The sequence below is a fragment of the Chryseobacterium gallinarum genome, from assembly GCF_001021975.1.
Classification (GTDB): Bacteria; Bacteroidota; Bacteroidia; order Flavobacteriales; family Weeksellaceae; genus Chryseobacterium; species Chryseobacterium gallinarum.
Map to the genome: position 1 here is coordinate 3,571,101 of NZ_CP009928.1, position 57,671 is coordinate 3,628,771.

Consider the following 57,671-nt stretch of genomic DNA (forward strand, 5'->3'; position numbering starts at 1 on the left):
TGATAGAAAGACATGATGCATTCAGGTTAAAATTTGAAAAAAGTAATAATGGGTATATTCAGATGTATGGAAATACTCAGATTTTCCCTTCTTTCAAGCAGTTGGATGCTTCTGGTCTGAATAAGGAAGATCTATCAAAAATCCTTACAGAATGGCAATCAGGTTTTGATATTGAGCAAGGTCCGTTGTATCAGATTGGGTACATTCATGGATATGAAGATGGCAGTGCCAGAATTTATTTTGCTTTTCATCACTTGATTATTGATGCAGTAAGCTGGAGAATTATTGCAGAAGACATAAAGAATATTTACCAGTCTCTTGAAAAAGGAGATAGGGAAAAAGTACTTTCTCATACAAAAGGAAGCAGCTACCGTCAATGGGTAAATGCTGTAAAAAGCTATCATTCTGAAGATCCGGAAGCCAGAATCAAAGAATTATTATATTGGAATACCAATGCAGAAACCACAGAAACTCATAATAAAGTTCTGAATCGTTTCATAACAAAAGATTACAGCCACAGCAGTCTGATTTTAAACAAAGAGATAACTGAAACTTTACTCCGAAATACGCATCATGTTTATCAGACCCAGATCAACGATCTGTTACTTTCAGCTTTGTCCGTTTCTCTTTCTGAATTGACAGGAGAGGAATCTCATTCTGTTCTTTTAGAAAGTCATGGCCGTGAAGAAATATTCCAACAGCTTGATATTACAGAAACAGTAGGCTGGTTCACGACCATGTTCCCATTACTTTTGAAAACTGGAAAAGGCTTGACAGATACTATTGTTTTGACTAAAGAATCCCTAAGAAATGTTCCTCATAATGGAATTGGTTATGGAAGCTTGGTTGGATATACAGAGCGTGAGCTGCCAAAGATCAGTTTCAATTATTTAGGGCAATTAGATCAGGAAACAGGAGAAAAAAGCTGGTTTATTGCAGGTGAAGATGCCGGTTCGGGAATAGGAAAAAATAACCGCGACAGTCATTATATCAGTATGAATGGTGCCGTTGTGGATGGACAATTACGCTTTGAAATTGCAGGTTATCTGTCTGAAGAACAGCTTGAACTGTTTGCAGAAGACTTTAAAACCCATATTGAAACCATCGTTGAGGTTCTTTCTCAGGAAACCCAAAGTTACCTTACCCCTTCCGATGTAGATCATGTAGTAGATTTTGAACAGCTTGCAGAGATCCAGAAGAGCGGAGAAACAGAAGGTGTATATCTTGCCAACAGTTTACAGGAGGGATTTGTGTATCACGCTTTGAATCAGGGAGAAACCGATGATGCCTACAGAGTACAGCTATTATGGGATTACAATGCTGATCTTGATATTAAAAACCTTAAAAAAGCCTGGAGCCTTACCCAGGCTGCCTACCCGTCATTAAGGATGAGGTTCGACTGGAACGGAGAAATTGTTCAGGTTATTAATAAAAATGGAAATGTAGACTGGCGTTATCAGGATATCAGTGAGATAAATGAAGATGCTCAGGATACATTCATTAAAGATATTACAGCAAAAGACCGTTTGGAAGGGTATGATCTTTCCAAGGGAGACCTTTTCAGAGTATACCTGTTTAAACGTTCAAAAGAACAGTATACCTGTCTGTTCAGTAACCATCATGCTATTTTGGATGGATGGAGTATACCTGTTATCCTTAATAGTATCCATACTCATTATCTGAACCTTACGAAAGGGCAGAAGGTTTCTGTTACACAAGATCGTGCTTATACAGATACCCAGAAGTATCTTCGGGAACATAAAGAAACTGCCAGAACATTCTGGAATACTTATATGCAATCTTTGGAAGATCAGGAAGACTTAAGTGGGCTCATTAAAGCATCTCAAAGACATATTGATTTAGGAACATACCGTCATATCCAGGAGCATCAACAGGTAAAAATGACGATTGCCGATGATAAGTATGACTTGCTTAAAGCCTTTACAAAAGCTCACGGATTAACGGTAAATGCAATATTACAATACCTGTGGCACCAGCAGTTGAGAATCTATGGCGGGTTAAGTACAACCATTGTAGGAACAACGGTATCCGGACGAAGTTTACCAATTGATGGCATTGAGTCTTCTGCAGGGCTATACATCAATACTTTACCACTGATTGTTACCCATGAGGAAGGAAAAGTGATTGATCATATCAGAGAAATTCAGGACAGAATAAGTGATATCAATACCCATAGCGATATTAACCTGGCAGAACTTCATCATGATGGACGCAGAATTTTCAGCAGTTTATTTGTGTTTGAAAACTATCCTGTACCGGAAGGAGAAGATCAGAATGAACTTGGCTTTGTTTTCAGAGATGCCGTGGAAAAACTGGATTATCCATTAGGTGTTGTAGCTTTTGAAAGAGGAAATGAAGTTTCATTAACCCTAAATTATGAAGGCTTCCTGTTCGAAAAAGATACGATGAACCAACTGATTGAAGGAATGGAAACAATCCTTGATCAGATGATTGATCATCACAATATAACATCAGGCCAGCTTTCTCTTGTCACGGAAAAAGAATATAAAAATCTTACAGAAGTCTGGAATGATAGCTGGAATGGTATTTCCATACAAAAGACTATTCATCAGTTATTTGAAGAACAGGTTTCAACAACTCCGGATCATACAGCGCTGATATATAAAGATATAGAACTTTCTTATCAGCAACTGAATGAGTGTGCTAATCGCTTAGCCAACTATCTTACAGCGAATTATAGCATTCAACCGGATGATCTGATCCCTCTTTGCCTGGACCGCTCAGAACATATGCTTATTGCCATTCTTGCGGTAATGAAAGCGGGTGCAGCTTATGTACCTATAGATCCGTCATATCCTGCCGAAAGAATACAGCATATTCTAAAAGATACAAATCCTTTATTGGTTCTTGCTCAGGAAAGTACACAAGAAATCATAGCTCAAAATACAGATGGAAATCTAGATGTCTTATCTCTTGACAGCCTGTCTTTCAGCAGTGTACTTGCAAGGATGAACACCAATAATCCTCTTACTGAAGCTACAGAGAATAACCTTGCTTATGTGATCTATACCAGTGGAACCACAGGACTTCCGAAAGGAGTAATGATTGAACATAAAGGAGTTGTAAATTTAATTCATGACCTTTATCCACGCTATGGTTTAAATAAAACGGATGTTATCCTTCAGTTTGCGAACTATGTTTTCGATGCTTCCGTAGAGCAGATGTTACTGGCTGTATTAAATGGAAATACACTGGTATTGATAGAAAGCCAAAAGCTTTTACTTAATGAAGAGGCTTTTGTAAAAACATTAACGGATCATAAGGTTTCTTACATACATCTTACTCCTTCAGTACTGCAAAGTATTGATATTATTAAGGTAAAAAGCTTACGAATATTAAACTCAGGTGGGGAAGCCTTACCTACAGATTTACATAACAAGTTAAAAGATGGGGCATTTAAGTTGGTTAATTCCTACGGCCCTACTGAAACTACGGTTACCTCCCTTGTTAATGCCAATAACAAGGTAAATAATATCGGAAAGGCAATTGCGAATACCAGTATTTATGTACTTGATGCTTACCAACGTCCGGTACCTGTAGGTGCTATTGGAGAACTTTATATTGGTGGTGCAGGTGTTGCCAGAGGTTATTTAAACCGTCCTGAACTCACTTTGGAACGCTTTCTGAAAAACCCTTTCCAAACAGAAGAGCAAAAAGAAAAAGGCGAAAATGGAAACATTTATAGAACCGGAGACCTTGTGCGTTATTTGCCTTCCGGAGAGCTGGAATATATTGGAAGAAATGACTTCCAGGTAAAAATCCGAGGTTATAGAATAGAATTGGGTGAAATTGAAAACAGACTGCAGGAATATCCTGAGGTAAGACAATCTGTTGTATTGGCTAAAGAAAATACAGCAGGACTGAAATACCTTGTGGGATATTACGTTTCAGATTCTTCAATAGAGCCAGGACTTCTTACCTCATTCTTATCACTGACATTACCAGAGTATATGATACCGGTGGCATTTGTTCATCTTAACGCTCTGCCACTAACTATCAATGGAAAATTAGATCGTCGGGGTCTGCCTGAGCCTGAATTTACAGCAAGTACAGATTATACTGCTCCTGAAAACGAATTACAGAAACAATTATGTGAAGTTTACGCTCAGATTCTTGGTCTTGATGCCGCTAATATTGGTATTCATGATGATTTCTTCAGATTAGGAGGAAACAGTATCATGGCCATCAAGCTTATCAGTAAGATTAAACAGGTTCTTGGTATAAGAATAGAAGTAGCTGCAATTTTCAGCCATAAAACAATTGCTTCTTTAGCTGAAGTTGTAATGGATGAAACTCACATTGAAGAGCAGGTTGCCATTACGCCTATAAAAGTTAATACTCCTGAAGAACAGAGATTATCATTTGCCCAGGAAAGGCTTTGGTTTATTGAAACCTATGAAGGAGGAAGCAGTGCCTACAATATTCCAATGACGGCAATTCTTGACGAAAAAACAAATATTTCAGTCTTGCAGAAAGCTTTTGAAGAAGTCATTAAGCGTCATGAAGTCCTTCGTTCAGTCATTAAAACAACAGAAGATGGAGTAGGCTACCAAATGGTTACCAATCAACTGCCTGAATGGAATGTGGCGGAAGTAAGCACAAGAAAAGATTTAGATGAAGCCGTAAACAGATGTGCAAATAAAGTTTTCCATCTTGAGACGGAAATTCCTATTGAAATTAACATTTTTAAATTTGAAAACAGCCATTATCTGTCAGCAGTCATTCACCACATTGCTTTTGACGGATGGTCTACAGACATATTCCTGAAAGAAATCCAAACAATCTATCAGGCTTTTCTTAATAATGAAAATACTGAGGAGCTTTCTGATCTGCCAATACAGTACAAAGATTATGCTTTATGGCAGCGTGATTACCTTTCCGGGCAGCGTCTTGAAAAACAGATCAATTACTGGAAAGATCAGCTTCAGGATTTTCAGAATCTGGATCTTCCGACAGATTTCAGAAGACCTTCTCAAATCTCTTACGAAGGAGAAAATATATATTTCAGCTTAGATGAAGAACAGAGTGAAAAACTAAGAGCTTTATCCAAAAATCTAGGAGTAAGCTTGTATTCTGTTATGCTGGGCGGGTATTATCTGATGCTTTCTGCGTATTCAGGACAGGATGATATTGTAGTAGGAAGTCCTATTGCCAATCGTCATCATGCAGGGCTGGAAGATATTATAGGTTTCTTTGTCAATACCCTGGCATTGAGAGAAACTCTGGATCCTAAGCAAAGCCTTAATGATTTCCTTCTTCAGGTTTCAAAATCAGTGACCGATGCACAGTCTCATCAGGACTTACCATTCGAGAAGCTGGTAGAGGAACTTGGAGTAGAGCAGGATACCTCAAGACACCCAGTTTTCCAGGTGATGTTTGGACTTCAGAACTTTGGTGGTGATGCTTCATCTCAAAATAATCAGGAAAGGCTGTTTTATCCTTTTGATGGAGAAATAGACTATCAGGTGGCTAAATTTGATCTGACAACAATGATTGATGATGGCGGAGAAGAGATTAAAGGAATGTTCAACTATGCTAAAGCCATTTTCTCAAAAGAAACGGTAGGCAATATGATCCGGTCCTATGAATTTTTACTGGAGCAAATGACTGAAGATAAAGGTCAGGGACAAATTGTTCTTTCTGATTTGAATCTTGTCACCCAAGATCAGTATAAAAAATTAACAGAAGAATGGAATGCAACCTATAAAGCCTATCCATCACAAATAACAATCCATCAGCTTTTTGAAAATCAGGTGAAAAAGACTCCTGCTCAAACAGCACTGGTGTATCAGAATACCAGATTCTCTTATCAGGAACTGAATGAAAAAGCCAATCAGCTGGCTCATTATCTGATTGAAAATTACGTACTTCAACCAGATGATCTCGTTCCTATCTGTTTAGAGCGATCTGAAAACATATTGATTGCTATTCTTGCTATTTTAAAATCCGGAGCAGCCTATGTTCCGATGGATCCTTCCTATCCTTCAGACAGAATACAGCATATTTTGAATGATACTCAGGCAAAACTGGTAATCGGACAGGAAAGTACAGCAGAAAAACTGGAAAATGCATCTGTTGAAGTTCTTTCTTTAGATGGGGTAAGCCTTCAAGCACAACTTGAAATAATATCATCTGAAAATCCTGTTACCCAGGTAAATGCCAATCACCTTGCTTATGTGATCTACACCAGTGGAACCACGGGACTTCCAAAAGGAGTTATGATTGAACATTCGGGAGTGATAAACCTCATTGAATCAATGATAAAAGCTCACCGACTTCAAGAATATCAGGAAGTGGGATGTTACTCAAACTATGTATTTGATGCCTTTGTATATGAAGCATTGCCTGTACTATGCAATGGAAATACTTTGTGGTTGTACAGTAATGACCTCAGAACATCAATAGGAGAACTTAATGAGTATATCAAAGAAAATAATATTGAAGTTTCATTCATTCCGCCAGTTCTGTTAAGAGAAGTTGTAGAGAACGGAACGAATCTGAAACTCATATTTGCCGGAGGAGAAAGTTTCCCTACCCTGGATAAAAATGTTGATGATATTATTTTTGTGAACGAATATGGCCCTACAGAAGGAACCGTCTGTGCCACACTTCATTACTATAAAGAAGATAGAAATCCATTGAATATCGGTGGGCCAATTTCCAATACTTATGCATACGTTCTTGATGAGCAAAATCGCCTGGTGCCTGTAGGTGCTGTAGGTGAATTGTACATCGGGGGAGCGGGAATTGCAAGAGGCTATTTAAACCGTCCTGAACTTACCGAAGAACGTTTCATTTCAAATCCTTTCCAGGCTTCAGATCAGAAAGAAAGAGGAGAAAACGGACGTTTATACAGAACCGGAGACTTGGTACGTTGGTTACTAAACGGAGAACTGGAATATGTAGGAAGAAACGACTTCCAGGTGAAAATCCGTGGCTATCGTATTGAATTAGGAGAAATTGAAAATACACTGTTAGGATACTCTGAAATTCGTCAGGTTGCCGTATTGGCCAAAGAAAACAAGTCCGGATTGAAATATCTGGCTGCGTACTATGTTTCTGATGAGGTTATAGATTCAGAACTGCTTTCAGAATATTTATCAGCATCTCTTCCTGACTATATGGTTCCTAATGCTTTTGTGCATTTAACGGCCTTACCAGTAACCATCAACGGGAAGTTAGACCGAAAAGCTTTACCTGAGCCCGATTTTACTGGCAGTAAAGAATATACCGCTCCGGAGACAAGCCTTCAGAAGCAGCTTTGCCAGGTTTATGGGGAAGTGTTAGGATTGGATGCAGGCACTATCAGCATTCATGATGATTTCTTCAGATTGGGTGGAAACAGTATCATGGCCATTAAGCTGATCAGTAAGATTAAACAGGCTTTACAGATGCAGGTAGAAGTTTCCAAAATATTCAATCATAAAACTATTGCCTTATTATCCGCTGTTCTATCAGAAGACACCCATGGATACGAGCAGGTGATTATTACTCCTGTAGAAGTTAATTCCCCTGAAGAACAGAGCTTATCTTTTGCTCAGGAAAGACTTTGGTTTATTGAAAATTATGAAGGCGGAACCAGTGCTTATAATATTCCGATGGCCTTCCTTCTGGATAAAAATACAGACATTACAACCCTTTGCAAAGCATTGGATGCTATTGTAATGCGCCATGAAGTGCTTCGTTCAGTCATTCGCATAACCGATGAAGGAAAAGGCTGGCAATTGGTTATGGATGATATTCCTGCGATTCATCAGTATGAAGTGAAAACAATGCAGGAACTGGAAGAAAGAGTGAGCCATGCAGCCAATAAGATCTTCCGCTTAGAAGAAGAACTGCCCATAGAGATCAACATCTTCAAACTTGAAAAAAATCATTATTTATCCGTAGTGATTCACCATATCGCATTTGACGGATGGTCCACAGATATCTTCTTAAAAGAATTAATCAGTATTTATAATGCCATTAAGGAAGGACATCCACACGAATTACCAGCACTAAAGATCCAGTACAAGGATTTTGCACTATGGCAGCGTAATCATCTTACAGGAGAAAGACTTGAGCAGCAGATTGGTTACTGGAAAAACAAACTTAGCGGATTCCAGAACCTTGATCTGGCTACAGATTTCAAGAGACCGGCTCAGATCTCCTATGAAGGGGAAAATATCTATTTCAGCCTTGATGCAGAACAAACCCAAAAATTGAAAAATCTGTCAAAAGATCTTGGTGTAAGTTTATATAGCATTGTGCTGGGAGGGTATTATCTGATGCTTTCCGCCTATTCCGGGCAGGGTGATATTATTGTAGGAAGCCCTATTGCGAACCGTCATCATGCAGGACTTGAAGACATGATAGGGTTCTTTGTCAATACCCTGGCCCTTCGGGAAAATATTGATCCGAATCAGCAGGTAAAAGACTTTATTTTACAGGTAGCTCAGTCCGTAACGGAAGCACAGTCTTATCAGGATCTTCCTTTTGAAAAACTGGTAGAAGAACTTGGAGTAGAGAAGGACACTTCCAGACACCCTGTGTTTCAGGTAATGTTTGGACTCCAGAGTTTTGGAGAAGAAGTATCTCAACCGGAAAATGAAACCACACTGCTTTATCCTTTCAATGGAAATATTGATTATCAGGTAGCAAAGTTTGATCTGACGACGATGATTAACGATATTGGTCATAGCTTACAGGGAATGTTCAACTATGCAAAATCTGTTTTCTCAAGAGAAACCGTTCAGAATATGCTGAATACGTATCTGTTCATGCTTAGTCAGATCGCAGAAATCAATGATGCAGAAAGTCTTGCGATATCCGGGTTGGATTTGATTTCTGAAGAACAAAATACAGCAGTTTCTAAGTTATGGTCATCCGGCGTTCATTATCCAAGCGACACAACTATTCATCAATTATTTGAAAATCAGGTTGAAAGAACACCCGATCATACAGCAATAGTACATCAGAATGCTAGATTATCTTATCGTGAACTTAATGAACGTTCCAATCGTTTGGCCAATTACCTTCGTGAAACGTATGATATTCAGCCTGATGATCTTATTCCTTTATGCCTTGAGCGTTCAGAAGAAATGCTTGTGGCTGTTCTTGCTGTGCTAAAATCCGGCGGAGCGTATGTTCCAATGGATCCCTCATATCCTGCTGACAGAATCAAACATATTCTTACCGATACAGGCGCAAAAATTGTGATTACACAAGGCGGTTCTGAGCTTAATGTTCTTGAAGCCTGTGGAGAAACCACTTCTATGCTTCTTTTAAACGATCCGAAACTGGAAACAGCTCTGAAAGCCAGCAGCATTGAAAACCCTGTTACTTCGGTAGCTTCTCATCATCTGGCGTATGTAATCTATACCAGTGGAACGACAGGAATGCCGAAAGGAGTAATGCAGGAACACCGCAATGTAGCGCGTTTGTTCAGTGCAACAGACCATTGGTATCAGTTTAATGATAAAGATGTCTGGAGTTTATTCCATTCCTATGTATTTGATTTCAGTGTATGGGAAATCTGGGGAGCCCTGTTCTATGGTGGAAAATTATTAGTTCCATCCTCTGAACAGACCAAAGACACCAATTTATTCTTCAGTTTATGTTTAGAAGAAGGCTTAACAGTATTGAACCAAACCCCAACTGCCTTCTACCAGTTTATAGATACTGCTCTTCAGAGAGAAGAAAAGTTAACAGATCTTCGCTATGTGATTTTCGGAGGAGAAGCCTTAAATCTTGCTTCCTTAAAACCTTGGTACGAACGCTATCATTCTTCCCCAACACTGATTAACATGTATGGAATTACTGAGACAACCGTCCATGTAACCTACAAGAAATTAAGTGTTGAAGACCTGGATAAAGCCTCATTAATTGGGGAAAATATTCCAGACCAGGGCATGTATATCCTTGATAAACATCTTCGAGCAGTACCAGTTGGCGCTGTAGGAGAGCTTTATGTAGGAGGAGCCGGAATTGCCAGAGGTTATCTGAACCGTGAAGAACTCACCGCAGAACGTTTCATCAGTAACTCTTTCCAAACCTTGGAAGAAAAAGAACAGGGAACTAATGGAATCCTCTATAAAACAGGAGATTTAGTACGCTATCTTGCTGATGGTGAGCTGGAATACATCGGAAGAAATGACTTCCAGGTGAAGATCCGTGGTTACAGAATAGAATTAGGTGAGATTGAAAACAGGCTTCAGGAATATCCTGAAGTAAAACAAGCTGTTGTTCTGGCCAAAGAAAACAAAGCGGGGCTGAAATACCTTGTCGGATATTATGTCTCAGAAAAAGCCCATGAAGTAAGTGATCTTACCGCATTTTTATCAGAAGTATTACCAGAATACATGGTTCCTGCCGCTTTTGTCCACTTAACATCATTACCGTTGACCATCAATGGAAAATTAGACAGAAGAGCATTACCGGAGCCTGAATTTACAGGAGGCAGAGAATACACCGCACCAGAAACTGAATTACAGGAGAAATTATGTCAGATTTATGGCGAAGTCCTTGGATTGGATGCCTCAGGGATTGGTATTCATGATGATTTCTTTAGACTAGGGGGTGACAGTATTATCAGTATTCAGCTTGTCAGCAGAATCAGACAAAGATTGGATATCAGAGTAAGTGTTAAAGATATTTTTACAACGAGATCAGTTCTGAAACTTTCCGAATTAATGGAAAGCAAAGCCAAAGAAGAGCAAAGTCAGATTCTGACGGAACAGGGTCTGCTTACTGGAAGTTTGTCATTCCTTCCTATTCAGGAATGGTTCTTTAATTTAGTTGAAGAAGGGTATGTAGGAGATCTAAACCACTGGAATCAATCTTTCCTTATTACAGTTCCTGAGCTTGATGCAGAATTGTTGAAGCAAAGTATAAAGCTGCTTATTGAAAAGCATGATGCCTTCAGAATATATTATCCAAAAGAAAATAATACCTACACTCAGCAGTACGGAATAGAGCATACACCTGAAATTAAAAAACTTGATATTTCAGGAATGTTACCGGAAGAAATTAACGGAATATTCACAGAATGGCAGTCTCATTTCAATATAGAAAAAGGCCCTTTATTCCAGATCGGATATGTTCACGGATATGAAGACGGCAGTGCAAGAGTTTTCTTTGCATTACACCACTTGATTATTGACGCTGTAAGCTGGAGGATTATTACAGAAGATCTGAAGAATATATATCAGAATCTGGAAAAAGGAAACCAGCCTGAATCCTATGTAAAAGGAAGCAGCTACCGCCAATGGACAGAGGCTGTAAAAGGATATCTTCTTGATAACCCGGAAGCTAAAGCCCAAGAGTTAATGTATTGGACTCAAACAGCCAAAAATGTTACCCAAAATAATGATATTCTGGCTGAAATATCCTCTCAGGAGTACAACTTTGCCAATCTTAGTCTGGAAGAAAGCTATACGGAAAAACTGATCAGAGAGATTCATCATGTTTATCATACTCAGATCAATGATATCTTATTATCTGCGCTTGCTTCTGCGCTTTCGGACCTTACAGGAACATCAGGACATGCCGTTCTTCTGGAAGGCCACGGCCGTGAAGAGGTATTCAGTAACCTGGATATTACAGAAACAGTAGGATGGTTTACCTCCATGTATCCATTGCTGCTGCAAACCGGAAAAAATCTAAAAGATACTGTTGTTGTCACCAAAGAATCACTGAGAGGCATTCCAAATAACGGAATAGGGTATGGCAGCCTTGTAGGATATACTGATCAGGCCCTGCCGAAAATCAGTTTCAACTATCTTGGGCAGCTTGATCAGGAAGAAAGTACCGGCGAAAAAACCTGGTATATCTCAGGAGAAAACAGTGGAAACTCTATGGGAGATAAAAACCGTGACAGCTATATCATCAGTGTCAACGGAGCCATTGCTGATGGGCAGCTTCGCTTTGGAATTTCAGGATATCTTTCACAGGATCAGGTGAATTTGCTTACTCAAAAATTTGAAGACTATATAAAACAGACGGTTGATGAGTTAACAGCAGAACAGAGAACCTGGCTTACTCCTTCAGATACAGAGAACATCGTTGGTAAAGATCAGCTGATGGATATTCAGGAATCCGGAGCGGTAGAAGGCGTATATCTTGCCAACAGCTTACAGGAAGGATTTGTTTATCATGCATTGAATCAGGGAGATACTGATGATGCTTATCGTGTACAACTGGTATGGGATTATCTTTCTGAAATGAATCTTGATAAACTTAAAGAAGCATGGATATATACTCAGAATCAGCTTCCTACATTAAGGTTGAGATTTGATTGGAGTGAAGAAATTGTTCAGATTATTGATCAAAAAGGAACTCTTGACTGGCGTTATCACGATCTGAGTGAAATGAACAAAGAAGAACAGGAAGAACTGATTGCAGAACTAACCCGGAAAGACCGTTTTGAAGTATATGATCTTGCGAAAGGAAGCCTTTTCAGAATATACCTGTTCAAACGTTCAGAACAGCATTACACCTGTCTTTTCAGTAATCACCACGCTATTCTTGACGGATGGAGTATGCCGATATTCCTGACGCTTATTCACGAGGCTTATATAAAACTCATTAAAAACCAGGAACTTTCTCCGGCACCGGATGAAGCGTATGCTGAGGCACAAAAATATTTACAAAACCATAAAAATTCAAATGCTGACTTCTGGAAAGACTATATGGGACTACTTGAAGACCGTGAAGATATTAGTGGCTGGATCAAAGAATCTAAAAAACATATTGACCTTTCTGAATACAAACAGATTGTAGATCACCGCTCAATAAAAATGGCGATCGTTGGTGAGCAATACCAGCAATTGAAAAAGTTTACAGCAAAGAACGGATTTACCATCAATGCTGTACTTCAATACCTGTGGCATAAGCAGTTGGCAATTTACAGTGGAACGCAGTCTACGGTAGTAGGAACTACGGTTTCCGGAAGAAGTATTCCGGTAGATGGGATTGAATCATCAGTCGGTCTTTATATCAATACCTTGCCATTAATTGTAAGCCATACGGAAGGTAAAGTAGCTGATATTATTTCAGAAATTCAGAATAGGATCAGTGAACTCAACACCCATAGCAGTGTAAATCTTGCCAGTCTTCAGCATGACGGTCGCAGAATTTTCAGCAGCTTGTTCGTGTATGAAAACTATCCGGCTCCGAAAGGAGATGAAGATAATGAGCTGTCATTTGTCTTCAAAGGCTCAGTAGAGCGTCTGGATTATCCATTGGGAATTGTAGCTTATGAAGCAGGTGATGAAGTATGGTTAAATATCAGCTATGAAGGCTATCTGTTCGAAGAAGCCATGATCCAGCAGTTAATCAGTGGAATGAACACTGTTTTGAATCAGATTCTCGAAAATTCAGAGATCTCATCCGATCAGTTATCTTATCTGACCCAGGATGAATATAAAACGGTTTCCAGGCTGTGGTCATCCGGCATCCACTATCCGAGTGATACAACCATTCATCAATTATTTGAAAATCAGGTTGAAAGAACACCCGATCATACAGCAATAGTACATCAGAATGCTAGATTATCTTATCGTGAACTTAATGAACGTTCCAATCGTTTGGCCAATTACCTTCGTGAAACGTATGATATTCAGCCTGATGATCTTATTCCTTTATGTCTTGAGCGTTCCGAAGAAATGCTTGTAGCTATTCTGGCTGTGCTAAAATCCGGAGGAGCGTATGTTCCGATGGATCCCTCATATCCTGCTGACAGAATCAAACATATTCTGACCGATACAGGTGCAAAAATTGTGATTGCCCAAAAAGGATCTGAACTGAATGTCATTGAAGCTTGTGGAGAAACCACTTCCATGCTTCTTTTAAACGACCCAGAACTGGAAAAAGCTCTGAAAACCAGCAGCATTGAAAACCCTGTTACTTCAGTAGCTTCTCATCATCTGGCGTATGTAATCTATACCAGTGGAACGACAGGAATGCCGAAAGGAGTAATGCAGGAACACCGCAATGTAGCGCGTTTGTTCAGTGCAACAGACCATTGGTATCAGTTTAATGATAAAGATGTCTGGAGTTTATTCCATTCCTATGTATTTGATTTCAGTGTATGGGAAATCTGGGGAGCCCTGTTCTATGGTGGAAAATTATTAGTTCCATCCTCTGAACAGACCAAAGACACCAATTTATTCTTCAGTTTATGTTTAGAAGAAGGCTTAACAGTATTGAACCAAACCCCAACTGCCTTCTACCAGTTTATAGATACTGCTCTTCAGAGAGAAGAAAAGTTAACAGATCTTCGCTATGTGATTTTCGGAGGAGAAGCCTTAAATCTTGCTTCCTTAAAACCTTGGTACGAACGCTATCATTCTTCCCCAACACTGATTAACATGTATGGAATTACTGAGACAACCGTCCATGTAACCTACAAGAAATTAAGTGTTGAAGACCTGGATAAAGCCTCATTAATTGGGGAAAATATTCCAGACCAGGGCATGTATATCCTTGATAAACATCTTCGAGCAGTACCAGTTGGCGCTGTAGGAGAGCTTTATGTAGGAGGAGCCGGAATTGCCAGAGGTTATCTGAACCGTGAAGAACTCACCGCAGAACGTTTCATCAGTAACTCTTTCCAAACCTTGGAAGAAAAAGAACAGGGAACTAATGGAATCCTCTATAAAACAGGAGATTTAGTACGCTATCTTGCTGATGGTGAGCTGGAATACATCGGAAGAAATGACTTCCAGGTGAAGATCCGTGGTTACAGAATAGAATTAGGTGAGATTGAAAACAGGCTTCAGGAATATCCTGAAGTAAAACAAGCTGTTGTTCTGGCTAAAGAAAACAAAGCCGGACTGAAATACCTGGTTGGCTATTATGTGTCAGAAAAAGCAAATGAAGTAAGTGATCTTACTGCATTTTTATCAGAAGTCTTACCAGAATACATGGTTCCTGCTGCTTTCGTCCACTTAACTTCATTACCGTTGACCATCAATGGAAAATTGGACAGAAGAGCATTACCGGAGCCTGAGTTTACCGGAGGCAGAGAATACACCGCACCGGAAACCGAATTACAGGAGAAATTATGCCAGATTTATGGTGAAGTCGTTGGATTGGATGCCTCAGGCATTGGTATTCATGACGATTTCTTCAGCCTTGGAGGAAACAGTATTATGGCCATCAAATTAATCAGTACCATCAAACGAGTGCTGAATATGCAGGTTGGCGTGGCTGTGATATTTGGGCATAAAACAGTAGCCTCACTTTCAGAAGCATTAAATGATCAAAATAATATTGATGAACAGGTTACCATTATTCCGATAAAAGTCAATACTCCTGAAGAGCAAAGATTATCATTTGCCCAGGAAAGACTTTGGTTTATTGAAACCTATGAAGGAGGAAGCAGTGCCTATAACATTCCTATGACTGTCCGTCTGAATGAAAAAACAGATATTTCTGTGATAGGAAAGGCACTCGAAACCATCGTAATGCGACATGAAGTATTACGAACCATTATCCGTTCAACAGACGAAGGTAAAGGATATCAGTTGATTCTTGACCAGGTTCCGGTGATGCATTTACACAATGTAAATACAAAAGAGGAACTGGATGCAGAAATTAACAGAGTTTCCAATAAAATCTTCCGTCTGGATGAAGAACTTCCTATAGAAATTAGCATTTTTAGGTTAGGAGACCACCATCATCTGTCAGTTGTGATTCATCACATTGCATTTGATGGTTGGTCAACGGATATTTTCTTAAAAGAAATACAGACGATTTACAATGCCCTTATCAATGGGGAAAAACCTGAGCTTACTGAAGTGAAGGTGCAGTATAAAGACTTTGCATTGTGGCAGAGAAATTACCTTTCCGGAGAAAGACTTGACCGCCAGGTAGACTATTGGAAAACAAAACTGGATGATTTCCAGACCTTGAATTTAGCTGTAGACTTTAAGAGACCCAACCAGGTTTCTTATGAAGGGGAAACCATTCATTTCGTATTATCTCCGAAAGTTGCTTACGGCCTTAGAAAGACATCTAAAGAGTTGGGAGTAAGTTTATACAGTGTGATGCTCGGAGGGTATTATCTGATGCTTTCTGCCTATTCCGGTCAGAATGATATTGTAGTAGGAAGTCCTATTGCTAACCGTCATCATGCAGGATTGGAAGATATGATCGGTTTCTTTGTAAACACATTGGCCTTAAGAGAAACTATTGATGCGGAGCAAAACTTGAAAGATTTTATTCTTCAGATTGCTCAGTCAGTAATCGAGGCGCAGTCTCATCAGGACCTTCCGTTCGAAAAACTGGTTGAAGAGTTGGGAGTAGAGCAGGATATGTCCCGTCATCCGGTATTCCAGGTGATGTTTGGGCTGCAGAGTTTCGGAAGAAATACAGACGATTCAGAAGTGCTATTCTATCCTTATGAAGGAGATACAGATTATCAGGTGGCTAAGTTTGATCTGACTACGATGATTGATGATGGAGAAGAAACCATCCAGGGAATGTTCAATTATGCCAAAGCAATTTTCGCAAAAGAAACAGTCAGTAATATGATTGATTCTTACCTGTATCTCCTTGAACAGGTATTTGGGAATGACTTCAACCTGGAAACGACCAAATTATCTGATCTTCGTTTGATCTCAGAAGATATTGATAAAAAAATAACAGAAGAATGGAATGAAACAGAAGTATTTTACCCTTCTGATGCAACTATTCATGGATTATTCGAAAAACAGGCAGCAAAAACACCAAATCATATTGCTGTAGTGTACCAGGATATAAAACTATCTTACCACGAGCTTAATGAGCGTGCTAACCGTTTGGCGAATTATCTTATTGAAACTTATGGTCTTCAGCCTGATGACATTGTTCCATTATGCCTGAACCGTTCCGAGCAAATGTTGATTGCCATCTTAGCCGTATTAAAATCCGGAGCAGCATATGTTCCGATGGACCCATCATATCCTGCAGACAGAATAGAACATATTCTTCAGGATACCACAGCAAAAATCATTCTTGCAGAAGAAAATACCGCAGAAAAAGTAAATAATACATCGGCAGAGATTATTTCACTTGATACAGTTACTTTCCAGGCTGTTCTTGAAACGATGTCTTCCGAAAATCCTGTAACAGAAATACAGGCTGAGAATCTGGCGTATGTCATTTATACCAGCGGAACAACAGGACTTCCAAAAGGAGTAATGATTGAACATAAAAGTGTAGCCAACCTAATAGAGCAGGAAGCCAAAGAATTTGGATTGAAATCAGAATCTGTTCATAAAAACTGCCTATGGTATGCCAACTATGTATTCGATGCGCACGTTTGGGAATTATATCCATCCATTACCCATGGACACAGTATTTACATCCTTGAAAAGGATAAACAAACAGATCTTGTTGCTTTACAGCAGTATATACAGGAAAATAATATCAGTATTGCGACCATACCGCCGGTACTTCTTACAAAAGATCATATTCTTCCATTAGAAAAAATGGTGGTGGCCGGAGATGTTACCAATCCTCAGGTCATGAAGCTATATAAAGAGCAGGGAATAGATCTTATCAATGCCTATGGACCTACAGAAAGTACAGTCTGTGCCACATTACACCATTATAACGAAGATGGCAATCCGGTGAATATCGGAGGTGCTATTGGTAATATGACCGTCTATGTTCTGGATGATTATCAACGCCCTGTTCCTGTAGGGGCAGCAGGTGAACTTTATATTGGGGGTGCCGGTATTGCCAGAGGCTACCTGAACCGTCCTGAACTTACGGAAGAACGGTTCATCACTAATCCATTCCAGACTCCGGAACAATATGAAAAAGGAGAGAATGGACGATTGTACAAAACCGGAGACCTGGTTCGCTGGTTATCCAACGGAGAGCTGGAATATATCGGAAGAAATGACTTCCAGGTGAAAATCCGCGGTTATCGTATCGAATTAGGTGAGATTGAAAATACATTGTTAGGCTATCCAGGCATTCGTCAGGTTGCTGTCATAGCCAAAGAAAATAAATCAGGAATTAAATATCTGGCCGGATACTATGTTTCTGATGCAATGATTGATTCAGTGCTGCTTTCAGAATATTTATCTGAAACACTTCCAGAGTATATGGTTCCCGGAGCTTTTGTTCATTTAACCGCCTTGCCATTAACCATCAATGGAAAATTAGATAAAAAAGCCTTACCGGAACCTGATTTTACAGGAAATAAAGAATACTCAGCTCCGGAAACGTCACTTCAGAAGAGCCTTGTTGAAATCTATGGAGAAGTACTGGGAATCAATGCCGAAAGTATCAGTATTCATGATGATTTCTTCAGATTAGGAGGGGATAGTATCATCAGTATTCAGCTGGTGGGAAAAATAAAACAACGCCTGGAGGTAAGACTGAGCGTGAAAGAAATATTCTCCTCAAGAACCGCAGCAGCATTGGCGGTTCTGATGGAAGAGAAAAAATCAGGAGCTGAAGTTGAGATTCTTACAGAACAAGGAATTCTTACAGGTGAAGTTCCGCTTCTCCCTGTTCAGGAATGGTTCTTTAGCGAAAAAGAAAATGGGTATCTGGCGGATTCAAACCACTGGAACCAGGCATTCTTGGTTAATGTTCCGGAACTGGATAACAGTCTTTTAGAGAAAAGCATTGAGCTACTGATTGAAAAACACGATGCCTTCAGATTGTATTATCCATTTGAAAACGGAAATTACAGTCAGTATTACAGTGATCAGAATATAGCAGCCAAAATCAATTATCTTGATGCTTCCGAAGTGAATGGAGAAGAGCTTTCCGGCATATTCACCACATGGCAGCAGCAATTTGATATTGAAAAAGGACCGCTTTACGCGATCGGTTATATCACAGGATATCAGGATGAAACGGCAAGGATATTCTTTGCTTTCCATCACCTGATTATTGATACCGTGAGCTGGAGAATCATTCTGGATGACCTTAGAAGCATCTATCAGTCTCTTGAAAAAGGAGAAAATTATCAGATTAAAAAAGGCAGCAGCTACCGTCAATGGGTACAAGCTATTAAGAAGTATAAGTCTGAAAATCCTGAATCCAGAGATAAAGAACTGTCGTATTGGAATGGAATAGCCTCTCAGGTAGATAAAAGCAATCAGACCCTTGAGGAAATTTCCGGTACCGAATACCATCATGATATCCTTCTTTTAGATCAGAATACGACAGAAAAACTGATCAGAGGAAGTCATCACGTATATCATACCGAAATTAATGATCTGTTGTTGGCTGCATTAGCATCTGCCCTTACAGATTTCACCGGAGCATCCAGACATGCAATTGTATTGGAAGGACATGGCCGTGAAGATGTATTCAGCCATCTGGATATTACAGAGACAGTAGGTTGGTTTACTTCAATGTATCCGCTATTGCTGGAAACAGGGAGTAATGCAAGTGATACTGTAATATTGACTAAAGAAGCCTTAAGGGAAATCCCAGACCATGGTATTGGCTATGGAGGCCTTGTTGGCTATACTCATCATGAACTTCCAAAGATTGGATTCAATTACCTAGGACAACTGGATCAGGAAGACCATTCAGGAGAAAAAACATGGTTTATTGCAGCAGAAGATACCGGTCTCTCAATAGGAAAAGGGAATAAGGACAGCCATATTATCAGTATCAATGGTGGAATATTGAACGGACAGCTTCGTTTCAGTATTTCAGGATATCTCACTTCACAACAGGTAGAGAGACTTGCTCAATCTTTTAAAGAGCAGATTATCCATGTGGTGGAAGAGCTTTCTCAAAATACCCGCAGTTTCCTTACCCGTTCAGATATTGATTATATCATAGAAGATCAACAACTTTTATCAGTTCAGGAATCAGAAGAAGTAGAGAACATATATCTGGCCAACAGTCTTCAGGAAGGGTTTGTATATCATGCCCTGAATCAGGGAGATACGGATGATGCCTATCGCGTACAGCTGGTATGGGATTATCTTTCTGACATGAATGTGGAGGCTCTTAAAGAAGCATGGTCTTACACTCAGCAACAGTTTCCGGCACTGAGACTTAGATTTGACTGGGGTGGAGAAATCATCCAGATCATTGATAAAAAAGGAAGCTTAGACTGGCGTTATCAGGACCTGAGCACCATGAATGAAGAGAAACAGGAAGAATGGATCAGAGAAGTAACTCAAAAAGACCGCTTTGAAGTATATGATTTATCAAAAGGAGGGCTATTCAGAGTATATCTGTTTAAACGCTCTGAGAAGCATTATACCTGTCTTTTCAGCAATCATCACGCAGTATTGGATGGCTGGAGTATGCCTATAGTGCTGACTAGCATTCATGATATCTATCTGAAACTGATCAAAAAACAGGATCTGAATATCGTACCTGATCATGCCTATATCAAAACCCAGGAATACCTTCAGCAGCACAAAGAGGGCAGCCAAAGCTTCTGGAATGCTTATATGAATCTTCTCGAAGACCGTGAAGATCTTAGCAGCCTGATCAAGGAATCCCAAAAGCACATTGATCTGGGAACTTATCGCCAGATTAAAGATCATCAGGCTGTAAAAATGACCATCGTTGGGGAAGAGTATCACCAACTGAAAAGATTTACAACTGAAAACGGATTTACCATCAATGCTGTTCTGCAATACTTGTGGCATAGCCAGCTGAGCGTATACGGAGGTGTTGAAACAACGGTAGTAGGAACCACTGTATCCGGACGAAGCCTTCCTGTAGATGATATTGAGTCTTCAGCAGGTCTGTTTATCAATACACTTCCATTAATTGTACAGCATACTCAAGGCAAAGTGGTGGATATTATTTCTGATATTCAACAGCGAATCAGTGAACTGAATACCCATAGTGACGTCAATCTTGCAGAACTTCACCAGGATGCAAGACGTATTTTCAGCAGCTTATTTGTGTATGAAAACTATCCGGTACCACAAGGTGGCGATGACAATAATGAATTAGGATTTGTCTTTAAAGATTCAGTTGAAAAACTGGATTATCCGTTAGGAATAATGGCATTTGAACAGGGCGAAAGTGTAACCTTAAAGGTCAACTATGAAGGCGTTCTTTTTGAACAGCATACGATGGAACAGCTGATAGACGGAATGAAAACCGTTCTTGCCCAGATTCTTGAAAAATGGACAATTACTGCCGATGAATTCCTGTATATTTCTGACCATCAGTTTAAAGTAATGGAATGCTGGAATGCTGTTGAATCACAGTATCCTTCTGATAAAACCATTCATCAGCTATTTGAAGAACAAGTAGCAAAAACGCCTGAAAATACAGCATTGGTTTACCAGGATGTGGTGTTAACATACAGAGAACTGAATGAAAGAGCAAACCGCTTAGCCCATTATTTGATAAGTACTTATGATCTTCAGCCGGATGAATTAATCCCATTGTGTTTAGACCGTTCCGAAAATATGCTGATAGCCATTTTAGCGGTCTTAAAATCCGGAGCAGCCTATGTGCCGATGGATCCTTCTTATCCTGTAGAAAGAATAGAACACATTCTTAAGGATACGGGAGCAAGACTGATTTTAGGTCAGGAAAATACAGCAGAAAAGCTGAAAAATGTAGCTGTAGATGTGATCTCATTAGATGAGGTAACCTTTAAAGCAATGCTTGAAACCTCTGATGTTAATAATCCGGTTACGAATACTAAAGCAGATAACTTAGCATACGTCATTTTCACCAGTGGAACCACAGGATTGCCTAAAGGAGTAATGGTTGAACACCGAAATGTGGCCAACCTGATTCACCAGGAAGCCAAAGAATTCGGACTGCTGGGAACTGAAGTTCAAAAGAACTGTTTATGGTATGCCAATTATGTATTTGATGCCCATGTTTGGGAATTGTACCCATCCATTACCCATGGTCATGCGATCTACATTTTGGAAAAGGAACTTCAAACCGATTTAGCGGCTTTAAAAGACTATATCGAAGCGAATACCATCAGTATTGCCACCATACCGCCTGTACTTTTAACGAAGGAATATATTTTACCGTTAGAGATCCTTGTTGTAGCCGGAGACGTTACCAATCCACAGGTGATGGCGATGTACAAAGAACATGGAGTAGACCTCATCAACGCTTACGGGCCAACAGAAACGACTGTTTGTGCCACTCTGCATCATTATAACGAGGATGAAAACCCGGTGAATATCGGAGGCCCAATCGGAAATATGACCGTTTACGTGCTGGATAATCATCACCGTATTGTACCTGTAGGTGCTGTAGGAGAGCTGTACATAGGCGGAGCAGGAATTGCAAGAGGCTATCTGAACAGAACAGATCTTACAGAAGAACGATTCATTGTAAATCCTTTCCAGACTGAAGATCAGAAAGCAAAAGGGAATAACAGTCGTTTATACAAAACCGGAGACTTAGTACGCTGGCTATCGAATGGAGAGCTTGAATACATCGGAAGAAACGATTTCCAGGTGAAGATCCGCGGCTACAGAATTGAGCTTGGTGAAATTGAAAATAGATTGCTGGGATATTCTGGAATTAGTCAGGTAGCTGTTTTAGCCAAAGAAAATAATGCAGGTTTAAAATACCTTGCCGGCTATTATGTTGCTGAAAACGAAATAGATTCATCCTTACTATCAGAATATCTGGCAGAATCCTTACCGGAATATATGATTCCTGGAATCTACGTTCATTTAACCGCTTTACCGCTGACAATCAATGGTAAACTGGATAAAAAGGCTTTACCTGAACCTGAATTTACCGGAAATACTCATTATGTTGCTCCTGAAAATGAATTACAGGAAAACCTATGCAAAGTATATGGTGAAGTCTTGGGAATCAATCCGGGGACCATCAGTATTCATGATGATTTCTTCAGATTGGGCGGAAACAGTATCATGGCGGTTAAATTAATCAGCAAAATCAGACAGGATCTTGATTTGCAGGTTAACGTAGGAATGGTATTTAATCATAAAACCGTGGCCTCTCTTTCCAATGCTTTAACTCAGAATAATAATGATAAACAAATAGAGATTGTACCAATCAAGGTTAATTCCCCGGAAGAACAAAGATTATCTTTTGCTCAGGAAAGACTTTGGTTTATCGAGTCCTATGAAGGCGGAAGCAGTGCTTATAATATTCCAATCGTCACAAGATTAGATAACAGCATTCAGCTTGCTCTTTTTGAGGAAGCTTTGAGAACCGTGGTAATGCGACACGATATACTTCGTTCCATGATCCACACTACTGAAAATGGAGTAGGCTATCAGAAGGTTACAGACCTCGTTCCTGAAATTAAAGTTTCAGAAGTGGGTAATGAGACAGAATTGGAAAATTCGATCAATACATGTGTGAACAAGGTCTTCAGATTAGATGAAGAGCTTCCTGTAGAAATCAATATCTTCAAACTGGCAGGGCAGGCTTATCTGGCTATTGTGGTTCATCACATTGCTTTTGACGGATGGTCTACTGATGTTTTCCTAAAAGAAGTAGCCTCTGTTTACTATGCTCTTATTGAAGGAAGAGAGCATGAGCTTTCCCCTGTAAAAGTTCAATACAAAGACTTTGCCCTGTGGCAGCGTAATTACCTTTCAGGAGAACGTCTTGAAACTCAGATTGGGTATTGGAAAAATAAACTGGATGATTTCCAGAATCTGGACTTACCTTCAGACTTCAAAAGACCAGCTCAGATATCCTATGAAGGAGAAAACCTGTATTTCCATCTGAATAAAGAACAGGGAGAAAAACTTAGAGTCCTTTCCCAGAAACTGGGAGTAAGTCTTTATAGTCTGATGTTAGGGGGCTATTATCTGATGCTGTCTGCTTATTCCGGCCAGGATGATATTGTAGTGGGAAGCCCGATTGCCAACCGTCATCATGCAGGCCTTGAAGACATCATTGGTTTCTTTGTCAATACATTGGCTTTAAGAGAAAAAATAAATCCGGCACAGAATATCAGTGATTTTATTCTTCAGGTATCAAAATCAGTCAATGAAGCCCAGTCTCACCAGGACCTCCCATTTGAAAAACTGGTAGATGAGCTTGGTGTGGAGCAGGATACTTCAAGACACCCTGTTTTCCAGGTAATGTTTGGTCTTCAAAGTGTTGATAAAGATGTGAAAGCAAGCGAAGGACAGGTATTATTCCATTCTTTTGCAGGAGAAGTAGATTATAAAGCAGCCAAATTCGATCTGACTACGATGATTGATGATGACGGAGAAAACATGCGCATCATGTTCAATTACGCTAAAGCTTTGTTTAAAGAAGAAACCATTACCCGAATGGCAGACTCTTATCAGCTTCTTTTAGATCAGATCATCGAAGTCAACACTGATCAGACTCCAATCCGTAATCTTTCATTGATATCAGAGAAAGAAACTCAACAGATCATCGCAGATTGGAATGAGACCCAGGAAGATTATCCGTCAGAAATGACCATTCACAAGGTATTTGAATATCAGGCTGAAAAAAATCCTGATACCATAGCTTTGGTTTATAATGATATTAAACTTTCATATCGTGAGCTTAATGAACAATCTAACCGTTTAGCAAATCATCTGATCCATCAGTATGAACTTAAGCCTGATGATTTGGTTCCGCTTTGCCTTGAAAGATCAGAAAATATGCTGATTGCGATTCTTGCCGTATTAAAAGCAGGAGCTGCTTATGTACCAATGGACCCATCATATCCAGCGGACAGAATAGGACATATTTTAGAAGATACCCAGGCAAAACTGGTCATTGCACAGGAAAGTACAATAGAGAAAGTACAGAATATAAAAGTCATTTCACTCGATGAAGTTACTCTTAAAGCAACGCTTGAGACAGAAATGACTAACAACCCTGTTACAGAGGTAAATTCAGGAAACCTGGCTTATGTAATCTACACCAGTGGAACGACAGGACTTCCAAAAGGAGTAATGATTGAACATAAAGGAGTAATAAACCTCATCAAATCAATGATTAAGGCGCATCGACTTGAAGAATATCAGGAAGTAGGATGCTATTCCAATTATGTATTTGATGCCTTTGTATATGAAGCCTTCCCTGTATTGTGCAACGGAAATACTTTATGGTTATACACCAATGAGCTTAGAACCTCAGTAAATGAGCTTAATGATTATATTAAAACGAATGCGATTGAAGTTTCATTTATCCCACCAGTTTTGCTAAGAGAGATTGTGGAGAATGGAACAAGCTTAAAACTAATCTTCGCAGGAGGAGAAAGTTTCCCGGCATTGGATAAAAATATTGAAAACATTACCCTTGTCAACGAATACGGACCAACAGAAGGAACCGTATGTGTAACGCTTCACAATTACAAAGAAGATAAAAATCCATTGAATATTGGAGGTGCCATTGCCAATACAACCCTATATGTTCTGGATGCTCAATATCGTCCTGTTCCTGTAGGAGCAGTAGGAGAATTGTTTATCGGTGGAGCAGGCATTGCCAGAGGATATCTGAACAGACCTGAACTTACTGAAGAACGTTTCATGGTAAATCCGTTCCAGATACCAAGAGAGAAAGAACGAAGTGAAAACAGCCGTTTATACAGAACCGGGGATTTAGTTCGCTGGTTGCCAAACGGAGAACTGGAATACAGAGGAAGAAACGACTTCCAGGTGAAAATTCGTGGTCACAGAATTGAATTGGGAGAAATTGAAAATACCTTGCTTCAGTTTGAAGGCATCCGCCAGACAGCAGTATTAGCAAGAGAAAATAAATCAGGCTTAAAATACCTGGCTGCTTATTATGTCTCTGATTCAGCTATTGATGCTAATATTCTTTCTGAATTTGTTTCAGAGTCCCTTCCGGAATATATGGTGCCAGGTGCCTTTGTTCACCTGACTGAACTTCCGCTTACCATTAACGGAAAATTAGACAGAAGAGCATTACCGGAACCTGAATTTACTGCTGGTAAAGATTATGTAGCTGCCGAAACAGAACTTCAGTCTGCACTTTGCCAGATCTATGGTGATGTACTTGGTATTGATCCGGAGACCATCAGTATTCATGATGATTTCTTCAGGCTAGGAGGTGATAGTATTATCAGTATTCAGTTGGTAGGGAAGATCCGCCAGCAGTTAGAAGTAAGATTAAGTGTAAAAGAAGTATTTACAGCCCGAACGGTAGCCTCATTATCTCAGCTTATAGAAGATAAAAAACACGGCAGTGAAGCCACTATTCTTACCGAACAGGGAATTTTGACAGGAGAAGTGCCGCTTCTTCCGGTACAGGAATGGTTCTTCGAACAAAAAGAATCAGGTTATCTTACAGAATTTAATCACTGGAACCAGGCATTCTTAATCAATGTTCCCGAGCTTGACAAAGTTCTTTTTGAACAGGCTGTAGAGCAATTGTTGACGAAGCATGATGCATTCAGGCTAAGATATACAGGCCATACTCAGGAATATAAAACAGGTCAAAAAACTCCTGAAATTAAGTATCTTGATGGATCTGGTTTAAATGCGGAAGAATTAGCTGATATTTTCACAGAATGGCAGTCCCATTTCGATATTGAAAACGGACCTTTATATCAAATCGGATATATCAATGGCTATCAGGACGGAAGTGCAAGAATATTCTTTGCATTCCATCACATTATTATTGATGCGGTGAGTTGGAGAATCCTTACCGAAGATCTGAAAAACATCTACCAGACCCTTGAAAAAGGAGAAAATTACCAGATTCAGAAAGGAAGCAGCTACCGCCAATGGGTAGAAGCCATCAGAACTTATAAAAAAGACAATTCGGAATCCAGAGATCAGGAAACCATCTATTGGAATCATATTGCTGATACAGTTGAAGAAAGCAATTCAACATTATCTGAACTGATTACTAAAGATTATCACCATGGTCATCTTCAGTTGGATAAAGAATCCACAGGAACCCTGATTCGTGGAGTACATCATGTATATCACACTCAGATCAATGATTTACTGTTGTCTGCTTTAGCTTCTGCTCTTACTGAAGTTACCGGAGATGAGCGTCATGCTATTCTACTGGAAGGACACGGCCGTGAAGAAGTATTCAGCCAGTTAGACATTACCGAAACAATGGGCTGGTTTACCACCATGTATCCGGTACAGCTGGAAACAGGAAAATCAGCAAAAGAAACCGTTATTCTCACCAAAGAATCCTTAAGGAGTATTCCGAATAATGGAATTGGTTACGGCAGCCTGATAGGTTACATCAACCGTGAATTACCGAAAATTAGTTTCAATTACTTAGGTCAGCTTGATCAGGATGACACATCCGGAGAGAAAACATGGTTCATTGCTGCTGAAAACAGTGGTGCCGGAGTGGGAGCTTCCAACCGGGACAGCCATTTTGTAAGCATCAACGGGGCTGTAGTGGACGGACAGCTTAGATTCGGAATTTCAGGATACCTTTCTGATGAAAAGATTACCCTTTTAGCCGAAAGCTTCAAACAGAACCTTGAAACTATTATTAAGAACCTTTCAGAAGAAAGCAGAAGTTATCTTACAGTATCAGATGTAGATTATGTAGTAGAAAATGCTCAACTTTCAGCCATTCAGGAGAAAGGAGAAATAGAAGGTGTATTTCTTGCGAACAGCTTACAGGAAGGTTTCGTATACCATGCCCTGAATCAGGGAGAAAAAGATGATGCCTACAGAGTACAGTTAATGTGGGATTATCAGGCTAAAATCAATACAGACAAGCTTAAAAATTCCTGGGAATTAATTCAGGCACAATATCCATCTCTTAGAATTCGATTTGATTGGAATGGAGAAATTGTACAGGTAATTGATAAAGAAGGTCAGTTAGACTGGAGATATGAAGATATCAGTGCGATGTCTGAAAAAGCCCAGGAAGATTTGATCCAGAAAATTACAGATAATGATCGTCTTGAAGTATATGATCTTTCTAAGGGAAATCTTTTCAGAGTGTATCTTTTCAAACGAAACGAAGGACATTACAGCTGCCTGTTCAGTAATCACCATGCTATTCTGGACGGATGGAGTATGCCTGTTATTATGAATAGTGTTCATGATGCCTATCTGCACCAGCTTCACGGTCAGGAACCAACTTTATTAACGGATTCTGCATATGCAGCAAGTCAGAAATATTTACAGGCTAATAAACAGGCAGGGCGCAGCTTCTGGAATCAGTATATGACCCTTCTTGAAGATCAGGAAGACCTGAAAAGTCTTGTAAAAGAGAATCAAAAACACATAGATTTAGGAACTTACCGCCATATTAAAGACCACCAGAAAGTAACAATGCTGGTGAGCGGAGACCGATACAATAGTCTGAAAGACCTTACAAAAGCTCATGGATTAACGGTAAATGCAGTAATGCAATATTTATGGCACAGTCAGTTAAGACTGTACAGCGGATTGCAGACCACAGTAGTAGGAACAACTGTTTCAGGAAGAAACCTACCTATTGATGGGATAGAATCCTCAGCCGGATTGTATATCAATACCTTGCCATTAATTGTGAGCCATGAAGAAGGACGTGTGATAGATCGTATTATGGAAATCCAGAACAGGATCAGTGAGCTAAATTCTCATAGCGATATTAGCCTTGCAGAGCTTCATCATGATGGACGCCGCATTTTCAGCAGCTTATTTGTGTATGAAAACTATCCGGTACCAAAAGGAGGCGGAAATAATGAGTTAGGCTTTGCCTTCAGAGATTCTGTTGAAAAACTGGATTATCCGTTAAGCATAATGGCTTCGGAACAGGGAGATCGTGTGACGCTGAAGATCAACTATGAAGGCTTTATTTTTGAATCGGAAACGATGGCGCAGCTGGTAAAAGGAATGGAATTGATGTTGGATCAGATCGTCAATAATCCTGATATAAACTCAAATAATATTTCATATGTTGTTGATAATCATGTTGATTTGTTGAATTTCTGGAATAATACTGAAGACTTAACAACTTCATATCATACAACCCTTCATCAGCGATTTGAAGAACAGGCAGCCAAAACACCGGATCACACTGCGCTGGTTTACAAAGATATCAGATTGTCTTATAAAGAGTTGAATGACAGATCAAACCGTCTGGCGAACTATCTGCTTCAAACCTACGATCTTCAACCTGATGATCTTGTTCCGTTATGTCTGGAACGTTCAGAAAATATGCTGATTGCTATTTTAGCAGTATTAAAATCAGGAGCAGCCTATGTTCCAATGGATCCTTCCTATCCAACAGAAAGAATAGAGCATATCCTTACAGATACCAATGCCAAAATCATTATCAGTCAGGATAATACAAAAGATAAAGTACAGATACTGGATAAAGCTGAGGTTATTTCACTGGATGATATTGATTTACAGCTGGCCGTTGCAGAAATATCTTCAAAAAATCCTGTTACTTCAGTAGCTCCGGAAAGTCTGGCCTATGTAATCTACACCAGTGGAACCACTGGTCTTCCAAAAGGAGTCATGATTGAGCATAGAAATGCAGTTAATGTAGTAAATCAGGTAAGAGAAGCCTATGGTTTCAGTGAAGGTGAAAAGATAACTGCTTATACCTCATACGTTTTTGATGTTTCAGTGTCTGAATTCTTCAATACATTATTGTTCGGAAACGAACTTCATATCCTGGATGAAGAAACGAAGAAAGATGCAGACTCCATAAGCAGATACCTGTTAACCCATGAAATTGATTACGCGTATTTACCACCTGTAATGCTTTCAGTACTACCACGTATAGAATATCCGGATCTTAAAGGATTACTCTATGCAGGAGAACCTTGTGATTATGAAACAGGTAAATACTGGTCAGAATATACGAAGCTTTATAATCTCTATGGTCCAACCGAAGCAACAATTTATGCAACGTATAAAAAAGTAGAGCATGGTGATGTACAGCTTATAGGCCGCCCTGTAGGAAATTCCACCACCTATATTTTAGATAATTATGGTCGTTTGCTTCCTGTAGGAGCTGTCGGAGAACTCTATTTGGGTGGTGCAGGTATCGCCAGAGGCTATCTGAACAGAGAAGACCTTACAAAAGAAAGATTTGTTGATAATCCTTATCAGACTACAGAACAAAAGAAAACCGGTGAAAACGCACGCTTATACAAAACCGGGGATCTGGTTCGCTATTTAGCAGATGGGAACATAGAATACATTGGCCGTAACGACTTCCAGGTGAAGATTAGAGGGTATAGAATAGAGTTAGGTGAAATAGAAAACAGACTCTCCCAATATCCGCAAATAAGACAATCTGTGGTACTGGCTAAGGATAATACGAATGGAATGAAATACCTTGCCGGATATTATGTTTCAGATACAGCATTAGAGGCAGAAAAACTTACTGCATTTTTATCAGAAACATTGCCGGAATATATGATTCCTTCTGCTTTTATTCATTTAAAATCATTACCATTAACCATCAATGGGAAGCTTGACAGAAAACAGTTACCTGAACCTGAATTTACAGGCGGAAATGAATATACAGCTCCAATAAATAATCTTCAGAAAAAGCTTTGTATTATTTATGGAGAAGTATTGGGAATCAATCCGGAATATATCAGCATTCATGATGATTTCTTCAGATTAGGAGGAAACAGTATCATGGCTATTAAGCTTATTGGTAAGATTAAGCAGGAGCTGGGATTACAAGTGAGTGTGTCAATGGTATTCAATCATAAGACAGTTGCTTTATTGGAAGGAGCCTTAACAGCCAACGACAATGCTGCTGAACAAATTGAAATCATACCTGTTGAGGTGAACTCACCGGAGGAACAGCGTTTATCCTTTGCCCAGGAAAGACTATGGTTTATAGAATCCTACGAAGGCGGAAGCAGTGCTTATAACATTCCAATGACTGTTACTTTGAGCGCAAAAACGGATATCAAGGCTTTAGTTAAGGCTTTGGAGACAGTAATTCAACGTCATGAAGTCCTTCGTACGTTCATTATGACAACAGAAAACGGAGTAGGCTATCAGGTAGTTACCAACCATATTCCGAAAATCAGAACAATAGAGGCCGAAAGCAGAGGAGAGTTGGAAGAATTAGTAAACAGAACTGCTCATAAAGTATTCCGTTTGGATCAAGAAATCCCTATTGAGATCAGTATTTTCAGATTAGATACTACCAGCTATCTTTCAGTGGTTATTCATCACATTGCTTTTGATGGCTGGTCTACCGATCTATTCCTGAAAGAAGTGGCAGAAGCCTATCATGCTATTGCGGGAGGACAGCAGCCGAAACTTCCTGAATTAAAAATCCAATACAGAGATTTCGCATTGTGGCAGCGAAATTATCTTCAGGGAGAACGTCTGGATCGCCAGATTGAATACTGGAAAACAAAACTGGATGACCATCAGAGCTTAGATCTTCCGGTAGACTTCCACAGGCCGGCTGAAATATCCTATGAAGGAGATACCATCGGATTCAATATCCCGGAAGAAACGGCACTTGGGCTGAAAGAAATCTCCAGAAATCTTGGAGTGAGCTTGTACAACGTGATGTTGAGTGGTTACTATCTTACCCTTTCTGCCTATTCAGGTCAGGATGATATCATAGTGGGAAGCCCGATTGCCAACCGTCATTATGCAGGTCTTGAAAATCTTATCGGATTCTTTGTCAATACATTGGCATTGAGAGAGAAAATTGATCCAAAGCAAAATGTCAGAGATTTTATTCTGCAGGTATCAAAATCCGTAACAGAAGCACAGTCTCATCAGGATCTTCCATTTGAAAAACTGGTGGAAGAACTGGGAGTTGAGCAGGATACTTCAAGGCATCCGGTCTTCCAGGTGATGTTTGGGCTTCAGACCAGCAATGGTGGAGAGGTTGCTATCCAGGAAGGAGATGCTATTTTCCAACCCTTTGATGGTGATGTAGACTACCAGGCTGCAAAATTTGATCTTACAACGATGATCAATGAAAGTCCTGATAGCATTCAGATGACCTTCAACTATGCGACTTCCTTATTTAAAAAAGAAACCATAAGCCGTATAGCAGAAACCTATCAATACCTGTTAAGCCAAATGGCAGAGTCTGGAAAATCTGATATAAATAGTTTGAAAATAGGAGAGTTATGCCTTCTTTCAGAAACAGAAAACCAAGAGATCATTGAGATCTGGAATGATAACAGAAAACCATATCAGGATAAAAATACCATTCACCGGCAGTTTGAAGCCCAGGCTGCTAAAACACCTGATGCTACAGCATTGGTATATCAGAATGTTCAGTTATCCTATAAGGAATTGAATGAAAAAGCAAATCAGCTGGCTAATTACCTCATCAGCGAGTATCAGCTTCAGCCGGATGATTTGGTTCCGTTATGCCTTGAACGTTCCGAAGAGATGTTGATTGCCATTCTTGCCGTATTAAAAGCCGGAGCAGCTTATGTTCCGATGGATCCTTCATATCCTGCAGAAAGAATCAGCCATATTCTAAAAGATACAGCAGCTGAGGTAATTCTTATTCATGAAGAAGTAAGAAGTAAGCTCAATGAAGTATCCTCAGATGTAAATCTGGTTTCGCTGAATCATAAAGGATTAATAGAGAAACTGGCAGTAGCAGATCATCATAATCCCGTTGCAGAAGTCCATTCAGGAAATCTTGCTTATGTAATCTATACCAGTGGAACCACAGGACTTCCAAAAGGAGTAATGATTGAGCATAAAGGAGTGATCAATCTGATCGATGCAATGACAGAAGTTCATCAGCTTGAAACATATCAGAATGTGGGAGCTTATTCCAATTATGTGTTTGATGCCTTTGTATACGAGATATTCCCATCTTTATGCAATGGAAATACTCTTTGGTTGTACAGCAATAATTTGAGAACTTCAGTGAATGAGCTCAATGACTATATTAAAGCCAATACCATAGAAGTTTCCTTTATTCCACCAGTCCTGCTGAAGGAAATTGTGGATAATGGAACAAGCTTACAGCTGATCCATGCAGGAGGAGAAAGTTTCCCGGCTTTAGATAAAAATATTGAGAATATTACCCTTATCAATGAGTATGGACCAACGGAAGGAACAGTATGTGTAACCCTTCATAACTACAAGGAAGATAAAAATCCATTGAACATTGGAAAAGCGATTGCGAATACAAGTTTATATGTTCTTGATAACCAATATCGCCCTGTTCCGACAGGAGCAGTAGGAGAGCTATACATAGGTGGAGCCGGTATTGCAAGAGGATACCTGAACAGGCCTGAACTTACTGAAGAACGCTTTATGGTAAATCCGTTCCAAACAGCAGATCAGAAAGAAAGAGGAGAAAACAGCCGTTTATACAAAACAGGAGATTTGGTTCGCAGATTAGCGAATGGAGATCTGGAGTATATGGGAAGAAATGACTTCCAGGTGAAGATCCGTGGCCATAGAATTGAGTTAGGTGAAATTGAAAACACATTACTCAGCTATGAAGGAATTCGCCAGGCTGCCGTATTGGTCAAAGAAAATAAAGGAGGAATAAAATACCTGGTTGGATATTATGTGTCTGATCCGGTAATTGATCCGCAGCTGCTTTCAGAATTCCTGATGGAAACACTTCCGGATTATATGATCCCGAATGTTTTCGTTCACCTTGAACAACTTCCTTTAACCATCAACGGAAAACTGGATCGAAGACAACTTCCTGAACCTGAATTTACGGGTATTTCAGAATATGCAGCTCCTGTAAATGAATTGCAGAAAAAACTGACAGAGATCTACGCTGAAGTGCTGGGTATTGATGTCGAAAGCATAAGCATTCACGATGACTTCTTCAGATTAGGAGGAAACAGTATCATGGTGATTAAGCTGATCAGCAGAATAAGAGCTTTATTGGATATTCAGATCAAAATCCTGGATATTTTTAAAGAAAGAACCATCAGCAAATTATCGGTAATTCTTGCTAAGAATAACAAAGAATATAAAACGATATCCACACTGGGCGGGATTAATAATAAACCTAATATTTTCCTTATTCACCCGGGAAATGGAGGAAGCGAAGTTTATCAGTCTCTGGCAGAAAAGCTTACATCAGAATATGACTGCTATGGAGTAGACTCCTATAACCTGTACCATGAAGAGAAAATTGATAATCTCAACAGGCTAGCCAATTATTATTTGGAGCATATTGAGGTCATACAGGAGCAGACAAATCAGGATGAATACATTTTGCTGGGATGGTCTCTGGGTGGAAATATTGCATTGGAGATCGCTGCTGAGCTGGAAAAAAGAAGGCATCAAAAAATTAAGGTTTATTTGCTGGATACGATCCTGTATGCATCAGATCAGACATTAATAGATTTCCTTTCATTCCCCACAGATGAAGAATTAAGTAATAGGCTAGCTGTTCCGATTGGTGACAGTCATTTTATAGCCACCAAAAACTTCATGTCAGCAGAGTTTACCATTGCAAAAGAGCCTATTTCCAATACTCTGAAATCAACCCAGGTTGTATTGCTGAAAGCAATGCAGAGCGGAGATACATTCAATGAATCATTTAATAACCACATTAAAAATTCAATGTACAATAATATAGATTCGATCATGGAAAACAGAGATCTACTTTCTGTGTACCCTATTGAAGCTTCGCATCAGATGATGCTGGAGAAAGAAGAGCAGATCCTGGATATTATTAATCAAACCGTTAGAAAATAAAAAAGACATGGGAGATCTCGGTCTCCCATACTTTCATGTAAAAGAGAAAAGAAAAAACCTATGAACAGAATAACATCATCCAAACCACAGATATTTTTATTACACTATGCCGGCGGAGACAGGAATTCTTTCCGCCCTTTAATAGAAGAATTACAGTCACAATTCCAGATCGAAACACCGGAACTCCCGGGAAGAGGAAACCGGATGTCAGAACCCCCTTTAAAAGATAAACAAGAAGCCATAGCAGACATATTGATCCAGATAAAACGTACCCGACAAAAAGATGTTCCTTATTTGATCTACGGTCACAGCATGGGAGCTATTTTGGGTTTTGAAATTTGCCACGCTATGGAAAAAGAGAACGATGCTCCCGTACATTTTGTTGCTACCGGATATCCGGGGCCGGGCATAAAAAATACTCCGCTTATTGCAGACCTTCCCAAAACAGAATTCTTCGCTGAAGTAAGAAAACTGGGCGGGATTTCCGATGAGGTAATGCAGTATGAAGAATTATTAGACTTCTTTGAGCCCCTACTGAGAGGAGACTTCGGGCTTCTGGAAAATAAGAATAACCAGACCCCTGATATAAAAATACAGACTCCAATCTTTGCGGTAATGGGGAAGAGTGAAAAATATGCCCTGAATATAAGAAACTGGGCCAAGTATACAGAAGCATCCTGTGAATGTCAGATTGTAAATGGAAACCATTTCTTCATCAATCAGAATTTCAATTATCTGGCTCAAGTTATCAAAAACCTGATGAATGCCGCAATGGCCAAATAATGCCTTATTCATCATAAAATAAAACCTCATATATGCCTGGAAAAAAAGAATACGCATTAACCTTTATCTATATTACAATCCTGATTGATATTATTGGGATAGGAATTGTTGCTCCTGTACTGCCCACCCTCATTTTAAAACTATCAAAGGGGAACTTAAGTACTACTACACAATATATTGGCTGGTTTATCTCCATCTATGCCTTAATGCAATTTATATTTGCTCCTGTGTTGGGAGGCCTTAGTGACCGGTATGGAAGACGTCCATTATTGTTATGGTCTTTATTAGGACTTGGAATTGATTATTTGATTCTTGCCATAGCACCCAACCTCATGTGGCTGTTTGCAGGAAGAATAATAGCAGGAATTATGGGATCCAGTATGACCACCGCTACAGCCTATGTCTCAGATGTCAGTACTCCTGAAAAGAAAAGTCAGAATTTCGGGATGATAAGCGCGGTTGCAGGACTTGGTTTAATAATAGGCCCCCTGATCGGAGGTGTGCTGGGGCAGTACGGAGAACGAATTCCCTTCTATGCCGCCGCCGCACTGAGCCTGCTTAATGTACTATATGGTTTCTTTGTTCTGCCGGAATCACTTAAAGAGAACAACCGGAGACAGTTCTCCTGGAAAACAGTAAATCCGGTAGGAGCTATGAAAAGTATTAAAAAAGAAATACTTTCTCCCTCCCTTATTATTGCTTTTGTATTTATTGCTTTGTCGGGACACGCTATGCAAAGCACCTGGAATGTATATGGGATGGAAAAATTTCACTGGAAGGCAGATATGATAGGGTATTCATTAGGTTTTTTTGGTGTTTTAATGGTAATATCCCAGGGACTATTCATCGGATTATTCATTAATAAACTGGGGCAGAAGAAATCTGTTATGATTTGTTTGTTGATGTATTGTGTCAGTTTGTTATTGTTTGCATTCATCAATGCATCATGGATGGCTTTTGTAGTTATGGTTCCTTATGCATTAGGAGGAATGGCTACTCCTATCCTTCAAAGTTTAATATCTTCCAATGTACCTGATCATAAACAAGGATTATTGCAGGGAAGTTTGTCCAGTATCGGGAGCATTACTGCTGTCTTTGGCCCCCTTATGATGACAGGGGTATTTGCTTATTTTACTTCCGGTAAAGCACCGGTTTTCTTTAGTGGGGCTCCCTTTATCTTTGCCGCATTTTTTGCTTTCATTGGAAGCTGGAGCATTTATTCATCATTCTCCCGGCAAAAATAGAAATAGACTCGAAATAATAATAGGTAATATTTTATATTCGTTATACAATGGGCTATTTTTTAATGAGCCCTTTTTGCTGTTTAAAAAAAAATGCTGGCTGAGCCTCAGCGGGACATCACCCCGGAACAAAGTGCAGCTATATTAAGAAATCTTCCCATCATTCATTACAGGAAAAAATAATAAATCAATATCTTTGAAAAGAAAAAGCAAATGATGATTCTGCTACGTACAGAATTTCGCTTTTCCCAATAAAATTATGGAACAGATTAAATTAATTGTGACGGACATGGATGGGACATTTCTCAACTCCAGCCATGAAATGAGCCCTGAGTTTGCAGAAGTTTATAAAGAACTGAAAAAAAGAAATATTGTATTTGTACCCGCAAGCGGAAGACAGATGCCGGGCATTACCCATTATTTTGGAGAAATAGAAAGTGAGATCGGTTTTATTGCTGAAAACGGTGGATACGTTATCTATAAAAATCAGGAGCTTTTTGCCGATACGCTTGAATATCAGTATATTGTTGATATTATTAAAGCTGTCCGCGAAATACCGGGTGCCAAAGCCGTATTATCAGCTAAAAAGATGGCTTATTATGAAACCGAAGATCAGAAGTTTGTAGACTTTTTCTCAAAATATTATACCGAAAACATGAAAAAGGACGACCTGACGGAAAAAATTGATGATACCGCCTTTAAAATAGCGGTTTATCACCCGGAAGGTTCCGAAAAATATCTGTATCCGGCCCTTAAAAGATTTGAGGAATTCGGCCTGGAAGTGGTGGTTTCAGGAGCACATTGGCTGGATGTTATGAATAAGGATATCAATAAAGGAAATGCTCTGAAAATCCTTCAGAAATCGCTGGGAATCTCACCTGAAAATACAATGGCTTTCGGGGATTATATGAACGACATAGAAATGCTGAAGAATGCCAAATATTCTTACGCCATGAAAAATGCCCATCCGAATGTGAAACAGGTAGCAAGTTTTGAAGCTTGTACCAATGATAGCTTCGGAGTTCTAAAAACGATTAAGGATTATTTGCATCTGAATTAATACCGCCATCTGGGTGTTTATTCTGAAAAGTTTCTCTTTTGAATACTTTTTTTATCATAAAATATATGGAATGTTCTCATATCCATTTATCTGGCAAGCAGAAGTTGATGAACAAAGTATTCCTTATTGTATTATTACAGTAGACAAAAAGCTTTTGCCATGCAGGATTGAAGTTAAATTTATTTAATAAAAATACAGAAAAAAGTTGGAGTTAAAGAAAAAGTTTCTATCTTTGCAGTCCCTTAAATAAAGGGATTTTGTTAAAAACAAAGGCCGACTCGGTAGCTCAGCTGGTAGAGCAATACACTTTTAATGTATGGGTCCTGGGTTCGAATCCCAGCCGGGTCACTTAAGGAGACAACTACTAAAGGTTGTCTCTTTTTTTTCTGCATATATTGATCAAATCAAGGAGTTAAAAGTAATTGATAATAAACAGATAATTGCAAAGTTACTTTTTAGTTTCTTGATCTGGCAGTTATATGCATCAGAAGTCAATAAGCTAATTTTTCATCCTATCAATCACATTTTTTTTGTAGAACTTTCCAATCGGCAGGTTTGTCCCGTTTTTTAAAAATAATTCGCCACCAGCAATTTTGGAAATCTCCTTCAATGCAACCAGATAAGACTTATGGATTCTGACAAACATTTTGGGATCCAGTTTGTTTTCTACTTCCTGTGTAGTGATCTGGCTCATATACATTTTCTCAGCCGTGAAAAATTTTACATAATTGCCGTAACTCTGGGTATAGTATATCGAACTAAAGTCCAGTTTCACGATTTCATTATCCACTTTTATAACAAGGTGGTCAGCTTTTGATACAGGATAGTCTGCGTTGTTATTGGCCTGCTCTAAAATTCTTTTAGTTGACCCCAAACGGTTGATTACTTTATCAATTGCTGAAAGGAAGGTTTTAAAATCAAATGGTTTAACCAGGTAATCAACCACATCATATTTATAGGATTCCAGTGCATATTCTTTGTAGGCAGTAGTGAGGATCACAAAAGGTTTATTAGACATCGCTTCGAGCATTTCCATTCCCGTTAGACCAGGCATATTGATATCAAGAAACATAATATCCACCTGGTTATTATATACATATTCCATTGCTTCTACAGCGGTGTAAAAGGATCCGTTAAGTCTAAGTTGCTTAAGCTGGTTGATAAAATGCTCCAGTACGCGGTGGGCACCTTCTTCATCGTCAATAATAATACAATTTAACTGGTTCATATAAGCTGTTTTTGGAGTGGGATTATAAGCGCTGTTTCATAAGTGGTTTCAAACTGCTTTTCATTGAGGCTGAAATCACCATTGTATATAAAAGATAATCTTTGTTTAAGGTTATTCAGACCTACCTGTGTAGACGGTTTCTTAAGTTTTTTATCTGCCAGCGAATTATCAATGGTCATCAACAACTTATCGGATTTTAGTTCAATGTGAATATAAACAAACCAATTGGACAGGTTCTGGCTATGCTTAAAGCTGTTTTCGACCAGGATAATAAGAAGCAGGGGGGAGATTTGCCATACATTCATTTCCTCCGATGAATGATTGCATATAAACTGTATATCACATCTTTTACCGATTCGTTCTCTTTCCAAATCAATATAATTCCGAATGAAATTGATCTCGTCTGCCAGTGAGACTTTCGGAACGTTGCCATTTTCTATCTGGTAACGCATTAGCTCAGATAATTTGACAATAAGTCCCGGAGTCCGGTCCGGTTCCGTTAAGCTCACTCCATACAGGTTATTGAGCATATTAAAGAAAAAATGTGGATTTAGCTGTGCATGAAGGAATTTTAGATTCATTTCATTGAGCAGAATCTGGTCCATACTTCTACGCTGTACTTCTAAGGCGTAACTCTGCATCAGTGACAGAGCCATTATGGTTGCTGTACTGATGATACAAATCACAAAATGATATAGGAAACCAAGTGCCAGTTCACCTGGTTCAAAAAAATCAGGTTGAATCCAGTAGATGTTTGCAATAAAGAGAACAGATGCACCTGCCAGAATAACAGCTAACGAGTAAAAAATATAGCTGAAATATTTCCTGAGCAGATAAAATCTGAAGATAAAAAACCGATGAATCTGAGCCTGTACATACAGGATTACAAAAAAGACAAGGCCTTTTAAAAAATTTTCAAGGGAATTAATGAACAACCACTCGTGAAGCATAGTAAGAATATACATCGAACAGAAGATGATAATCTCCTGTCTCCATCTTTTTCGTTTGCTGATTGTCGTTGTATTCATAATATAAGTGCCATTTTCAGATTCCAGATCATCATTGCTTATCACAAAATTTCATTGTATCATTTTCATCTTTCAAAATTCAGAAAATAAAAGTAATCCGGAAAATTAAAATGACAAACGTTTTTTGACATTTAATCAGGCCTATTCGTCAGTTTTATTTTTAAGCCCGCTGTATATGATTTTGTTTTGCAGTACTAAATTTTTGCAAATGAAAGAATTATTGAAAAACTTATGGAGGCAAATGATGGTGCTTACGGTCTTGTTAAATACAACACTTGTAATGGCCCAGACAGCAGCAAATGAAGTTGAAATTAAAGGAACTGTTATAAGCGGAAATGAAAATGTGGTACTGGCAGGAAGCACGGTGGTTATCAAAAATGCTGACGGGCGAATGGTAAGTTCGATGAACACGCGCAAAGATGGAACATTTAGCTTAAAAGTGAAGCCTTTGACAACGATCACTGTTGTCATTAATTATATTGGTTTTAACGACTATAATTCTGGTGCTATAACAATGAAACAAGAGGACATTGATCTTGGAAGAATATATCTGGATACAAAAAGTAACTTGCTTGAGGGAGTTACAGTAGTAGCAAGCCGGAAAAAGCCTTTGGTTCAAAGTGCTAGAGACAAGCTTATCTATAATGCTGCTTCGGACATCAGTAATAAATCAGGAAATGCAGCAGATGTATTGCGTAAAGCACCGATGTTGACTGTTGGGGCCAATGGTGACCTTAAGTTGCGGGGAAACTCTAATATTAAAGTCCTTATTAATGGAATACCTTCACGCATAATGGCAAAGAATCTGAAGGAAGCATTAAAAATGATTCCTGCAAGTTCAATTGTCTCTGTGGAGGTTATTACGAATCCGTCTTCTAAATATGAGGCAGAAGGTGCTGCTGGGGTCGTGAATATCATTACAAAAAAGAAATTAAAGGGAACCAGTGGAACTCTGGATATGACCGGAGGAAACCTGGAGCACACAGGAAATTTATCACTAAATATGAGTTCAGGTAAATTCAATTTTTCCGCTATGGGCAACTATAGTGTGGAACGTGAAAGAACGACTTCTTCTCTTACCAGGACAAATCTTAATAATGGAAAACAAATGGGATCCCTTTTTCAGGAATCAAATATGTTACAAACTACAAAGGGTGGTTCTGCGAGCCTTTCAGCTCAATATAAAATAGATTCCCTGCAGACCCTGGAAGCAAACTATTCTTATTGGAATGGTTCGTGGCCACAAAATGGTGGATTATATAATCGATATACTACTGCAAACCAATATCAGGAGTATAGACAAAAAACTGAGCAAAGCGGTAAATTCAATTTTTCAGAATGGGTCTTGAATTATCAGAAAAAATTTCACCGGGAAGGGCAGGAATTACAGATAATAGGTCAGGTTTCTACGGCCGCTGATGTTTCAAACTATACCACCGAACAGTATAAACCGGATGGTAAACCGGCCTTTATAGAGCAGGGACCCAATAACAGCAAGGAAAGAGAGTGGAGTGTTCAGGCTGACTATTCACACCCATTCGGGCAGGAAGGTAAGACATCACTGGAGACGGGTGTGAAATATCTGGGAAATACCTCCAGGAGCGTATATGAAGTTCTTAATAGTGCACTGCCTGTAGATCCAGATCGCTCGGGAAGTATGCAGTATAGACAGCAAATTTTTTCAGCTTATGCCACTCTAAATTTTGATCTTGGAAATGATTGGTCCTTACGCCCTGGAATCCGCTTTGAAAATACAGATATCAATGCGACATTTCAGAATAATGCCCCTTACACGAGAAAATTTTCTAATTGGGTACCCAATTTATTGGTCGTAAAAAAATTAGGAGAGCGTCATGAAGTAAAATTAGATTATAATGAAAGAATCCGTCGCCCGTGGATCATGGATCTGAATCCTTACGCCAATGCAGCCGATCCGTTAAATATTATAAAAGGAAACCCGTATCTGAAGCCTGAGTTGACCAGAAAGCTGGAACTTTCCCATACGTATACAGGAACTAAGAATACATTATTGACAAGCAGTCTGTATTACAGCGCCAATAAAAGTGCAGTAGAACAGATTACCAGGGTTGATGAGAAGGGGATTTCGTACACCATGCCGGATAATATCGGTGAAAGCACACGAATGGGACTGAATGTAAATACGGTTTTTAATCCCGTTAAAAACTGGACTGTCAACGCAGGTGCAGAGATATTCCATTTGAAATTCCGAAGTAGTTCCTTAGGTCTTAAGAACGATGGAACATTTTTTAATTCCAGTATCAGCAATACAATTAATCTGATGAAGGATCTTCAGTTCAGTGCTTCAGCAGATTATGGAAATGGTTTTATCACACTACAGGGCAAAAATTCGGCTAATTACTCCTATCGTTTTGCGTTGAAGAAAGATTTGATGAATAATAAGGCAAGTCTTACATTAGCGGTAATCAATCCATTCCAGAGCAATTTCAGGGAAACAGTGTATGCTTTTGCTCCTACTTTCCAAAGTACACAGATCAACAGATTTTATAACAGAGCAGCAACGTTAACGTTTAGCTGGCAATTTGGAGGATTAAGTGCTTCAAAAGAAAAAGACAGCCATTTTCCGGATCAGTCGGATGACAAATCTCTAAGAAGGAGAAGAAAGTAAAATTATTAATATGTGGTTTATGACCTAAGACGATATGCAAATGTTAACATCAAATACATTTTTTAAATGAATATATCAAGTATAAATAATATTTACCATCAAGAAAAATACTCCAGTACTTTTCTTGATCAGGCAACTCAAGTGACTACTGGGCTGAATGTTTTTACAGATCAACAAAATGAAGCGATAAAAGATCACCGGGAATTATATCCACGTGGCGGAATAATATTCTCCGAAACTTGTTAATGAACTTGCAGTAGTTTCTAAATATGACGAAGGATGTATAGATGATGACTTTGCCTGCAAGGAAATGATGAGCATCTTTTCTATGTCTTTGGCACTCAGTCTATGCTGCTCAGAAATATAAACAAGACATCTTCCTGAATTTAGCAACAATCATAAAAAAATAGTAATAATAAATTTATCATGAATAAAAAAGCCTTTGTAATTATTCCCATCGTTTTCCTCGGGTTAGCAACGGGCTGCGGTCCTGTTAAAGAAGGAAAAGAAGTTGTACAGGCATATCCGGTTAAACAACCCATAAGTATTGATACAATAATTAATAAGGAGTTTGTCACGACAATTACTTCTCTGAAAAAAATAGAGGTACGTGCACAGGAAAAAGGCTTTTGGGAAAGAATATGAAAGAGCACGTTTCATTATACCGTATTTACGGTTTTTTCAGACCTTATAGATGGCAGTTACTTGGTTCCATAGCGCTTATCTTTATCGGAGCAGGAGCAGGAATGGCGATGCCATTTTTATTACGGAGCATCATTGATGATGCGCTTCCTCATGCTAACATGCAGTTATTGGTCACATTAGTTATTGCCATGGTTCTGGTAACCATTGTTTCTGCTGTAATCAATATGGTTCAGACAATAATTTCAACGAAAATCGGACAATCTGTGCTTCATGATCTCCGGGTAAAGCTGTATTCACATTTACATTCCCTTTCATTGAACTTTTTCACAGATACGCGTGGTGGTGAAATTCAGTCCCGCATTACACAGGATATAGGATCATTGCAGGAACTTGTTTCCAACACTGCGCAGGAAGCTACTAAAAATCTAAGTATTGTGATCATGACAGTCATTGCTATGTTTCTGTTGGATTGGAAACTTTCATTGTTTTCACTAACTGTTGTCCCATTAACATTACTGTTGAGTAATTGGGTGGGAGCATTACGGGAAAAAGTTGCAGAAAAACAAAGACAAAAACTGGCCGATTTATCCTCAGAAATAAGTGAAACCCTGTCAGTACCAGGTATAATTCTTTCCCGTACAATGGGGAAGTCAGGATTTCTGATCAGTAAATTTTCAAAAACATCCAAAGATGTTGCGGATTTGGAAGTTCACTCGCGTACTTCCAATGAATGGCAATGGCAGATTATTTATTTGTTGCTGACCATTCTTCCGGCACTGACTTTACTGTTGGGTGGGCTTAGAACACAAGGTGGAAATCATGTTTCAATTGGTACGCTTATGGCGTTAATTGCACTACAGGAACAATTGACATTCCCATTGCAGGAGCTGCTTCGTACAAGTATTGAAGTGCGTAAAACCCGTGTATTGTTTTCCCGTATATTCGAGTATCTGGATATACCTTCTCAGGTCCGTAAGCTGTCAGAAGCAGTTGTGTTAAATAAAAAGACAGTTAAAGGTGATATAAAACTTAAAAATGTCAGTTTTTCATATGAAGGTGCAACCCAGCTGTTGTCGGATATAACAATTGACATTCCGGGTGGCAGCCATGTTGCTATTGTTGGGGCTACAGGTTCCGGGAAGACGACTGTTGGCTATCTTATTGCAGGGCTTTATGAAGCAGATAGAGGAGCTATTTATATTGATGGTATTGATATCAGGAAGTTAAGCTCTCATTCACTTACAGATATTCTTGGCGTAGTTTCACAGGATCCTTACCTGCTCAATGGGACGATAAAGGAAAATTTGCTTTTTGCCAATCCCCGAGCTACTGACCTGGAGTTGATTAATGCTGCTAAGATTACGAAGCTGCATGACTTTATTATCAGCCTTCCATTACAATATGATACACCGATAGGAGAGCATGGTTATCGCTTTTCAGGGGGGGAAAAACAAAGACTTTCCCTGACAAGGACATTGTTAAGAAAACCAGCTATTATCATTATGGATGAAGCTACAAGTGCATTGGATACAATTACTGAACGTCATCTATCAAGTGCCTTAAGTGAATCGATGCATAATGTTACTACTATAACAATTGCACATCGGTTATCTACTGTGCGTCATGCAGATCAAATTGTGGTAATGCATCTTGGCAGCATTGTAGAGAAAGGAACCCATCAACAACTGCTTGAGAAGAATGGCTATTATACTAAACTTTTGGAATCAGATAGGAGTTAGCTACAATAATGGATGAATAAGTATTAAAATGCCAGAATAGCACAAATGTTTAAATAGGTTGTTGATTAGATGGCTGAAGCCCTGATATTAATGTCAGGGCTTAGTATTGTTTGAGAATAAATTAAAGATTAAAAAGTAACTATTTACAAGTAAATAAACTTAAAGCCACTGAAATTTCAGTGGCTTTTTAACTAAAACATTACTGACCCGGTATATAAAATTGATTCTGTCTTTGAACTTTACAATATAAAGTAATGATTCGTATAGAATAATCACACTATTTTAATAATAAATAATGTAACAAATTAAAGCGAAAACAGTCTTATTGTAAAAACTGAAGAGAGAAAGCCAGAATCTGTTAAACAACTTCAGCAAGTATACATTAAAAAGACCTGAATCAGACAAGGATTAGTTTGAGCAACAAAATGGAAGGATCAAATAACGTATAAATCATAATGCATGGAATAAAGTTATTTCCTGATTAGATGATAAATTATGTATATTTATAACACAATTGGCATGAAAAATGTGGAATATGTGCTTTATAAGGCTGCTTTTTTAAGATATGTGCTTAGGTAGGTATATAGCCATGATAGAGAAAAATTAAAATTGGATTGTATCATTAAAAAATATTCAAAAGCTATAATGAAAATGATAGCCTGTACACTGTACACAGGCTTGTTATTTATTGTTTCATGCCAGCAGAAGGCTTCTGATAAAAAAGATATAGAAGTTTTTGATACGTCTCTGACAGAACGCAATACGGCACTCCATCTTTCCGGTGAATATGAAGCGCTGATCCGTCTTAATGTGGATTATCTGAAAAAAGCTGCCAAATTAAAATATAATGCAGGCAAAGGACTTTGCTATCTCAATATAGCAGATGTAAATGTATCTGCGGGAAACTATGAAAAAGCCTTGTTTTTCTTCAATAAAGCAGAACAAAAACTTACTAATTCTGAAAATAAGTACCATAAAGCTTTATTTTATAATGACTATAGTCTGTACAATTCTCACCTGAAATTATATGATAAGGCAATAGAATATAACAATAAAGCATTTCGTTATCTAAAGGAAGCCAAAGAATCGCCCCTGAAAAATAAGCTGCTTCCCAGGCTGTATGTGAACAAAGGAATTTATTTTGCGCGTAAAGGCTGGTATGGCACCTCCTTGAAGTGTTTCCTGAAAGCTAATGAGCTGGAAAATTCTGCGTATACCAACTGTATGGTGGCCCAGTATTATTTGTTTGTCAATGAGCCCGGCTCTGCACAGATGTATATTGCCTGGGCGGCTGAAAAAATGTCTGCCCAAAAAACCAGTGATGTGGAATCTCTTTGGGTTTACTATACCATGGGCTATTATTATAATGAAATAAATAGCAGTGATGAAGCTGAAGCGTCATTAAAAAAAGCACTTGAAATCAATATTAAAACAAGGCGCACCTATTCTTCCCATATAGAAGGAGTGTATAAATCATTATCCGAATTATACAAAAAAAAGAATGATGGAGGTAAAGCTTATTTTTATTTGAAAAAATATATGGAGGAGGAAGGAAGACTTGATGCGGCGAGATTGGCCACTATGAATAAAACAACAGAAAACTTTATTTCAGCAATGGAAAAAGATTCAGAATGGCATAAAAATGATCTCCCCCTGTTTGTTGCCTTGTCTATTACAGTTCTTACAATCTCCGGAATCTATATTCAGAAAATGATAAAAATGCTGAGGGCAAAAAAAATAACCCTGAAACAGGAAACCGAAGAGCTGAAACATACTATATATCATAAAATGCTGCAGGAAGTAACTGAGCTTGCCAAAAAGAATGACTCTTCATTTTTGCTGAAATTCAAAGAATTGTACCCGGATTTTATCAGTGCACTTTTAAAGATCAATCCGGACCTTGAGAATTCTGAACTGGTTTTCTGTGCCATGCTGAAATTAAAGTTCTCGTCTAAAGAAATCGCAGATTATACATTCGTTCAACATAAATCTGTACATCAGAAAAAATACAGAATCAGGAAAAGACTGAATATCCCGGGTGATGAAGACATTTATAATTTCTTTGAAAAATTAAGTGCTTAATGCCTGTACAAGAAACAATGGGACATTTAAAAATAATATAATAGAGGAGACAGCCTAAAAACCATTTTTTAATGATAACTTATATCCGTAAATATTCCCCATCAATATAGAAAGCCTTATGAAGTGTATTTTACTTTCTATTGTAGCCATTATCCTGGTTTCCTGTAATCAGCGGTCAAAGAAAGAATTCAGAGAAAACTTTGATACTTCACTGCTTAAACAGAATGAAAAGTTTAGGCTTGAAGGTGAGTATGATTCTTTGGTTAACCTTAATAAAAGATATTACAAACAAGCTGATAAAGCCAATTATGAAGAAGGAAAAGCTTTGTGTTATATTAACCTGGCCGAAGTGAATATTTCCCTGGAAAACTATCAGAAATCCCAGATTCTTTTTGATAATGCAAAGGAGATTTTAAATCATTCTGAAAATGCTATTCATAAAGCCAGATTTTATAATGTCTACGGCCGGTTTAATATGGAACTGCGGAGGGTAGATAAAGCATTTGAATACAATAAAGAAGCTATGCGCTGGATCCGGCAAAGTGAAAATTCCGAGTTGAAAAAGAATATTCTTTTTAATATTTATCTCAGGGAGGCTACCTATCTCATGCAGAAGAAGCAGCCTCAAAAGGCGCTGGAATATTTTCAAAAAGCCAGAAGATTAGATGATACAGGATTGGCTGCCTGTGCCATAAGTGATTATATCTATATGAATAAAAAGATGGACTCTGCCAAAAAATATGTTATGCAGGCTTATTATAACACCAAAGCAAAAGGTAAAAAGGATGGCATAGCACTATATACCAGTACCATCCTGGGAGAATATTATATTGCGGACAAACAATATGATAAGGCCGAACAGGCTCTTATGGAGGCACTGGAAATAGATGATAAAACAAAGCGTATTTATGCATATTACACCAAGTATATCTATAATGATCTCAGAACATTGTATGAACAGAAAGGAGATAAGGAAAAGGCCTACTTTTATTTGAAAGCTTATACGGAAGCAAAAAATAAAACAAACACCGCTTTATTAAAAACAATTAATCAGGATATGGAGTCATTTATTGCAGGAGCAAAAGAAGATTCTGAGAAGCATAAAAATAAAATGCAATGGGTTGTTTTTTTATCACTTGCTGTTTTTGCTTTATCGGGAACATATGCATGGAGGATTATAAGCTCATTAAGGAAGAGAAAACGGGATCTTAAAATAGAGGCAGAAAAATTAAGAAACCGTATGGATAGTAAAAAACAGGAAGAAATTATAGAGTTGGCGAGGAAAAATGATCCTGAGTTCCTGACCCGCTTTAGAGAAATATATCCGGAATTTATAGACAAACTTTTGATGATTAACCCTGATCTCGAAAATTCTGAACTCACTTTTTGTGCCATGCTTAAATTGCATTTTACATCCAAGGAAATTGCAAGCTATACCCTTGTGCAGCATAGAACGGTTCAGCAAAAAAAGTACAGAATCCGGAAAAGGCTAAACATACCCACAGAAACAGATACCTATCATTTTTTTGATGGTTTAAACTGATATAAAATAAAAATTGCCTGATTTTATCAACCAGGCAATTACTCGAAATATTCTCTTTTCACCACTTGCTATTTTATGTGGTTTACTTTTTTCAAATTTGAATATTTTTTTAGTAATCAGAAAAAAAAACTATACTACACGAGTACGACACGTATTTTTTTTACGAATAATTGATGGTTATTCTATGAATTTACTATTTTTTACCCCCCTGCTAAGTGAGATTACCATGTTTTGTGATCTGAAGAATTGTTTCTTTCCCAAATGAATCATTAATAAATGCTTGCCTTCATACTTAAGTGCAAATTCTAATATTTATTTGAATTGTTTAAAATTTTTAATGATTATTTGAGAGTTTTTTCAAATAAAATTCTATTTTTGGTGAGTTTTTTAATATTTTGATATACAGTTGTTTAATTGTTGTGTTGTATCTATGTAGTAGTCCTTTTTTTACCTTTTTTTGAATTTAAAGTATAGTTTTGTTTGAAATGTTGGAAGAAATATTGTGATAAAACAGACTGTAGGTAAAAAACTTCTGTTGTCATTTTTCCAATTGTTTTCATTTTTAAATTATAAACCAAAAAATTCTATGAGAAAAAATGTTTTACTGATTAGTGCACTGATGGCAGGATTAACAGTGACATACGGACAGAAATGGGAATCTGTCTCACAAAAAAGTTCCCAGATCAGAAAAGATGTTGAAGTGCAGCAGACTTACAGAGTCGATCTGACATCCCTTCGGGAAATTCTGAAAAATGCAGTAGAAACAGGAAAAGGGGCTGCCTCTGTTGTTATTTCATTACCTACAGCAGAAGGGAAAATTGAAAAATTTGCCGTATACAGCAATCCCGTTATGGATCAATCTCTGGTAGACCGTTACCAGCTGGGTTCATATGTGGGAGTGGGAATTGATGATCCCTCAAAATACCTGAGATTCAGCACTTCTCCAACGGATATGCAATCTATGATTATTAAAGATGGTATATTCCAGTTTATTGAGCCAATTACTACCGATAGACAAATTTATGGTGTGTTTTATAAGGCTCGGGAAGACGGAGAACATGGTTTTAAATGTGAAACGGGAGAACATAATTTTAAAGATATCAGTAAGCTGGTTGAAAATGGTAAAAAGATGCTTTCCGGAGTGGGAATTACCAGCAGGCCAACCAATACAAAATACAGAAATTTTAGAATGGCATTGTCTGTTACAGGAGAATATAGCCAATATCAGCTCACGGCAGCAGGAACTCCGGGTAATGCTCCTGATGATGTGAAAAAAGGGGTGGTTCTGGCAGCAATGAACAATACGATGACGAGGATAAACGGAGTTTTTGAGCGGGACTTTGGCGCTCATTTAACAGTTCAAAATTTCCCGCAAATCATATATCTTGATCCTGCAACAGACCCTTATACTGATGATTTGAATACTGAATTACAACAGACCCTCACTTCTGGAATTGGAAACGCCAATTATGATATCGGGCATGTTCTTAATCAAAATGCTGAAAGAAGCGGAAATGCAGGAGGAATCGGTATAGTCTGTATAGATCCTGCAAATGATACCGATTTACAAAAAGGTTCAGCCTTTACACAAGGGCCAATACCTACAGGAGAAGTTTTTGACTTTACTGCAGCCCATGAAATGGGACATCAATTGGGTGCGAATCATACGTTTTCAAACACATCTGCTACAGATGCCGTGCAGGGAGCTAATGTAGAACCCGGAGGAGGAACGACTATTATGGGGTATGCAGGGATTACCTACGATAATGTACAGGCTAATGCAGATGGTTATTTTCATTATAAATCAATAGATCAGGTTTTGACTAATCTGGAAAATAAAACTAATTGCGGAACATCCCAAAATATTGACAATAATACAGCTCCTGTAATCAATCCGCTGGCATCATATAATATTCCTAAGGGAACAGCTTACTATCTTGAAGCTTCTGCTGTAGATGCAGAAAATGATCCTGTGAATTATACCTGGGAGCAGAATGATAGTACAGATGGACTTTCTACTATTTCAGGGGATAGCGGATTAGGGTATAATCCCAAAGGAGCCCTGACAAGATCAGTTCCTGGTACCGCTAACGGAAGAAGATATTTCCCTAAACTGGAGACCGTGATGAATGGAATGCTAACCAACAAGCAGGGATGGGAAACTGTATCTTACATCCCCCGGATATTAAATTATGCGGTAACAGTAAGAGATCAGAATCCGCAACGACCAATGGTTTCAAGCGCTACAACCTCCGTTACAGTGGGAAATGACGGACCTTTTAAGTTTAACGGACTTACTCCTTCTTCAGTGCTGTACAATGATACAATGAATACCATTTATTGGGATGTTGCCAATACTAATAATGCGCCGTATAACGTAGCGAATGTAAAAATAGACTATACTACAGATAACGGCATGACCTGGACAGATCTGATTGCGTCCACACCTAATACCGGCAGCTATAATGTACAAATGCCTGGTAATGTAAACGGTGCTGTAAAGCTAAGAATATCAGCCGTAGGTAATATATTTTACGCAGTTTCTCCTGCCGTTACTGTAGGAACAGCTCCTACATCAACAACCTCAGCGCCTACAGGTATTTCCACAATAGATACTGAAGTTTTCAAAACAACAGCAAGAGTATCCTGGAATAGTGTTCCAGGAGCTACTTACTCCATTAATTATAGAAAATCAGGAACCGTAAACTGGTCTAATATTGTAAGCCAGGCAAACTCAGTGGTTTTGAATAACCTGGAGGATGAAACAAACTATGAGGTACAGGTTGCCACGGTAGTTAATTCTGTTGTTGGAAATTTTTCTGACAATTATGCGTTTAAAACAAAAGGATTGAAAACCGGAGTTGATTACTGCCTGTTGAATTCAGGGTCACCGTATTTTGCAGGAATTGTAGCGGTTACGGTAGCGAATGTAACCTATCAGAATGTTGTCGCAAGATCATATATAGATCTAAGTGAAGATGCTTCCAAAGTAGTTAATCTTGTCCAGGGTAGTTCATATACATTGAAACCTACAATTGTGAATTTGCTTGCAGGAGCAAATGAAAATGTTTCTGTGTGGATTGATTATAACAGAAATGGAGTATTTGAAGCTACAGAAAGGGTCAGCAGCTTGTCCGGAACAGCTCCGGGAGGACTTGTTAATTTTGGGAGTCATAATTTTACCGTTCCGGCAACGTCCTATTCCGGAGATAAATTGTTAAGAATGAGAATAGTAGGGAAGTTTTCGTCATCAGCTCTAACGAATGCCTGCGGTGAAATCAGTAGCCAGGCGGGAGGTGTTTTGGATCTTCCTGTAAGGATTTCAGGTAGCAGTACTCTGGGAACAAAAGAAATAAAAAATACAACATCTGAAGTTTCCATTTATCCTAACCCTGCAGATACTTTTGTGGAAGTGAAGAATCTGAAAGGAAAAGCAGACTATAAGATTTACAATGCAGAAGGCAGGCTGGTGCAGGAAGGCAGAATTGACGGACAAAGAATCAATGTGGCTTCATTGGTGAAAGGAATGTATGTGATTTCTATAAAAGACGATCAGAACACTTATTATAATACTAAACTGATTAAAAAATAACACAGATGATTTCCTCCTGAAACAGAATCTAGGGAGAGAAGAAACATTTATTTTTTAAAGAGGGAAATGGGCTGTCTCTAATTGAGATTGCCCTTTTTATGTTATTATCATAAGTGGGTGCCCTTAGTATTTCAGGCTTTTGATATTGTCTTCCTGTTGAGGTTTGTTCCGGGCATTATTGGATTAAAATATACTTGAATTTGCTTGAAATATACTGTTATATTGTTTTATTCCAGCCTATTTTTGCATAAAGTATAATAAATATGAAGGCTATAGTATTAGAGAGATTTGGTGGACCAGAGCATTTGATGATTAAAGAAATTGAACAACCTGTTATAAAAAGTAATGAAGTCCTGGTTAAGGTAAAAGCCATCAGCATCAATCCTGTAGATGCTAAGGTTCGTAGCAGGAAGGCTCCTCTGGCTGAGGATTTGATGCAGTATGATCCATTAATTTTAGGTTGGGATCTTTCCGGAGTAGTTGCAGAGACAGGAAATGAAGTCACCGGGTTTCAGGTAGGTGATGAGGTATTTGGGATGGTTAATTTTCCTGGTCATGGTAAAGCTTATGCAGAATATGTAGCGGTTCCGGCAGAACAATTGGTGGGTAAACCTGATAATATTACCCATGTTGAAGCTGCGGCGAGCACTTTAGCCGCTCTTACAGCCTGGCAGGCATTTGACAGTTATGGTAAGCTGAGACCTGATGATAAAGTGCTTATCCATGCAGCATCGGGTGGGGTAGGTCATTTTGCCGTACAAATAGCAAAACATATAGGTGCCTATGTTATAGCTACCTCTTCATCCGCTAACAGGGATTTTCTATTAGGATTAGGAGCAGATCAGCATATTGATTATAAGAATATTCATTTTGAAGAAGTTCTGTGTGATATCGATTTTGTACTGGAAGCGATCGGAGGTGATAATTTTCAGAAATCGGTTAAAGTTTTAAAGCCCTTTGGATCTATTGTCACGTTGCCATCCGGATATACCCAGGAAGACGAAAGACTGGCCCGTGAAAAGAATTTGCATGCCTGTTACTTTATGGCTGTTTATTCCAGTGGAAGGGATATGGAGCAGATTGCTGCGTTACTGGAAAAAGGAATTATAAAACCCTACGTTTCCCATGTATTTAATTTTGAAGATATGGCAAAAGCCCATCAGCAGATTGAAACGGGACGTACCATAGGAAAAGTGGTTGTAGAACTATAAAGAATTCCAGACAGCAAGTTTTCTATAGTAATAAAGACTCGATGTTCTTTTGAAGTTGTAAATCGTTTCAATAATCATGGATAAAAGTTTCTATATTTGAATAATGTAATGCATTACTGAAAAATAATATCATGGATAAAAAACATATTGTTGTTGTAGGATTAGGAGGTGTAGGCGGCTATTTTGGTTTTAAAATTAACAAAACAAACGAAATTTCAGGGAAATACAAGGTATCTTTTGTTGCAAGAGGAGAAACGTATGAGAAAGTAAAAGAAAACGGGCTGATCTTACTTTCCCCTGAGCATTCTGATCATCATACTTATCCTGATGCTATTGAGCAAAACATCAGCGATATAAAAGCCCCTGACCTGGTTCTGATCTGTGTAAAGGAATATGATCTTGAAAATGTATGCAGACAACTTGTGGAAATCATTAATAAAGATACGGTATTGCTTCCTATGATGAATGGGGCAGACATCTACGAGAGAATGCGGACTATTATTCCAGATCATACCATTCTGCCTGCCTGTATCTATGTAGCTTCCCATATTAAGGAAAGAGGTATGGTAGAGCATAAAGGGAAACCGGGAAAGATGATTGTGGGAAGAGATCCTGAACATTTTTCAATGAATATAGACTGGGTGATTGATTTGTTGAAGGAAAGTAAAATAGATCTTGAATTTAAAGATAATTCTCTGACGGATATCTGGACTAAATTTTTCTTTATCGCCAGCTTTGGATTGGTGACAGCAAAATATAATTCATCGATCGGAACAGTGTGTTCTGACGAACAACAGAAGCAGGAAGCTACTGAAATCATGAAAGAAATGAAAAAGATTGCAGACAAGAAAGGCATTCTTTTACAGCCAGATATCATTGATTCAACTTTTGAAAAAGCAGCTGCATTTCCTTTTGACACTCCTACATCTTTACAGTTGGATATCCATTCCGGCAAAAAAGAAAACGAACTGGAATTATTTGCAGGAGCCATTTTAAAATCCGGAAAAGAATTGGATATAGAGACTCCTTTTACCTGGAAAATATATAACGAGATTATATCAGGATAGCATCCAGAAGATAGATGTACTGTTTACAGCATAATTTGAATACCAGCTATTACGCTCCATGCATAAACTTTTGTCTTTCCAGTAATACTTCTTCCGATTCACGATGGTCAGGATCATCAATACAGCAGTCCACAGGGCAAACGGCTTTGCACTGTGGTTCTTCGTGAAAGCCCTTGCATTCTGTACATTTTCCTGAAACAATATAATAAACTTCATCTGAAACAGCCTGGTTGAAAGCATCGGCATCTGCCTCAGTACCATCCGGAAAGATTACCTTTCCGGAAAGCCGGGTTTTATCCTGCCATCTCCAGTCGATAGCGCCTTCGTAAATGGCTGAGTTGGGACATTCAGGTTCGCAGGCCCCGCAGTTGATACAGTCATCAGTTATTTTTATAGCCATGATAATATATATAATATGTTAAAAAAAGGGATTTCTTATTGTACTGCTGGAAATCCCTGTTAAACTTAATTAAAACAGTTTCAACAATTTATTTACATCATAAACTGTGCAAACCTGTACTTTTAATCTGTTGATTTTCAGTGTAATTTAAAATGCCGGCTTCAGATGCTGTAAATAATCCTGCACGAGGATCAGTGAACTGTATATTTCTTTCATATGATGAATGGTTTATTATCTTATTTTTCAATCTTTTTAGTGGCTGCAATGCTGATAAGCTTATCAAATTTTTCTGAGTAAAAATCTGATATCATTGTTCTGTTATCATTATGAAACAAAGAGGATCTTATAATAGGAACGCTGAAGGGAAGAGGCCATGCGCGTAATGATTTGGCAATGGCGTCCATGGTATTGATTCCCTGCATTGCCTGTAACCCTTCTGCCCAGCATACCAGGCCCACCGTTTTATCAGTTAAATAAGGCTCATATCTGTTGGCCGTTATTTCAAGCCAGTCCAGGCAGTTTTTCATCACCCCCGGAATGCTTCCGTGGTAAAGCGGGGCCAGCCAGAAATGGAGATCGGCATCCAAAAAACGTTGAGCCATACGCTCTACAGCCAAGGGTGTTTCAGCAAGGGACATATCAAATAAAGGAATCCCTGAATCAGCAAGATTAAAAATATCAGTATGAATTCCCAGGCTTTTAAGCTGTTCTACAAAATAACCGGAAATAAGCCCCGAAGCAGATTCTGCCTTTCTCTCTGATGATCCGTTAAATATAATTGCTTTCATTTTTGTTTTTTTGTTTGAAAATTACTTTGGGTAGACCTATTTCGCCATACATAAGACTTTTAACCATGGGTGTCAGAAGTTCTGCTGCTGTAAGGTAAAGCGCAGGATGATGATCTGAATGGGCCCTGACCACAACTTTTTGATTTTTATAATGTTTAAGATCGGCATAGATGAGACGGCGTTTCCAAAGATCCAGCAAAATGGTCTCTGCATTGTTGAGATCTACGTATACAGCATATGGGGATAATTTTTCCATAAGAAACATATAAACCCAGGGTGGAATGATAGCATCAGTAGAGCAGGTGATTCCCACTGCTTTTCCGTTGTACACAGAAAAATCAACCCGGGCAATGGATTCTTTAAACTCTTTTTCCTTGACAATCATTCCCATAAAAAGAAAATCTCTGATGTCCAGTTCTATAATTTCTGTAGTAGGTTTATAATCCAACAGATCAAGAGCAATAATGCCTGATGCTTCCGCTTTATTCATAAAGATTTCCTGATTCATATCTTTAACCGGTTCTGATTATCTTACTTTTAAAAGGGCTTCCTCATATTTTCTTTCGACGGCAGACCAGTCTAATACAGACCAGAAAGCATCCAGATAATCTGCTCTTTTATTCTGGTAGTTTAAATAATAGGCATGTTCCCATACATCTATTCCAAGGATAGGAAAACCTCTGTTTACCTGCAGGACATCCATCATAGGATTATCCTGGTTAGGGGTAGAACTTATTGCCAGAGAACCGTTGAACTTTACGAACAGCCAGACCCATCCGGAACCAAATTGAGCAAGCCCTGCTTTCTTCATTTCAGCTTTAAGGTTTTCCAGGCTGCCAAAAGTTGTAGTTATAGCTTCACCAAGTTCACCTTCAGGACTGAGTTTAGGCTGTGGCGAAAGAATTTCCCAGAATAGAGAATGGTTGTAGTGACCTCCGCCATTATTTCTTACAGCCGGACTATACTCGCTTATCCGCTGTAAAAGGGAATCCAGATCCGGATCAACTTCATTGGTTTGTGATAAAGCAGCATTCAGATTATCCACATAAGCCTGATGATGGCGCTGATGGTGAATGGTCATCGTTTCCGTATCAATAAATGGAATAAGAGCATCATAAGCATAAGGAAGCTGAGGTAATGTAAATAGTTTCATTGCATTTATTTTTGATTAATATAGAACAAAGGTAATAATATATTTAAATAAAACAACTAAATAGTTGTTTTATTGTGAAGGTCATGTTATAGCTAATTAATTGAAAATTATCAAATTATCTCCATATCTTAAAGATTATAGAAAATGACTATCTTTGTTGTTGAAAAATAAAACAACTAAAATATTGTAAAAATGAAGAAACCGGCTGCAGACCGCATTTTGATGTTTCTGAAGATGAGAGGAGAAGCCACTTCACTTCTTATCGCTGAAGAGCTGTCCATTACAAAGGAAGGTGCACGAAAGCATTTACTGAATCTTGCTCAGGAAGGTCTGATAGAATCTACTGTAAAAAATGAAGGTGTTGGCCGTCCTTCCACCTATTATATACTTACCCCTAAAGGTCTTTCGCAATTTCCGGATACCCATGCGGAAGTAACGGTTCAGCTTCTCAGGTCTGTCAAAAACCTTTTAGGTGAAAACGCATTGGATCTTCTGATCAGTGACCGGGAAAAGAATACTCATGAACGGTATGAAATAGTACTCTCCCGGGCAAATTCCTTGGAAGAGCGTTTGAATGCCCTTGCTGAAATACGGAGCAGGGAAGGCTATATGGCAGAATGGAAAAAAGAAGGAAATGAATATTTCCTGATAGAAAACCATTGCCCGATATGTGCTGCGGCTACAGAGTGCCAGGGATTCTGCCGTGCAGAATTGTCCAATTTTCAATCGTTGATCGGAAAAGAATATACAGTAGAAAGGGTAGATCATATTATTTCCGGAGGGCAGCGTTGTGTCTATAGAATTACACCGTAGTTTTGATAATCTGATTCCGGGCAGCTAATATTTTGTCAGGATTTCCATCAGCACCAGTATGGAAATAAGTTTTTTAGAAG

At 38.6% G+C, this 57,671-nt stretch carries 20 protein-coding genes and 1 tRNA gene (2 of these 21 cut by a window edge); 14 read left to right on the forward strand and 7 right to left on the reverse strand.

All coding sequences use genetic code 11. The annotated features are described in order from the left end of the window. The 5 genes from OK18_RS15970 to OK18_RS15990 all read left to right on the forward strand — a co-directional run. Positions 1–34,571, forward strand: the 3' portion of a protein-coding gene (locus tag OK18_RS15970; RefSeq protein WP_082129212.1) for a non-ribosomal peptide synthetase. Its footprint begins 9,694 nt before the window's first position; 34,571 of the gene's 44,265 nt are visible here — the last part of the coding sequence; its start codon lies off the left edge, out of view; its stop codon occupies positions 34,569–34,571. 60 nt (positions 34,572–34,631) lie between these two features. Then, complete coding sequence (locus OK18_RS15975; protein WP_053328644.1) at positions 34,632–35,354, forward strand: thioesterase II family protein; 723 nt, start codon at positions 34,632–34,634, stop codon at positions 35,352–35,354. 32 nt (positions 35,355–35,386) lie between these two features. Continuing rightward, positions 35,387–36,598, forward strand: a complete 1,212-nt coding sequence (locus OK18_RS15980; RefSeq protein WP_053328645.1) for a TCR/Tet family MFS transporter — start codon at positions 35,387–35,389, stop codon at positions 36,596–36,598. 256 nt (positions 36,599–36,854) lie between these two features. Then, positions 36,855–37,655, forward strand: coding sequence for an HAD family hydrolase (locus tag OK18_RS15985; RefSeq protein ID WP_053328646.1), 801 nt, complete (start codon positions 36,855–36,857; stop codon positions 37,653–37,655). Between the two features lie 275 nt (positions 37,656–37,930). Next, a tRNA-Lys gene (locus tag OK18_RS15990) sits at positions 37,931–38,003 on the forward strand. A gap of 151 nt (positions 38,004–38,154) precedes the next feature. Here OK18_RS15990 and OK18_RS15995 read toward each other — a convergent pair. Both OK18_RS15995 and OK18_RS16000 read right to left on the reverse strand, forming a co-directional pair. Beyond that, positions 38,155–38,883, reverse strand: coding sequence for a LytR/AlgR family response regulator transcription factor (locus OK18_RS15995; RefSeq protein ID WP_053328647.1), 729 nt, complete (start codon positions 38,881–38,883; stop codon positions 38,155–38,157). After that, positions 38,880–39,911: a sensor histidine kinase gene (locus OK18_RS16000; protein WP_156173311.1), complete on the reverse strand. Its 1,032-nt coding sequence runs from the start codon at positions 39,909–39,911 to the stop codon at positions 38,880–38,882. Before OK18_RS16000 ends, OK18_RS15995 begins: the two co-directional genes overlap by 4 nt. A 208-nt stretch (positions 39,912–40,119) precedes the next feature. On the opposite strand from OK18_RS16000, the gene OK18_RS16005 reads away from it, so the two are divergent. From OK18_RS16005 to OK18_RS16045, 8 genes are all read left to right on the forward strand, one after another. Then, positions 40,120–42,558 carry a TonB-dependent receptor domain-containing protein gene (locus OK18_RS16005; RefSeq protein WP_053328649.1) on the forward strand — a complete coding sequence of 813 codons (2,439 nt, stop codon included), beginning with the start codon at positions 40,120–40,122 and terminating at the stop codon, positions 42,556–42,558. A 426-nt stretch (positions 42,559–42,984) separates the two neighbouring features. Further along, the gene (locus OK18_RS16015; RefSeq protein ID WP_053328650.1) at positions 42,985–43,203 is read left to right on the forward strand and encodes a hypothetical protein; all 219 of its coding nucleotides are present in this window, start codon (positions 42,985–42,987) and stop codon (positions 43,201–43,203) included. Continuing rightward, positions 43,200–44,942, forward strand: a complete 1,743-nt coding sequence (locus OK18_RS16020) for an ABC transporter ATP-binding protein (protein WP_053328651.1) — start codon at positions 43,200–43,202, stop codon at positions 44,940–44,942. The genes OK18_RS16015 and OK18_RS16020 overlap by 4 nt, the downstream gene beginning before the upstream one ends. Before the next feature lie 651 nt (positions 44,943–45,593). Then, positions 45,594–47,024 (forward strand): tetratricopeptide repeat protein, encoded by a 1,431-nt coding sequence (locus OK18_RS16025; protein ID WP_167336371.1) that lies wholly within the window; start codon positions 45,594–45,596, stop codon positions 47,022–47,024. 118 nt (positions 47,025–47,142) lie between these two features. Then, positions 47,143–48,567 (forward strand): tetratricopeptide repeat protein, encoded by a 1,425-nt coding sequence (locus OK18_RS16030; protein WP_053328653.1) that lies wholly within the window; start codon positions 47,143–47,145, stop codon positions 48,565–48,567. A gap of 586 nt (positions 48,568–49,153) precedes the next feature. Beyond that, positions 49,154–52,159: a reprolysin-like metallopeptidase gene (locus OK18_RS16035; RefSeq protein WP_053328654.1), complete on the forward strand. Its 3,006-nt coding sequence runs from the start codon at positions 49,154–49,156 to the stop codon at positions 52,157–52,159. A gap of 263 nt (positions 52,160–52,422) precedes the next feature. Next, positions 52,423–53,370, forward strand: coding sequence for an NADP-dependent oxidoreductase (locus tag OK18_RS16040; RefSeq protein ID WP_050021238.1), 948 nt, complete (start codon positions 52,423–52,425; stop codon positions 53,368–53,370). 131 nt (positions 53,371–53,501) lie between these two features. After that, positions 53,502–54,437 carry a ketopantoate reductase family protein gene (locus tag OK18_RS16045; protein WP_053328655.1) on the forward strand — a complete coding sequence of 312 codons (936 nt, stop codon included), beginning with the start codon at positions 53,502–53,504 and terminating at the stop codon, positions 54,435–54,437. A 49-nt stretch (positions 54,438–54,486) separates the two neighbouring features. Here OK18_RS16045 and OK18_RS16050 read toward each other — a convergent pair whose 3' ends face one another. The 4 genes from OK18_RS16050 to OK18_RS16065 form a co-directional block, all read right to left on the reverse strand. Then, complete coding sequence (locus tag OK18_RS16050) at positions 54,487–54,837, reverse strand: 4Fe-4S dicluster domain-containing protein (RefSeq protein WP_053328656.1); 351 nt, start codon at positions 54,835–54,837, stop codon at positions 54,487–54,489. A gap of 236 nt (positions 54,838–55,073) precedes the next feature. Then, positions 55,074–55,625 (reverse strand): NADPH-dependent FMN reductase, encoded by a 552-nt coding sequence (locus OK18_RS16055; protein ID WP_053328657.1) that lies wholly within the window; start codon positions 55,623–55,625, stop codon positions 55,074–55,076. Then, a complete protein-coding gene (locus OK18_RS16060) occupies positions 55,606–56,133 on the reverse strand; it encodes a DUF2480 family protein (protein WP_053328658.1) in 528 nt (175 codons plus the stop codon). The genes OK18_RS16055 and OK18_RS16060 overlap by 20 nt, the downstream gene beginning before the upstream one ends. Positions 56,134–56,151: 18 nt before the next feature. After that, a complete protein-coding gene (locus tag OK18_RS16065; protein ID WP_050021234.1) occupies positions 56,152–56,778 on the reverse strand; it encodes a superoxide dismutase in 627 nt (208 codons plus the stop codon). Positions 56,779–56,970: 192 nt separating this feature from the next. Between OK18_RS16065 and OK18_RS16070 the strand changes: the two genes are divergently transcribed. Then, the gene (locus tag OK18_RS16070; protein ID WP_053328659.1) at positions 56,971–57,591 is read left to right on the forward strand and encodes a helix-turn-helix transcriptional regulator; all 621 of its coding nucleotides are present in this window, start codon (positions 56,971–56,973) and stop codon (positions 57,589–57,591) included. Between the two features lie 24 nt (positions 57,592–57,615). Here the strand turns inward: OK18_RS16070 and OK18_RS16075 are convergent, their stop codons facing one another. After that, positions 57,616–57,671 carry the 3' portion of an RNA polymerase sigma factor gene (locus tag OK18_RS16075; protein WP_228377628.1) on the reverse strand. Its footprint extends 574 nt past the window's final position, so only the last 56 of its 630 coding nucleotides appear in the window; its start codon lies off the right edge, out of view; its stop codon occupies positions 57,616–57,618.

What these genes read in the sequence shown, in the direction of transcription:
- OK18_RS16070 (WP_053328659.1), top strand. Translation starts at nt 56,971, where the DNA reads ATGAAGAAACCGGCTGCAGACCGCATTTTGATGTTTCTGAAGATGAGA.
- OK18_RS16040 (WP_050021238.1), top strand. Translation starts at nt 52,423, where the DNA reads ATGAAGGCTATAGTATTAGAGAGATTTGGTGGACCAGAGCATTTGATG.
- OK18_RS15975 (WP_053328644.1), top strand. Translation starts at nt 34,632, where the DNA reads ATGAACAGAATAACATCATCCAAACCACAGATATTTTTATTACACTAT.
- OK18_RS16005 (WP_053328649.1), top strand. Translation starts at nt 40,120, where the DNA reads ATGAAAGAATTATTGAAAAACTTATGGAGGCAAATGATGGTGCTTACG.
- OK18_RS16025 (WP_167336371.1), top strand. Translation starts at nt 45,594, where the DNA reads ATGATAGCCTGTACACTGTACACAGGCTTGTTATTTATTGTTTCATGC.
- OK18_RS16000 (WP_156173311.1), bottom strand. Translation starts at nt 39,911, where the DNA reads ATGAATACAACGACAATCAGCAAACGAAAAAGATGGAGACAGGAGATT.
- OK18_RS15995 (WP_053328647.1), bottom strand. Translation starts at nt 38,883, where the DNA reads ATGAACCAGTTAAATTGTATTATTATTGACGATGAAGAAGGTGCCCAC.
- OK18_RS16045 (WP_053328655.1), top strand. Translation starts at nt 53,502, where the DNA reads ATGGATAAAAAACATATTGTTGTTGTAGGATTAGGAGGTGTAGGCGGC.
- OK18_RS16015 (WP_053328650.1), top strand. Translation starts at nt 42,985, where the DNA reads ATGAATAAAAAAGCCTTTGTAATTATTCCCATCGTTTTCCTCGGGTTA.
- OK18_RS15985 (WP_053328646.1), top strand. Translation starts at nt 36,855, where the DNA reads ATGGAACAGATTAAATTAATTGTGACGGACATGGATGGGACATTTCTC.
- OK18_RS16055 (WP_053328657.1), bottom strand. Translation starts at nt 55,625, where the DNA reads ATGAAAGCAATTATATTTAACGGATCATCAGAGAGAAAGGCAGAATCT.
- OK18_RS16030 (WP_053328653.1), top strand. Translation starts at nt 47,143, where the DNA reads ATGAAGTGTATTTTACTTTCTATTGTAGCCATTATCCTGGTTTCCTGT.
- OK18_RS16035 (WP_053328654.1), top strand. Translation starts at nt 49,154, where the DNA reads ATGAGAAAAAATGTTTTACTGATTAGTGCACTGATGGCAGGATTAACA.
- OK18_RS15980 (WP_053328645.1), top strand. Translation starts at nt 35,387, where the DNA reads ATGCCTGGAAAAAAAGAATACGCATTAACCTTTATCTATATTACAATC.
- OK18_RS16060 (WP_053328658.1), bottom strand. Translation starts at nt 56,133, where the DNA reads ATGAATCAGGAAATCTTTATGAATAAAGCGGAAGCATCAGGCATTATT.
- OK18_RS16065 (WP_050021234.1), bottom strand. Translation starts at nt 56,778, where the DNA reads ATGAAACTATTTACATTACCTCAGCTTCCTTATGCTTATGATGCTCTT.
- OK18_RS16050 (WP_053328656.1), bottom strand. Translation starts at nt 54,837, where the DNA reads ATGGCTATAAAAATAACTGATGACTGTATCAACTGCGGGGCCTGCGAA.
- OK18_RS16020 (WP_053328651.1), top strand. Translation starts at nt 43,200, where the DNA reads ATGAAAGAGCACGTTTCATTATACCGTATTTACGGTTTTTTCAGACCT.